This window comes from Janthinobacterium sp. TB1-E2, from assembly GCF_036885605.1.
Lineage (GTDB): Bacteria > Pseudomonadota > Gammaproteobacteria > Burkholderiales > Burkholderiaceae_D > Janthinobacterium > Janthinobacterium aestuarii.
The window spans coordinates 4,524,232-4,579,895 of sequence record NZ_CP142523.1 but is presented as its reverse complement, the minus strand read 5'-3'; the positions used below and the strand labels follow the sequence as shown (position 1 = coordinate 4,579,895).

General features: G+C 62.5%; 54 protein-coding genes, 1 pseudogene and 1 riboswitch (1 of these 56 running past the window's edge). Of the genes and pseudogenes, 34 read left to right on the top strand and 21 right to left on the bottom strand.

All coding sequences use genetic code 11. The features are described 5' to 3' along the window. Positions 1-231 precede the first annotated feature (231 nt). The 7 genes from OPV09_RS20585 (at position 232) to OPV09_RS20555 (ending at position 6,535) form a co-directional block, all read left to right on the top strand. Positions 232-909 (top strand): hypothetical protein, encoded by a 678-nt coding sequence (locus OPV09_RS20585; protein WP_338679248.1) that lies wholly within the window; start codon positions 232-234, stop codon positions 907-909. A 241-nt stretch (positions 910-1,150) separates the two neighbouring features. Further along, positions 1,151-1,744, top strand: coding sequence for an MltR family transcriptional regulator (locus tag OPV09_RS20580; RefSeq protein ID WP_338679247.1), 594 nt, complete (start codon positions 1,151-1,153; stop codon positions 1,742-1,744). A gap of 99 nt (positions 1,745-1,843) precedes the next feature. Further along, positions 1,844-2,278 carry a hypothetical protein gene (locus OPV09_RS20575; protein ID WP_338679246.1) on the top strand — a complete coding sequence of 145 codons (435 nt, stop codon included), beginning with the start codon at positions 1,844-1,846 and terminating at the stop codon, positions 2,276-2,278. 51 nt (positions 2,279-2,329) lie between these two features. After that, positions 2,330-3,492 (top strand): IS3 family transposase gene (locus OPV09_RS20570; protein WP_338682225.1). Its coding sequence is split into 2 segments (ribosomal slippage): positions 2,330-2,585 and positions 2,585-3,492, totalling 1,164 coding nucleotides; the frame shifts between segments, so codons are not numbered across the junction. 549 nt (positions 3,493-4,041) lie between these two features. Beyond that, positions 4,042-4,626, top strand: a complete 585-nt coding sequence (locus tag OPV09_RS20565) for a LysE family translocator (RefSeq protein ID WP_338679245.1) — start codon at positions 4,042-4,044, stop codon at positions 4,624-4,626. Positions 4,627-4,635: 9 nt separating this feature from the next. Continuing rightward, entirely contained in the window at positions 4,636-6,078 is a 1,443-nt protein-coding gene (locus OPV09_RS20560) for a PLP-dependent aminotransferase family protein (RefSeq protein ID WP_338679244.1), read from the top strand. Positions 6,079-6,136: 58 nt separating this feature from the next. Beyond that, the gene (locus OPV09_RS20555) at positions 6,137-6,535 is read left to right on the top strand and encodes a VOC family protein (protein ID WP_034749762.1); all 399 of its coding nucleotides are present in this window, start codon (positions 6,137-6,139) and stop codon (positions 6,533-6,535) included. A 15-nt stretch (positions 6,536-6,550) separates the two neighbouring features. Here the strand turns inward: OPV09_RS20555 and motA are convergent, their stop codons facing one another. Together motA and OPV09_RS20545 are read right to left on the bottom strand one after the other, a co-directional pair. Next, on the bottom strand, positions 6,551-7,414 hold the full coding sequence (motA, locus tag OPV09_RS20550; RefSeq protein WP_034749759.1) for a flagellar motor stator protein MotA: 864 nt from the start codon (positions 7,412-7,414) through the stop codon (positions 6,551-6,553). Between the two features lie 48 nt (positions 7,415-7,462). Continuing rightward, on the bottom strand, positions 7,463-8,377 hold the full coding sequence (locus tag OPV09_RS20545) for a LysR family transcriptional regulator (protein ID WP_070302068.1): 915 nt from the start codon (positions 8,375-8,377) through the stop codon (positions 7,463-7,465). A 99-nt stretch (positions 8,378-8,476) separates the two neighbouring features. Here OPV09_RS20545 and OPV09_RS20540 point away from each other — a divergent pair, with 99 nt between their 5' ends. Next, the gene (locus OPV09_RS20540) at positions 8,477-9,646 is read left to right on the top strand and encodes a mandelate racemase/muconate lactonizing enzyme family protein (RefSeq protein WP_338679243.1); all 1,170 of its coding nucleotides are present in this window, start codon (positions 8,477-8,479) and stop codon (positions 9,644-9,646) included. A 22-nt stretch (positions 9,647-9,668) separates the two neighbouring features. Here OPV09_RS20540 and OPV09_RS20535 read toward each other — a convergent pair whose 3' ends face one another. Further along, positions 9,669-10,352, bottom strand: coding sequence for a hypothetical protein (locus OPV09_RS20535; protein WP_338679242.1), 684 nt, complete (start codon positions 10,350-10,352; stop codon positions 9,669-9,671). Positions 10,353-10,533: 181 nt separating this feature from the next. On the opposite strand from OPV09_RS20535, the gene OPV09_RS20530 reads away from it, so the two are divergent. From OPV09_RS20530 to OPV09_RS20495, 8 genes are all read left to right on the top strand, one after another. Continuing rightward, complete coding sequence (locus OPV09_RS20530; RefSeq protein WP_338679241.1) at positions 10,534-11,592, top strand: DUF4105 domain-containing protein; 1,059 nt, start codon at positions 10,534-10,536, stop codon at positions 11,590-11,592. A gap of 80 nt (positions 11,593-11,672) precedes the next feature. Then, positions 11,673-12,926, top strand: a complete 1,254-nt coding sequence (locus tag OPV09_RS20525; RefSeq protein ID WP_219327339.1) for a DEAD/DEAH box helicase — start codon at positions 11,673-11,675, stop codon at positions 12,924-12,926. A gap of 81 nt (positions 12,927-13,007) precedes the next feature. Continuing rightward, positions 13,008-13,472: a hypothetical protein gene (locus tag OPV09_RS20520; RefSeq protein WP_338679240.1), complete on the top strand. Its 465-nt coding sequence runs from the start codon at positions 13,008-13,010 to the stop codon at positions 13,470-13,472. 147 nt (positions 13,473-13,619) lie between these two features. Then, the gene (locus OPV09_RS20515) at positions 13,620-14,486 is read left to right on the top strand and encodes a response regulator (RefSeq protein ID WP_051991018.1); all 867 of its coding nucleotides are present in this window, start codon (positions 13,620-13,622) and stop codon (positions 14,484-14,486) included. Continuing rightward, the gene (locus tag OPV09_RS20510; RefSeq protein WP_331777935.1) at positions 14,483-14,815 is read left to right on the top strand and encodes a hypothetical protein; all 333 of its coding nucleotides are present in this window, start codon (positions 14,483-14,485) and stop codon (positions 14,813-14,815) included. The genes OPV09_RS20515 and OPV09_RS20510 overlap by 4 nt, the downstream gene beginning before the upstream one ends. Beyond that, a complete protein-coding gene (locus tag OPV09_RS20505) occupies positions 14,812-15,651 on the top strand; it encodes an HDOD domain-containing protein (protein WP_034749734.1) in 840 nt (279 codons plus the stop codon). The genes OPV09_RS20510 and OPV09_RS20505 overlap by 4 nt, the downstream gene beginning before the upstream one ends. A 14-nt stretch (positions 15,652-15,665) precedes the next feature. Continuing rightward, positions 15,666-17,129 (top strand): ATP-binding protein, encoded by a 1,464-nt coding sequence (locus OPV09_RS20500; RefSeq protein WP_219327337.1) that lies wholly within the window; start codon positions 15,666-15,668, stop codon positions 17,127-17,129. Positions 17,130-17,149: 20 nt separating this feature from the next. Continuing rightward, positions 17,150-18,475: an HD domain-containing phosphohydrolase gene (locus OPV09_RS20495; RefSeq protein ID WP_338679239.1), complete on the top strand. Its 1,326-nt coding sequence runs from the start codon at positions 17,150-17,152 to the stop codon at positions 18,473-18,475. Positions 18,476-18,485: 10 nt separating this feature from the next. On the opposite strand, the gene OPV09_RS20490 is transcribed toward OPV09_RS20495, so the two are convergent. The 5 genes from OPV09_RS20490 to OPV09_RS20470 form a co-directional block, all read right to left on the bottom strand. After that, positions 18,486-19,814 carry an ATP-binding protein gene (locus tag OPV09_RS20490; RefSeq protein ID WP_338679238.1) on the bottom strand — a complete coding sequence of 443 codons (1,329 nt, stop codon included), beginning with the start codon at positions 19,812-19,814 and terminating at the stop codon, positions 18,486-18,488. 87 nt (positions 19,815-19,901) lie between these two features. Then, entirely contained in the window at positions 19,902-20,573 is a 672-nt protein-coding gene (locus OPV09_RS20485) for a hypothetical protein (protein WP_338679237.1), read from the bottom strand. Beyond that, positions 20,570-21,580, bottom strand: a complete 1,011-nt coding sequence (locus OPV09_RS20480) for an MlaD family protein (RefSeq protein ID WP_034749726.1) — start codon at positions 21,578-21,580, stop codon at positions 20,570-20,572. Before OPV09_RS20480 ends, OPV09_RS20485 begins: the two co-directional genes overlap by 4 nt. A 52-nt stretch (positions 21,581-21,632) precedes the next feature. Next, positions 21,633-22,448, bottom strand: coding sequence for an MlaE family ABC transporter permease (locus tag OPV09_RS20475; protein WP_070302288.1), 816 nt, complete (start codon positions 22,446-22,448; stop codon positions 21,633-21,635). A gap of 64 nt (positions 22,449-22,512) precedes the next feature. Next, positions 22,513-23,388 (bottom strand): LysR family transcriptional regulator, encoded by an 876-nt coding sequence (locus OPV09_RS20470; RefSeq protein ID WP_338679236.1) that lies wholly within the window; start codon positions 23,386-23,388, stop codon positions 22,513-22,515. A 115-nt stretch (positions 23,389-23,503) separates the two neighbouring features. Between OPV09_RS20470 and OPV09_RS20465 the strand changes: the two genes are divergently transcribed. Beyond that, on the top strand, positions 23,504-24,856 hold the full coding sequence (locus OPV09_RS20465; protein WP_338679235.1) for an MFS transporter: 1,353 nt from the start codon (positions 23,504-23,506) through the stop codon (positions 24,854-24,856). Positions 24,857-24,860: 4 nt separating this feature from the next. Here the strand turns inward: OPV09_RS20465 and ribB are convergent, their stop codons facing one another. Continuing rightward, positions 24,861-25,508 (bottom strand): 3,4-dihydroxy-2-butanone-4-phosphate synthase, encoded by a 648-nt coding sequence (ribB, locus tag OPV09_RS20460; protein WP_034749721.1) that lies wholly within the window; start codon positions 25,506-25,508, stop codon positions 24,861-24,863. Between the two features lie 95 nt (positions 25,509-25,603). Further along, positions 25,604-25,754: riboswitch (FMN riboswitch) on the bottom strand. A gap of 185 nt (positions 25,755-25,939) precedes the next feature. On the opposite strand from ribB, the gene OPV09_RS20455 reads away from it, so the two are divergent. The 5 genes from OPV09_RS20455 to OPV09_RS20435 all read left to right on the top strand — a co-directional run bounded on the left by OPV09_RS20455 (position 25,940) and on the right by OPV09_RS20435 (position 32,817). Next, positions 25,940-28,774, top strand: coding sequence for an insulinase family protein (locus OPV09_RS20455; RefSeq protein WP_338679234.1), 2,835 nt, complete (start codon positions 25,940-25,942; stop codon positions 28,772-28,774). A gap of 95 nt (positions 28,775-28,869) precedes the next feature. After that, positions 28,870-29,067 carry a hypothetical protein gene (locus OPV09_RS20450; protein ID WP_010399555.1) on the top strand — a complete coding sequence of 66 codons (198 nt, stop codon included), beginning with the start codon at positions 28,870-28,872 and terminating at the stop codon, positions 29,065-29,067. Between the two features lie 122 nt (positions 29,068-29,189). Further along, on the top strand, positions 29,190-30,764 hold the full coding sequence (locus tag OPV09_RS20445) for a methyl-accepting chemotaxis protein (protein WP_338679233.1): 1,575 nt from the start codon (positions 29,190-29,192) through the stop codon (positions 30,762-30,764). An 82-nt stretch (positions 30,765-30,846) separates the two neighbouring features. Then, on the top strand, positions 30,847-31,716 hold the full coding sequence (locus OPV09_RS20440) for a ThiF family adenylyltransferase (RefSeq protein ID WP_034749708.1): 870 nt from the start codon (positions 30,847-30,849) through the stop codon (positions 31,714-31,716). Then, positions 31,717-32,817 carry a nitroreductase family protein gene (locus OPV09_RS20435; RefSeq protein WP_331777927.1) on the top strand — a complete coding sequence of 367 codons (1,101 nt, stop codon included), beginning with the start codon at positions 31,717-31,719 and terminating at the stop codon, positions 32,815-32,817. Between the two features lie 40 nt (positions 32,818-32,857). On the opposite strand, the gene OPV09_RS20430 is transcribed toward OPV09_RS20435, so the two are convergent. From OPV09_RS20430 to OPV09_RS20420, 3 genes are all read right to left on the bottom strand, one after another. Beyond that, positions 32,858-33,856 (bottom strand): EDSAP-1 family PEP-CTERM protein, encoded by a 999-nt coding sequence (locus OPV09_RS20430; RefSeq protein WP_338679232.1) that lies wholly within the window; start codon positions 33,854-33,856, stop codon positions 32,858-32,860. Positions 33,857-33,966: 110 nt separating this feature from the next. Next, positions 33,967-34,950 carry an EDSAP-1 family PEP-CTERM protein gene (locus OPV09_RS20425; protein ID WP_034749700.1) on the bottom strand — a complete coding sequence of 328 codons (984 nt, stop codon included), beginning with the start codon at positions 34,948-34,950 and terminating at the stop codon, positions 33,967-33,969. A 189-nt stretch (positions 34,951-35,139) separates the two neighbouring features. Continuing rightward, the gene (locus tag OPV09_RS20420) at positions 35,140-36,372 is read right to left on the bottom strand and encodes a glycosyltransferase (protein WP_338679231.1); all 1,233 of its coding nucleotides are present in this window, start codon (positions 36,370-36,372) and stop codon (positions 35,140-35,142) included. Positions 36,373-36,510: 138 nt separating this feature from the next. Here OPV09_RS20420 and OPV09_RS20415 point away from each other — a divergent pair, with 138 nt between their 5' ends. The 4 genes from OPV09_RS20415 to OPV09_RS20400 all read left to right on the top strand — a co-directional run bounded on the left by OPV09_RS20415 (position 36,511) and on the right by OPV09_RS20400 (position 38,102). Next, positions 36,511-36,684 carry a hypothetical protein gene (locus tag OPV09_RS20415; protein ID WP_175560443.1) on the top strand — a complete coding sequence of 58 codons (174 nt, stop codon included), beginning with the start codon at positions 36,511-36,513 and terminating at the stop codon, positions 36,682-36,684. A 240-nt stretch (positions 36,685-36,924) separates the two neighbouring features. Continuing rightward, entirely contained in the window at positions 36,925-37,062 is a 138-nt protein-coding gene (locus OPV09_RS20410) for a hypothetical protein (RefSeq protein WP_162995739.1), read from the top strand. A 129-nt stretch (positions 37,063-37,191) separates the two neighbouring features. Then, positions 37,192-37,560: a hypothetical protein gene (locus tag OPV09_RS20405; protein WP_034749696.1), complete on the top strand. Its 369-nt coding sequence runs from the start codon at positions 37,192-37,194 to the stop codon at positions 37,558-37,560. An 83-nt stretch (positions 37,561-37,643) separates the two neighbouring features. Continuing rightward, the gene (locus OPV09_RS20400) at positions 37,644-38,102 is read left to right on the top strand and encodes an acyl-CoA thioesterase (RefSeq protein ID WP_034750191.1); all 459 of its coding nucleotides are present in this window, start codon (positions 37,644-37,646) and stop codon (positions 38,100-38,102) included. A gap of 87 nt (positions 38,103-38,189) precedes the next feature. Here the strand turns inward: OPV09_RS20400 and OPV09_RS20395 are convergent, their stop codons facing one another. The 5 genes and pseudogenes from OPV09_RS20395 to OPV09_RS20375 form a co-directional block, all read right to left on the bottom strand. Beyond that, complete coding sequence (locus tag OPV09_RS20395) at positions 38,190-39,596, bottom strand: DEAD/DEAH box helicase (RefSeq protein ID WP_035820280.1); 1,407 nt, start codon at positions 39,594-39,596, stop codon at positions 38,190-38,192. A 379-nt stretch (positions 39,597-39,975) separates the two neighbouring features. After that, the gene (locus OPV09_RS20390) at positions 39,976-40,497 is read right to left on the bottom strand and encodes a DNA-binding protein (protein WP_331777923.1); all 522 of its coding nucleotides are present in this window, start codon (positions 40,495-40,497) and stop codon (positions 39,976-39,978) included. 5 nt (positions 40,498-40,502) lie between these two features. Next, positions 40,503-40,779 (bottom strand): annotated as a pseudogene (locus tag OPV09_RS20385) (hypothetical protein). Positions 40,780-40,851: 72 nt separating this feature from the next. Next, positions 40,852-41,640 (bottom strand): enoyl-ACP reductase FabI, encoded by a 789-nt coding sequence (gene fabI / locus OPV09_RS20380; RefSeq protein ID WP_338679230.1) that lies wholly within the window; start codon positions 41,638-41,640, stop codon positions 40,852-40,854. A gap of 102 nt (positions 41,641-41,742) precedes the next feature. Next, a complete protein-coding gene (locus tag OPV09_RS20375) occupies positions 41,743-43,155 on the bottom strand; it encodes a transglycosylase SLT domain-containing protein (protein ID WP_034749684.1) in 1,413 nt (470 codons plus the stop codon). A gap of 327 nt (positions 43,156-43,482) precedes the next feature. Between OPV09_RS20375 and OPV09_RS20370 the strand changes: the two genes are divergently transcribed. Beyond that, a complete protein-coding gene (locus tag OPV09_RS20370) occupies positions 43,483-44,055 on the top strand; it encodes a DUF1415 domain-containing protein (RefSeq protein WP_319992807.1) in 573 nt (190 codons plus the stop codon). Continuing rightward, positions 44,055-44,249, top strand: a complete 195-nt coding sequence (locus OPV09_RS20365) for a DUF1289 domain-containing protein (protein ID WP_034749680.1) — start codon at positions 44,055-44,057, stop codon at positions 44,247-44,249. The genes OPV09_RS20370 and OPV09_RS20365 overlap by 1 nt, the downstream gene beginning before the upstream one ends. A gap of 104 nt (positions 44,250-44,353) precedes the next feature. Here OPV09_RS20365 and OPV09_RS20360 read toward each other — a convergent pair whose 3' ends face one another. Further along, positions 44,354-44,860, bottom strand: a complete 507-nt coding sequence (locus tag OPV09_RS20360; RefSeq protein ID WP_034779265.1) for a DUF1993 domain-containing protein — start codon at positions 44,858-44,860, stop codon at positions 44,354-44,356. Between the two features lie 263 nt (positions 44,861-45,123). Between OPV09_RS20360 and OPV09_RS20355 the strand changes: the two genes are divergently transcribed. Both OPV09_RS20355 and OPV09_RS20350 read left to right on the top strand, forming a co-directional pair. Then, entirely contained in the window at positions 45,124-48,249 is a 3,126-nt protein-coding gene (locus OPV09_RS20355) for an EAL domain-containing protein (protein WP_072452880.1), read from the top strand. Positions 48,250-48,259: 10 nt separating this feature from the next. Next, positions 48,260-50,533 carry a xanthine dehydrogenase family protein molybdopterin-binding subunit gene (locus OPV09_RS20350; protein WP_338679229.1) on the top strand — a complete coding sequence of 758 codons (2,274 nt, stop codon included), beginning with the start codon at positions 48,260-48,262 and terminating at the stop codon, positions 50,531-50,533. Between the two features lie 6 nt (positions 50,534-50,539). Here OPV09_RS20350 and OPV09_RS20345 read toward each other — a convergent pair whose 3' ends face one another. Then, complete coding sequence (locus tag OPV09_RS20345; protein WP_072452883.1) at positions 50,540-50,968, bottom strand: thioredoxin family protein; 429 nt, start codon at positions 50,966-50,968, stop codon at positions 50,540-50,542. Positions 50,969-51,243: 275 nt separating this feature from the next. Here OPV09_RS20345 and OPV09_RS20340 point away from each other — a divergent pair, with 275 nt between their 5' ends. Next, positions 51,244-52,161 (top strand): 23S rRNA (adenine(2030)-N(6))-methyltransferase RlmJ, encoded by a 918-nt coding sequence (locus tag OPV09_RS20340; protein ID WP_034749665.1) that lies wholly within the window; start codon positions 51,244-51,246, stop codon positions 52,159-52,161. Between the two features lie 186 nt (positions 52,162-52,347). Here OPV09_RS20340 and OPV09_RS20335 read toward each other — a convergent pair whose 3' ends face one another. After that, positions 52,348-53,097 carry an SAM-dependent methyltransferase gene (locus OPV09_RS20335; RefSeq protein WP_070302037.1) on the bottom strand — a complete coding sequence of 250 codons (750 nt, stop codon included), beginning with the start codon at positions 53,095-53,097 and terminating at the stop codon, positions 52,348-52,350. Positions 53,098-53,191: 94 nt separating this feature from the next. Then, positions 53,192-53,800 (bottom strand): Maf-like protein, encoded by a 609-nt coding sequence (locus OPV09_RS20330; RefSeq protein ID WP_072454073.1) that lies wholly within the window; start codon positions 53,798-53,800, stop codon positions 53,192-53,194. A gap of 222 nt (positions 53,801-54,022) precedes the next feature. Between OPV09_RS20330 and OPV09_RS20325 the strand changes: the two genes are divergently transcribed. The 3 genes from OPV09_RS20325 to plsX form a co-directional block, all read left to right on the top strand. Next, positions 54,023-54,520, top strand: a complete 498-nt coding sequence (locus tag OPV09_RS20325; RefSeq protein WP_034749656.1) for a YceD family protein — start codon at positions 54,023-54,025, stop codon at positions 54,518-54,520. A 202-nt stretch (positions 54,521-54,722) separates the two neighbouring features. Further along, on the top strand, positions 54,723-54,905 hold the full coding sequence (rpmF, locus tag OPV09_RS20320; protein ID WP_034749653.1) for a 50S ribosomal protein L32: 183 nt from the start codon (positions 54,723-54,725) through the stop codon (positions 54,903-54,905). Between the two features lie 210 nt (positions 54,906-55,115). Then, a protein-coding gene (gene plsX / locus OPV09_RS20315) for a phosphate acyltransferase PlsX (RefSeq protein ID WP_034749647.1) crosses the window boundary here: on the top strand, positions 55,116-55,664 show its 5' portion. 519 nt of this gene lie beyond the right edge of the window; the window shows 549 of its 1,068 coding nt (coding positions 1-549); its start codon is at positions 55,116-55,118; its stop codon lies off the right edge, out of view.

Sequence of the window (55,664 nt, the reverse complement as noted above, 5' to 3'; positions counted from 1 at the left end):
TTGATTACTCTTGCCTAGACCAAGATACGGCGAGCAATATTGAATTTATCCCACCGGCACTGCTTGAGCTTTCGCCTAGTTCGTTACCTGCAGACTTGTGCGTAGCAAATGAGTTCTGAACGGAATTACTTGCATGATTATTATTGAAGTGCCGTTTTCGGCCAGTTGCAGACAGTGGTTAGCTGACCCGAGCACCTAGCCACGGAGACCGAAACCCTGCAAGGAGCATAAGTGGATTTCGCGGAACTAGCTTTTAGAAGAATTGATGATCGGCAGCTAAAAGCTGACGCCTATGTTGATTGGGCAAATGAATTGCTTGAAGGAGGTTGTGATGTCCCCAGTATTTGGGAGTTGGTGGCCTACCGCTGGGATGCCTATATCGATCCTGATCAAGTTGAACGGTTATTTCTGTCATGCGTAGGCGACTTGGGGCTCGAATTGCAGAGTGAATGGTACGTCGCTCTTTGCGCATATTCAAGCAGCTTATGCGAGCGAATGTTGCGTGGTATTACGCAACCGTGGGACTGCTTGATTGAAATGCTGACTCTCGCAGACGATCACAATGAACCGTATATTCATTGGATTTGGATAGACCTTTCACGTGACCTTGAGCCGATAGAAAGAAGAAGATCAGATTACATTTGCTTCAATGGCGCATTGGACCTTAAGAAATCCGATGACTGCATACGCATGGTCGCGCAGCAGTTCATCGCCCTTTGCACGTTACCTCTTTCCGAGAAATTCCCATGGGTTTGGCTATGTCAGGAATGCGGTGCGGTTGGCGAGGAGAGTACCTTTACCGAGGCAAAGGCTTGTTTGTGTACAAAGTGTGGAACTACCTTTGCGATGAAAAACATGCGTTTCTTCGAGCATCGAGATGAACTTGTTAGGCGCTGCGCGGCGAAGTGAACTGGGACCACGGCTGGCGCGACCATGTTATCAATGGCCAACCCGATTTCAGCTACGCGGCGGATGCTTAGTGAACGAGTACAATCGGCCAATAGCTGCCGAACGTGGCCCGCGTGGCGTTTGTCCGAACAATGAGCTGTTCGCGGTCCAAACTGTCCCCTAATCACGAAGTATATTTCGCCGAGATTGTTCAAAATATATTGCCAATTTGCGATATTTAGCATTTTACGTCAGGAGTCACATGTCAGAAGCTACCAAAGAATTTCTCATGAGGCAGTTTGCTGAATTTGCCGCGTTCAGGCGTGCTTTGACGAACGAGTCGGATCGTGGATGTGCTCTTTTTGCGTCTGCCTATCTGGACAAAGCGCTATCCGATCTACTGTTCCTCTCTTTAGTTAACAGCAAGAAAATCGACAGTGAACTCTTCGAAGGCAATTCTCCCCTTGCGACGTTTTCGTCACGCATCAAAATGGCGTTTTACTTAGGAAAAATTTCAGCCGAATGTCGGGGGGATCTCGAAACTATCAGGAAGATTCGAAATGAATTCGCGCATGATGCGAACTTAATTTCCTTTGACACACAGTCAATTGCTGATCGTTGCCGTAACTTGGGGTTCTCTTATCAGTCCAAAGAGTCGCGGCCACGGTCCCACTTCACTGCGGCCTGTAGTGGAATCTTGGGCCGTCTGCATATGACAGCACTTAAATCGGTCGCTCCAACGGTTAAACCTGATGATCGGCCAACAGAGGAGGAGAAGGTGAAGGCACGTGAGAATGCTAAGAAAGCGTTAATGGAAGTAGAAGAAGAACAAGACAAGGAAGGTAAGGCTTCATGACAGTTACCAGTATCGGCCAGAAGCGGCCATGCAGCTGGTTTCATTCCTTTGGATTTGAACCAATCTAAACGGCAACATAATTAATCACTTGGGATCAAGATGCTAGAATTTTTCCGCGACCCAGCTTGGCAGTTCGTAGGTGTCGTGCTTGCGGTAGCCGCCTTGGCCGCTACATTCCTCGTCTTTTGGCTGCAACGTCAACGGAAGACTCTTTCCTACGAAGTAATCTCAAAGAACCAATTGTTGACAGTTAGGGAAGAGCTTGAAGGTCGATTGCAAGTTCTCTATGACGGTCATCCAGCGCGAGACATTTGCCTGCTGATCGTCAAGTTCGTTAACTCTGGCAATGTGCCAGTTTCGACCACGGACTACGAACGCCCGCTGTCGCTCAGTACGGGCATAACATCAAAGATACTTTCTGCCGTAATCACAGATGTTGATCCGGAAAACTTGGCGGCAAGCATTGACATCCTTGAGAGTCGAGTGACGCTTAAGCCGATCCTGCTAAATTCCAAAGACTTTGTAGTGGTTTAATGTACCCGGACACTAATTTAGGCGAGAATGCTCGCCATGGAGAGGTGTTTGATGAGCAAGCAAAGACGTACGTTTTCCCCTGAGTTCAAACAGCAGGCGGCATGCCTGGTACTGGATCAAGGATATAGCCATACGGAGGCAAGCCGTTCGGTCGGCATCGGCGAATCAGTGCTGCGCCGCTGGGTGCAGCAGCTTCAGTTGGAACGGCAAGGCATCACGCCACAGAGTAAGGCAATGACGCCTGATCAGCAGCGAATACAGGAACTCGAAGCGCGCATTGAGCGTCTCGAGCGGGAGAAGTCCATTTTAAAAAAGGCTACCGCGCTCTTGATGTCGGAAGGGATAGAACGTACGAGGTAATCGATCAGATTTGTGGTAACGAATCAATCGAGTTGATCTGCGCGGTGTTCGACGTAGCGCGGTCATGCCTGTACGCGCATCGGGAGCGCGCCCGGCACATTGATGTTGAGCGCATGGCATTGCGTAGCCGCGTGCACGAGCTGTTCGTCGAGAGTCGCAGTTCGGCGGGAAGCCGCAGCATCATGGGCATGATGCGCGAGGAAGGCACGGCAATTGGCCGCTTCAAAGTCAGTCGTTTGATGGAAGAGCTAGGGCTGGTCTGCAAACAGCCTGGCAGCCATGCCTATAAGCAGGCTACGGTGGAGCGGGTCGATATTCCGAACCACCTCAATCGTGAATTCACAGTCGAGGCGCCAAATCAGGCCTGGTGCGGAGACATCACCTATGTCTGGGCGCAAGGCCGATGGTATTACTTGGCAGTGGTGTTGGATTTGTTCGCTCGCCGAGCGGTGGGCTGGGCATTCTCGCTACGGCCCGACGCCGACCTTGTTGTGCAAGCGCTGGAAATGGCTTACGAGCAGCGAGGTCGACCGCAGGGCCTGCTGTTTCATTCGGATCAAGGCAGCCAGTACGCCAGTCGAAAATTCCGTCAGCGCTTGTGGCGCTATCGGATACGACAGAGTATGAGCCGTCGGGGAAATTGTTGGGATAACTCCCCGATGGAACGGCTGTTCCGCAGCTTCAAAACTGAATGGCTGCCGTCAACTGGTTACATGACGGCACAGGAAGCACAACGGGACATCAGCCATTACCTGATGCACCGGTATAACTGGATACGGCCACATCAGTTTAATCACGGATTGGCACCGGCCGTCGCCGAAGAAAAACTTAACGCAGTGTCCAGGATGGGTTGACCACTACAGCGAGTGTTGCGCTTTGGGCGCGATTAACCTGCCCATCATTCCAAGGTTTCAATATGGCGCTGATCTAAAACTTTAGACAACGTGAATGGCAGCAACGGGGCGGAATCGGACGGTGCCATTGGGGCAAAGCGCCACCGGTAGCTAAGTGCTGATCCATAGTGCTTGGCAGATGAGAACGCGATTGGGCATGGCAGGGCCTATGAGGCTTGCCAGATTCCTGGTGTGCGATCTCGTTGCTGCTTGGTCCAACGACGAGATCGGGTCTGGCCTGTTTATCTCCTGCCCAACAGAGACTCTTGCCGCGCTCAAGCAAGAGCTGGTCATCCCCCGCCGTACGGGCGGAGAGGGGTGACATGCACGAACAGCTTGCAGCGGTAACAGATGAAACGACGTTTCTGTAGTTGATCCGTGCGGAGCGGCCTGTCCGCTGTAGCAGTCGTTCGACTGATACAGCATGTGCTTGTATGCGGCGCCTTGTGCCTTGTCCCCGCCGTGCTGGGATTCTAGACTGGGGCCTTCTCCACGCTGCGACTGCCTGCCATGACCGAACTGCTGCCCCTGATGAGCTATTGCTTTGTGATGTCCGCCACGCCCGGACCGAACAACGTCATGCTGGCCACCACCGGCGCCAATTTCGGCTATCGCGGTGCGCTGCCGGTGATCCTCGGCATCCAGGCCGGCATCTTCGTGCAGACCATGCTCATGTGCGTTGGGCTGGGCAGCGTGTTCGTCGCGTATCCGATGGCGCAGCAGGTGTTGCGGATCGCGGGCGCGCTGTACTTGATGTTTTTGGCCTGGAAGCTTGCCGGCGCCTCGGTGGCGGGGGCCGGCGCACCGAAGGCCGTGTCGTTTGCGCAGGCGGCGCTGTTTCAGGCGCTGAACCCGAAGAGCTGGCTCAAGGCGATCACCATGGCGTCCGTCTTCATGCCTGCGCAGGGCAATATGCTCGCCAGCGCGCTGCTCGTGTCCGTGATCGGCACCGTGGTGGGCATGCCGTGCAACGCCATGTGGGCGCTGTTCGGCGTCTCGATCCGCAGCGTGCTGAAAGCGCCCCGCAACCAGCGCATATTCAATCTGGCGATGGGCGCCATCCTGCTGGTCCTCGCCCTGACGTTTTTACGCTAGACTGCCACCATGTTCGCCATCGACCGCTCCTCGCCCATCGCCCTGTTCAAGCAGATCGAGGCCGCATTGCGCCAGCAGATCGCGCAACGCGTCCTGCCTGGCGGGACGAGGCTGCCGTCGATCCGCCAGCTTGCCACGCAGCTCGCGGTGAGCACCAACACCGTGGTGGTGGCGTATGACAGGCTGGTGGCCGCAGGCGTCATCGATACGCACGGCACGACGGGTTTTTTCGTCTGCGCACCCGCTGACGCCGGCCGCGCCGTTCCCGACGAGGTGGCGCTGGAAGCGGGCCAGGAGCAAGAGCCAGTCTGGCTGAGCCAGCAAGTGAACGACCAGCGGCCGGGCGTGCTGCTGGCCAGCAGCGGCGCCTTGCCGCCCACCTGGCTGCAGGATGCGCTGCCGGCCGCCGCCGTGCAGCGTGGCCTGGCGCGCAGCGCGGCCGGCATGGCTTCGCGCTGTCCGCCGCAGGGGCTGGCCGAACTGCGCGAGCAGATCGCGCTGCTGTTGCGCGGCATCGGCATCGCCGCGGACGCCAGCCACATCCTCACCACTTTCGGCGGCACCCATGCCATCGATCTGATCTGCCGCACGTTTCTGCAGCCCGGCGATACGGTGCTGGTGGAAGACCCCGGATACTTCCTGATGTTCGGCAGGCTGCGCCAGGACGGCGTGCGCCTGGTGCCCATCAAGCGCCGCCCCGATGGCCTCGACCTGGACGAACTGGACGCGGCCTGCCGCGCGCACCGTCCGCGCCTGCTGTTCATGCAGACGGCTTTGCACAACCCCACCGGCTGGAGCAGCAGCGCCGCCAACCTGCACAAGGTGCTGATCATGGCGCAGCAGTACGGCTGCCTGATCGCCGAAGACGACGTGCACGGCCATTTCCAGCAGGGGCACAGCACGCGGCTGGCATCGCTGTCCGGACTGGACGGCGTGATCTACTATTCGAGCCTGTGCAAGGCGCTGAGCCCGGCCCTGCGCATGGGCTATCTGGCTGCGGCGCCGGCGCTGCTCAAGCTGCTGATGCGCACCAAGATCCACGCCATCATGACCTTGCCTGCGCTGAACGAATACGTGCTGCTGGAAGTGCTCAAGGCCGGCAATCTGCGCAAGCACCTGGAGCGGCTGCAACGCAAGATCATGGTGGCGCGCAACGCCAGCACGCGGCAGCTGAGCGCGGCCGGAGTGCTGTTCGAGCAGCCCGGCGACGCAGGCATTTTCCTGTGGGGCAGCATGCCCGAAGGGCTAGACGTGGACTTGCTGGTGCAGGACGCCTACCGCAACAAGATCCTGCTGATGCGCGGCGCCGCGTTCTCGGCCAATGACACGCCCGACCAGCATATCCGCTTCAACGTCGCCTTCAGTCAGCATCCGCGCGTGAGCGCCTACCTTGAAGAACGCCTGCGCGCGGTGGCAGGCGCGCGCTCCAGCCTTGCCCGCGCCTTCCTTTAGTTTTTATTGGTATTCTGGAGGGATGATTTTTTCGTCAACGTGTGAGCAAGGAAGCGCCATGCACAAACAGATCATTCTCAACCTGCCCGTGAAGGACCTGGATAAGTCCAAGGCCTTCTTTTCCGCCCTCGGCTTTACCTTCGATCCCCGCTTCAGCGGCGAGAACGCGGCATTCATGAATATCGTCGAAGGCAGCATCCAGGCCATGCTGACGACGGAACCGTTCTTCCAGTCGCTGATTGACAAGCCGCTGGCGAATGCCAGGGAAACCAATGAAGTCGTCATTTGCCTCAGTTGCGAAAGCCGGGAAGAGGTGGATAGCCTGATCGCCAAGGCCCAGGCCGCCGGTGGCCGCATACCGCATCCGCCCGAGGACCATGGCTTCATGTATGACCAGGGCTTCGAGGATATCGATGGCCACCTGTGGAACCTGGTCTGGACGGCGCCGGAAGCCTGATGCGAACCGCTGGAATCAGTTCTTCGTGCGCACCTGACGCACGTGGTTTTCCAGTTCGCTGAACGACGGGCGTTCCGTGGCGGAAATGACCTTGCGGCCGAATTCCACGGCCAGCGCCGGCGCATAGCCGTTCAGGCTGGCCAGCAGGGTCACTTTCACGCACTGGTACATCTTCGCCGTTTCATGGTGCTTGCGGCGCAGCAAGCTGGCCAGGGGCGCGATAAAACCGTAGGCCAGCAAGATGCCGATGAAGGTGCCGACGAGCGCCTGCGCGATCAGCACGCCCAGCTCGGCCGGCGGCAGGCCGACGGACGCCATTGTGTGCACGACGCCCATGACGGCGGCCACGATGCCGAAGGCGGGCATGGCGTCGGCCAGCTGCGAAATCGTCTGGATCGGCATTTCTGCATCTTCATGGTGCGTTTCGATCTCGTTATCCATCAGGTTTTCGATCTGGTAAGCATCCATATTGCCCGACACCATCAGGCGCAAATAATCGGTGATGAATTCCAGGATGTGCTCGTCGCCGAGCGTGTACGGGTATTTGATGAAAATGGGACTGCGGTACGGGTCGTCGATATCGTCCTCGACCGACATCAAGCCTTCCTTGCGGATCTTGCTGAGGATTTCATACATCAGCCCCATCAGTTCCATATAGCGCGCCTTCGTGTATTGCGAGCCGTGGAACAGGGTGGGCAGGGCGGCGAACGTGGCGCGGATGGCCTTGGCGTCATTGCCGACAAAGAAGGTGCCCAGCGCGGCGCCGCCGATCATCAGCAGTTCCAGCGGCTGGAACAGGGCGCCCAGGTGACCGCCCTGCATGGCGAAACCGCCGAAGACGGAAAACAGCACGACGAGAAATCCGAGTATGACTAGCAAAACCTACTCCTTCATATTATTGCCATATCGCAATATTGTAGTGTAACCCTATTTCCCCGTATTGGCCGAGTCCGGCTGCAACTGCTCGATGAGAAAATTGATAAAAGCGCGCACTTTGGCGGGCAGCTGGTGGCGGCTCGGGTAGTAGGCGTACAGGTCGGCCGGCGCCAGCGCATAGTCTTCCAGCACCACGCGCAGGCGGCCGCTGTCGAGGTAGCGGGCCAGGTCCCATTCCGAGCGCAGCAGGATGCCGTGGCCGTCCAGCGCCCAGCCGAGCACCACGTCGCCATCGTTGCTGGCCACCGTGCCGCGCACCTTGACCGTGTGGGTGGCGCGGCCACGGCTCAAGCGCCAGATGCCGTAGGCGTCGTCGTTTTGCCGGTGCACGATGCAGCGGTGCCGCGCCAGGTCGTCCGGCGTTTGCGGCGTGCCGTGCGCCTGCAGGTAGGCGGGCGAAGCGCACAGGAAGCGCCGGTTCGACATGATGCGCCGTGCCGACAAACGCGTGTCGGGCAAGTCGCCGAAGCGGATGCCCAGGTCGTAGGCCTGCTCGACCAGGTTGATGGGGCTGTCCGTCAGTTGCAGCTGCACTTCCAGCTGCGGGTGGCGCAGCGCGAATTGCGACAGCAATGGCGCGATCACCGTGCGGCCGAAACCCAGGGTGGCATTTACGCGCAACAAGCCTTTCGGTTCCGCGCTGCCGCTGGCCAGGGACTCTTCCATGGCGCGGATATCGTCGAGAATCTGCCGCGCCTGTTGCAGATAGCTTTCGCCATCGCCCGTCAGGCTGATGCGCCGCGTGCTGCGGTTTAGCAGCCGCACGCCCAGGCGCTGTTCCATCAGCGCCAATCGCTTGCTGACGGCGGGTGGCGTGATGCCCAGCTCGCGCGCCGTGGCCGACAGGCTGCCCAGCTTGGCCAGCAGTACAAAGAAGGCCATTTCCGTCGTGGCGTCGCTTTTCATTATTAACTTCAAGTGAAGAATGGTTTAAATTAATATCGATTATACGACTGACTATCGCGGTTAAGCTGGCGTCATTGTTTTCACCCACAGGAGACCCGCATGAAAATCGTTGAAATCCGCGAAAAGACCATTCCCATCTCTTCCCCCATCCGCAACGCCTACATCGATTTCAGCAAGATGACCCTGAGCCTGGTAGCCGTCGTCACGGACGTGATACGCGACGGCAAGCCCGTCGTCGGCTACGGCTTCAATTCGAACGGCCGCTACGGCCAGGGCATGCTGATGCGCGAGCGCTTCATTCCCCGCATCCTCGACGCCGATCCTGCCTCGCTCGTCACGGATGACGGCAGCAACCTTGATCCGCACAAGGTGTGGGATTGCATGTATACAAATGAAAAGCCGGGCGGCCATGGCGAGCGTTCGGTGGCCATCGGCACCATCGACATGGCCATCTGGGACGCCGTGGCGAAGATCGAGAACAAGCCCTTGTTCCAGCTGCTGGCCGAGCGCCACGGCACGGGCGTGCCCGATAAAAAAGTCTTCGTGTATGCGGCGGGCGGTTATTACTACCCGGGCCAGAGCCTGTCCGCCCTGCAGGACGAGATGCGCAGCTATATCGACCGCGGCTACACGGTGGTCAAGAAGAAGATCGGCGGCGCTTCGCTCGACGAGGACTTGCGCCGCATCGACGCCATCATGGAGGTGCTGCAGGACGGGCAAAAGCTGTGCGTAGATGCGAACGGCCGCTTCGACCTCGATACGTCGATCGCCTACGCCAAGGCGCTGCGCCAGTACGATCTGTTCTGGTATGAAGAGGCGGGCGACCCGCTCGACTTCGAGCTGCAATCGACCCTGCGCAGCTATTACGACAAGCCGATGGCGACGGGCGAAAACCTGTTTTCCATGCAGGATGCGCGTAACCTGATCCGCTATGGCGGCATGCGCGCCGACCGCGACTGGCTGCAGTTCGATTGCGCCCTCAGCTACGGCCTGGTGGAATACCTGCGCACGCTGGACATGCTGCACCAGCACGGCTGGTCGCGCAGCCGCTGCATCCCGCACGGCGGCCACCAGATGTCCCTGAATATCGCGGCCGGCCTGGGTCTGGGCGGCAATGAATCGTATCCCGATCTGTTCCAGCCCTTCGGCGGTTTTCCCGATGGCGTCAAGGTCGAAAACGGCCACATCACCATGCCGGACCTGGTCGGCATCGGCTTCGAGGGCAAGGCGAACCTGTATGCGGAAATGCGTGCGCTGAGCGGGCAGTAGGCTCAGGCCGGCGCCTGCCGTTTCATGTGTGCGGCGGAACTGGTCTTCCCCAGCGGAACAGCCACATGATGGCAAGCTTGGTCGTGGCGCTCACGCTGGCCAGCAGCAGCAAGGGCCAGCCCGTCGACAGGCCCATGACGCAGGCAAAGAAGATGGTGCTGGCATCCATCGCCAGGATGAACTGGCTCATTTTCAGGGACACGGCGCCCGTCCTGCCCGAGCGCCAGATCAGGCCGATCTGGTGCGCATAGCCCTGCGCCAGCAGCACGGTGACGGCGACGATCAGGCTTTGCGAGATCACGCGCTTTTCATCGGTGAAGGTGGGGCCGAATAGCAATCCCGCCACACCCGCGCCCAGTAGCAGCGCGCAGGCCAGCAGCGCATTGCGCGATGCCCGGCTGCGGCGGTCGCGGTCGATTTCATACAGGATGCCCAATGCGATCAGCGAGGCGATCAAACGGGGCCAGACGATGTAGTGGTTGAATGGCGTGATCGAATAGCCGTACACGAAGAAGGCGCAATACGCGAGGAAGCTGACGGTGAACTGGTTGATGGACAGGATGTCCGTCGTCTTGCCGGCGCCGATGCCGGCATCGCGCTTGCGCTGCCAGATTTTTTGCAGCTGCGACCACAAGCCAAACAGGCTGACGACGATGAAAAGGGAATTGAGGCTGCCGGCGAGGGCGTAGAGGGAAGGGGGCTGCAAGGTGTCTCCTGGGATGGCAAGGTATCGCTGCCGTGACAGGCAGCCTTGTCTATACATTTTATTTGGCAACATGCTCTCATGAAATAAATTGGCAGGCAAGCAATGCTTTTACTGCAGCCTCCTGTTGCAGCGAAACTTGCCTGAACTCACCTGTTCCTGAGCTTGCCCTTATAATCGGGGCATGACTTTCTTATCACTGCGTGCCCGCTCCGTGCTGGCCACCCTCGGCAAAATGGCCGTTTCCCTGATTATCCTGTTGACTGCATTGTGGGGCGCGCTGGCGCTGTGGTACCAGCTATCCGGCGGCACGGCGGCGCAAGGCATCGGCGCCTTGCTGTGGGTTGCGCTGGGCGTGGCCAGCATCGCGCTGTGGTGGATGCGCGGCGACATGCGCGTGCTGCTGCCGTATGCGGCCGGTTTTATCCTGCTGCTCGTGTGGTGGAGTTTCATCACGCCGAAGCAGGAAAGGGTGTGGGCCGACGACGTGGCGCGCAACGTCACGGGTACGGTCAAGGGCAATCTCGTCACCCTGGACAATGTGCGCAATTTCGACTGGCGCAGCGATGACGACTACACGGTCAAGTGGGAGCAGCGCAGCTACGACCTCGACGAACTGCGCACGGTGGATACGGCGCTGTCGTACTGGACGGGACCCTACATCGCGCATACGCTGATCTCGTTCGGCTTTGCGGACGGGCGCTTTTTGACGTTCTCCATCGAGATCCGCAAGGAGAAGGGCGAGAGCTTTTCCGCCATCGGCGGCTTCTTCAAGCATTTCGAGATGAGCCTGATCGCCGCCGACGAGCGCGACATCCTGCGCGTGCGCACGAATGCGCGCGGCGAGGACATGCATCTGTACCGCGTCATGATGCCCAAAACGGCCATGCGCTCGCTGTTCCTCGCCTACCTGGACGAGGCGCAATCGCTGAAGGCCAAGCCGCAGTTCTACAATACCCTGACGGCCAACTGCACCACCATCGTCTTCGAGATGGTGCGCCGCATCGTGCCGGGCCTGCCGCTCGACTACCGGCTGATGGCCTCGGGCTACCTGGACCGCTACTTGTTCGACGTGCAGGGCCTGGTGCCCGGCCTGAGTTTCCAGCAGCTGCGCGATGGGGGCCACGTCACGGCGCGCGCGCGGGCGGCCAACGACGATGCGGATTTTTCGCACACGATCCGCCGCGGCATGCCGGGCTACGATGAAGCGGGTTATCCGAAGCTGCAAATGCCCAAGCAATAGCTGTCTGCCTTATACTGTCGCCATATCCGACCGGCCGCCTTTCGCGGCCGGTCTCACTTTACGAATAAAGAAGGCCCGCTATGCCATTTTCCTCACTGGGTCTGATTCCCGCCCTGGTCCGCGCCGTTGACAAGGCCGGCTATGCCGCGCCGACGGCCATCCAGGCGGCCGCCATTCCCGCCATCCTGCGCGGCAGCGACGTGCTGGGCGCGGCCCAGACGGGTTCCGGCAAGACGGCCGCCTACGCGCTGCCGCTGCTGCAGGCGCTGATGGCGCCCGTTTCCGGTCCGCGCCAGGTGCGCGCGCTGATCCTCGTGCCCACGCGCGAGCTGGCGGCGCAGGTGGGGCAGACCGTGCACGCGCTGGCCAAGCCGCTGCCGATCAAACTGAAGATTTCCGTGCTGTTCGGCGGCGTGTCGATCAATCCGCAGATGATGGACTTGCGTGGCGGCGCCGATATCGTCGTCGCCACGCCGGGCCGTTTGCTCGATCTGGTGCGCCAGAATGCCGTGAAACTCGGCGGCGTGTCGCTGTGCGTGCTCGACGAGGCCGACCGCCTGCTCGACATGGGTTTCAGCGAGGAGATCAACGCCATCCTCGCGCTGCTGCCCAAGCAGCGGCAAAACCTGTTCTTCTCGGCCACCTTCCCCGACAGCGTGCAGGCGCTGGCCGACAGCCTGCTCAAGGAGCCCGTGCGCATCGAGGTGGCGTCCGAACCGCAGGACAAGCCCGACATCGTGCAGCGCGCCATCACGGTCGACGTGCCACGCCGCACGCAGCTGCTGCGCTACCTGATCCTGCAGCAGCAGTGGGAGCGCGTGCTGGTGTTCGTCGCCACCAAGTACGCGGCCGAGCACGTGGCCGACAAGCTGCAGCGCGCGGGCCTGCACGTGGGCGCTTTCCACGGTGAATTCAGCCAGGGCACGCGCAGCCAGCTGCTGGCCGACTTCAAGGCCTGCCGTTTGCAGGTGCTGGTGGCCACCGACGTGGCGGCGCGCGGCATCGACATCGCCGGCTTGCCGGCCGTCGTCAACTATGACTTGCCCCGTTCGGCCGTCGACTACACGCACCGCATCGGCCGCACGGGCCGCGCCGGCGAAAGCGGCACGGCCATCAGCTTCGTGACGGCCGACACGGAAGCGCATTTCCGCCTGATCGAAAACCGCAACGACTTGCGCATCGTGCGCGAAGTGGTGGCCGGTTTCGAGCCGACGGAATTGCCCGCGCCCGTGAATCCCGTTACGGACACGGTGAACGGCGGCGTGAAGGGCGCGCGCAAGAGCAAGAAGGACAAATTGCGCGAAGCGGCTGCCAAGGCGGCCGAGGGCAACTAAATTCCCCTTATGTGCGCTAGCCGCTTGAACGGCTGGCCGTCCCGCTTTAAGATGATGTTTCTATAAAGCAAGGGGACGGCAATGCACATGATATTCATCACGCGCGCGGGCGCTCTGGCTTGCGCGCTGGCGCTGGCCGGTTGCGCCGGCTTGGGCGGAAACAATGGCACAGCCAGCATGCAGATGCCGGGCAAGACGCCTGCCGATGCCGCCGTGGCCGCCACCTGGTACAACCCGCCCAGCGAATTTCCCGGCATTTGCCTGACCCAGTTCAAGGATGGCAGCCTGCGTTTCGATGGCGGTTTCGCCTTTTTCAACCCGGGCCGCTGGGCGTACGATGGCGCCGCGTCCGAACTGCGTTTGCAACTGGCGCCGACGCCATCGCTGGAACTGTCGCACGCGCAAATCGTCCAACATATGAACCTGTTGCGCATTGAGGCGGACAAGAGCACGCTGGTGTATGGCGTGAACGCCGATACCAAGGCCATCGGCCTGGGCGGCTTTGTGTTTTACCGCGACACGCCTTGTCCGGCGCGGCGCGGATAAGTGCCGGATTAGTGTCATACGGGAATATTTAGTCGTATAATTTCAACGCAAGCTGGCTGCCGCGCAAGACTCGCAAGACTGTCACGTGCGGCAGATTCCCCCTCCAGGCAAGCTCCGATTTCGCCATGGCGATGAGAGGATGGTCCGATGGATGTGCACGACGAGCATGGCATGCCGGGTACTGCGGCGCTGGCGGTGGATGCCGGGCAGCAGGCCGTGGCCCCGCCGCGCACCTTGCTGCTGGTCGATGACGAGCCGAATATCCTCGCTTCCCTCAAGCGGCTGCTGCGGCGCGATGGCTACCATATCCTGACGGCCAACGGCGGCCAGGAAGGGCTGGACGTATTGGCCAGCCATACGGTCGACGTGATCGTGTCGGATCAGCGCATGCCCGGCATGCTGGGCGCCGACTTCCTGCGCAAGGCCAAGCTGCTGTGTCCGCAAACCATACGCATCATGCTGTCGGGCTATACGGAATTGCAAGCCGTCACGGACGCCGTCAACGAGGGCGCCATTTTCAAATTCCTCACCAAACCCTGGGAAGACCATCAGCTGCGCGAGCATATCGCCGAAGCCTTCCGCCTGAAGGGTATCGACGACGACAATGTGCGCCTCAATGCGCAGCTGCGCGAGGCCAACCAGGCGCTGGCGGCGGCGAATGCGGCCATGCAGGCGCTGGTGCGCCAGCAGCAGCACCAGATCAGCCGCGACGAAGTCAGCCTGGGCATCGCGCGCGAATTGCTGCAATTTTTGCCGCTGCCCGTGATCGGGCTCGATGAAGACGGCATGATCGCCTTCATCAACGCGGCGGCGGCCAACCTGTTCGAACGGGGCGCGGCCCTGCTGGGCAACGAGGCGGCGATCGTCTTGCCGCAGCTGTTCGACGGGCAGGGCGCGCCCCGCCTGGCCGCCATCGATGGCCAGCCGTATGCCGTGGCCGTCCATCCGATGGGCCTGCATTCGCGCTCGCGCGGCAGCCTCGTCACCTTGAGCCGCCATGGGGAGGGCACATGAGTGAAGGCGGACGCGAGATTTCCATGGAACAGGCGCAGGAAGGCATGGTGCTGGCGCAGGCGCTGAGCGATGCCAGCGGCACCGTGCTGCTGGCACAGGGGGCCACCCTGACGGCGGCGAACCTGACGGCCTTGCGCAGGCGCAATGTGGAGAGCTGCCGCGTCGTCATGGACGAGGTGCTTGACCCCGCCGCGCAGGCGCATGCCGAGCAGGAACGCTTGCGCCGCCTGGAACGGCTGGCCGTGCTGTTCCGCGCCACGCCGCCCGATTCCGCCGGGGCCGAACTGCTGGCACTGCTGCAGCGCTACCGGCAAGGGGGCGCCACATGACACGGCTCAGTTTTGAACATATCATCCGCCAGATACAGGAACTGCCTTCGCTGCCCGTGGTGGTGCTGGAGCTGCTGTCGAGCATGGACCAGGACGACACGGACGTGCACGTGCTGGCACAAAAGATCGAGCTGGACCAGGGCCTGGCGGCAAAGACCCTGCGCATCGCCAATTCCTCGTTCTACGGCATGCAATCGAAGGTCACCAGCATCCCGCAAGCCGTTTCCGTGCTGGGCTTTCACAGCATCCGCACCGTCGTCACGGCCTGCGCCCTGACGGGCAGCTTCGCGCCCGTCAGCGGCGGCTTCGATTTCCAGGCGTTCTGGCGCCACTCGCTGGCCACGGCGATCGCCGCGCGCCTGCTGGCGCCGCACTTGCGCGTCAATCCCGAAACGGCGTTCACGGCAGGCCTGCTGCACGACCTGGGCACCCTGGTGCTGGTGACGCGCTTCCCGGCCGAGCATGCGCTTGTGCGCAGCTACCGCCAGGCGCATGACTGCCAGATGGCCGATGCGGAACTGGCCGTCATCGGCATCGATCACGCGCAGGTGGGCAGCGCCCTGGCCGCCTACTGGAAGTTTCCCGAGGCGATACAGCAGGCGGTGGCCGACCACCACAGCATCGACCGGCTGGAAGCGGGCGGCTTGCCGCTGGCCGTGCACCTGGCCAATGCCGTCGCCCTGGCGCTCGACTTGGCCGGCGTCGACGATGCGCTGGTGCCGCCCCTGTCGCCGGCGGGCTGGCGCAGCGTCGCGCTGGACGAGCAGGCCTGGCTGGCGCTGCTGGGGCAAACGGAACACACCTTCGATGAAATGTCGCGGATCATGCTGGCATGAACAAGAAAGAGGCCATGGAAACAGACGCAGGGCAGGCGCTGCCCGCCACGCCGGAACGCCGCCAGGGCGACACCATCGCGCTATCGGCCTTTTTCGACGGCCATCCCGTGGCCACTTTCGCCATCGACACGGAGCACGTGGTGACGCACTGGAACAGCGCCTGCGAACAGCTGCTGGGCTTTACGGCCGCCGAGATGGTCGGCACGCGCGACCACTGGAAGGCGTTTTATCGGCAGCCGCGCGCCTGCCTGGCCGACCTGCTGGTGGCCGACGACATCGCGCTCGGTGAAAATGACCGCTACCTTGGCAAGCTGAAGCGCTCTTCCGTGATCCCAGGCGCCTTTGAGGCCGAGGATTTCTTTCCCGATATCGGCCCTGACGGCCACTGGCTGCATTTCACGGCGGCGCCCCTGCGCGACCGCCAGGGCCGGCTGGTGGGCGCCATCGAAACCCTGCGCGACGTGAGCGAGCGGCGCCTGGCGGAACTGGCGCTGCGCAAGGCGCACGACAACCTGGAACACCTGGTGGCCGAGCGCACTGCCCAGCTGGCCGAAATGAACGAACGCCTGGCCGACGATATCCGCCAGCGCCAGATCGCCGACCTGGAATTGCGCGAGCGTAACCTGGCCCTGACGGAATTGAACAGCAAGCTGTCGCTGGCCCAGCAAAAGCTGCTGCAGTCGGAAAAACTGGCTTCGATCGGCCAGCTGGCCGCCGGCGTGGCGCACGAGATCAACAATCCCATTGGCTATGTGTTTTCCAATGTCGGCACCCTGGAAGGCTATCTGGATGACCTGTTCAGCATGCTCGACGCCTATGAGGAAGCCGAGCCGGCCGTCGCCGACGCCGTGGTGGCGGCGCGCCTGCGGGCGCTGCGCGAACAGATCGACCTGGACTTCCTGCGTACCGACATTCCCATGCTGATGGGCGAGTCGAAGGAAGGCATTTCGCGCGTGCGCCGCATCGTGCAGGACCTGAAGGATTTTTCGCGCACGGATGCGCACCAGGAGTGGGTCTGGGCCGACCTGCGCCAGGGCATCGATACCACGCTCAATATCGTGAATAACGAGGTCAAGTACAAGGCCGACGTGGTGCGCGAGTATGGCGACATTCCTGACATCGAATGCCAGCCTTCCGAGCTGAACCAGGTGATCATGAACCTGGTCGTCAACGCCGCTCACGCCATGAACGAGGAGCGCGGACGCATCACCCTGCGCACGGGCAGCGACAACGCGACGGAAGTGTGGATCGAGGTCGAGGACACGGGCGGCGGCATCGCGCCCGAACACCTGTCGCGCATCTTCGATCCGTTCTTTACCACCAAGGCCGTCGGCAAGGGCACGGGGCTGGGCCTGTCGCTGGCCTACACGACGGTACAAAAGCATCACGGCCGCATCGACGTGCGCAGCATCATCGGCAGCGGCACCACCTTCCGCATCACTTTGCCCGTGCGCCAGGCGCAGGCCGTCGCACCATGACCGAACAGGACAGCATGAGCATGAGCATCAGTACCAGCGCCAGCACCGCGGCCACGCCGCCCACCATCCTGTGCGTCGACGACGAACCGAATATCCTGTCGTCGCTGCGGCGGCTGTTCCGTCCGCACGGCTACCGCGTGCTGACGGCCGATGGCGGCGCGGCCGGCCTGGCCCTGCTCGAGAGCGAGACGGTGGACCTGGTCATCTCCGACATGCGCATGCCGCACATGGATGGCGCGCAATTCCTGGCCCAGGTGCGCCAGCGCTGGCCCGGCACCATACGCTTGCTGCTGACCGGCTATGCCGACATCCAGTCCATCCTCGACGCCATCAACCAGGGCGAGATCTACCGCTACGTGACCAAGCCCTGGGACGAGAACGATATCGTGCTGGTGGTGCGCCACGCGCTGGAACGGCGCGCGCTGGAGCAGGAAAAACTGCGCCTCGAAGCGCTGACGGCCAGCCAGAACGTGGAGCTGCAGGCGCTCAACGCCAGCCTGGAAGCGAAGGTGGCCACGCGCACGCAGCAGCTGAAACAGTCGCACGACGAGGTGCAGGCGGCCAATGAACGCCTGAAGGCGACGTTCGTGACGACCATCAAGGTGTTTTCCAACCTGATCGAAATGCGCGGCGGCAAGCTGGCCGGCCATGCGCGGCGGGTGGCCGAGCTGTCGCGCAAGCTGGCGCTGGCGCTGGGTCTGGAAGGGCAGGAGGCGCGCGACGTGTTCATCGCGGCCCTGCTCAAGGATATCGGCAAGCTCAGCTTGAGCGACGACGTGCTGGAACTGCCGGCCAGCGCCTGGACGGGCGAGCAGCTGGCCGCCTTCCGCAAGCATCCGCTGCGCGCCGAGCAATTGCTGATGGCGCTCGACGAGCTGCGCGCCGTTTCCGTGATCCTGCGCTCGCAGCTCGAGCGCTTCGACGGCGGCGGCTTCCCCGATGGCCTGGTGGGCCTGGCCATTCCGATGGGCGCGCGCATCCTGGCGCTGGCGTCGGACTACGATGGCTTGCAGATCGGCGCCATGGTGCAGCGCAGCCTGCGCGCCGAGGAAGCGCGGACCCTGATCTACGACAGCGTCGGCAAGCGCTACGACCCGGCCGTCGTGGCCGCTTTCCGCAGCATCATGGATGAAACGGAGCCGCCGGCGCGCGACCTGACCGTGCTGTCGGGCCAGCTGGAGCCGGGCATGGTGCTGTCGCGCGACCTGATCAGCCGCGATGGCCTGATGCTGCTGGCGGCCGAACACGTGCTGACGGCCCGCGTGATTTCCCAGCTGCTCGATTTCGAAGGCAAGAATGGCGGGCGTCTGAGCATCCGCGTGTACGCGCCCGTCAAGGAAGGCTAGGGCGGGAAGGCTAGGGCGCTGGCGGGGCCGCCGGCGGCGTGACGGGCAGGTGCACGGTAAAGCGCGTGCCACGGCCCACTTCCGAGGCTACCTCGATACGTCCGCCGTGCTTGTTGACGATGCCGTACGACAGCGACAGGCCCAGGCCCGTGCCGCTGCCCACGGCCTTGGTGGTGAAGAACGGTTCGAAGATGCGGTTCAGGTGCTCGGGCGCGATGCCGGCGCCCGTGTCACCGATCTCCACCCACACCCAGTCGCCGGCGTGGCCGGTGCGGATGCTGATCACGCCATCGCTGCTGATGGCCTGGCCCGCGTTGACAAGCAGGTTCATGAACACCTGGTTCAGCTGCGAGGCCAGGCACAGTATCTGCGGCAGCTCGCCGTAGTGTTTCTCGATGCGCGCCTTGTATTTCAATTCGTTGGCGACGATATTCAGGGTGCTGTCCAGGCCCGCGTGCAGGCTGGCCACTTGCCAGTCCGTCTCGCCCACATGGGAAAAATCCTTCAGCGCCTGCACGATGTCGCGCACGCGTTTGAGGCCATCCATCGATTCGCGCACCAGGTCCACCATGTCGTCCTGCAGGAAGGCGAGGTCGGCCTGGTCGCGCACCTGGGCCACGCGCGCGGCCAGGGCCGGGCCATCGGGCGTTTCGCGCATCGCCTCCTCGTACTGGCCGATCACGCCGAACAGGGTGCCGACATAGCCTTGCAGCGAACTCATGTTGGAGTTGACGAAGCCGATCGGGTTATTGATTTCATGCGCGATGCCGGCCGCCAGCTGGCCGATGGACGCCATCTTTTCCGATTGCAGCAGCTGGTCGTGCGCTTCCTGCAACTTGCTGATCAGTAGTTGCTGCTCTTCGCCGCGCGCCTGCAGCATCGCTTCCATGCGCTTGCGTTCCGTGATATCGGTCAGCGAGCCGATCACCTCGAACGGCACGCCGTGTTCGTCGCGCACGAGGCGCAGGCTGTCGTGCATCCACAGGTAGCTGCCGTCGTGCACGCGGAAGCGGTATTCATAGGCGCGCGCGCCTTCGACGAAGATCTGCGCCAGGCTGGAAAAAATGCCGGGCGCATCGTCGGGGTGGATGTGGTCGAACCAGAAGTTGGGGTCGGCCACCATCTCCTCGGGCTGGTAGCCCAGGACATTGAGGGCATTGTTGCTGACGAACGTCATCTTGAAGTCGCCGCTGGGCACGGTGCAATAGATGATGGAGGGTGTATTGTCGAGCAGGTATTGCAGGCGCACGGCCGTGGCGGCCGGCGTGTCGGCGTCAGGCGCCGCCCCGGCATGCCGCCCGGTATCGGGAGTGGAAAGGTCGAAATCCTCGAACTGCATTGTCACACCTCGCGGCCTGCACGGCATTGATGTCATCCTGGCTCGATTATGCCTGATTCTGCCTGCCTTGGGCCGTCATCGGCGCGCTCAAGGGGCCAGCGGCTGCTCGACGATCGCCATGCGCCGCGCGATCTGCTGCGCCGCTTGCGTATCGCCCGCCTGTTCGGCGCGCAGGCGCTGCACGCCCAGCCAGGCCAGCAGCGGACGGCGCCAGCCCTGGTCCGAGGCGGTGGCCACGGCCGTATCGAGCAGCTCCGGCGTGGCGCGGCCCGAGCGCAGCAGCACGCCGGCCGCCACCAGCTGCGACAGCGGGTCCTTGATGGCGGCCACGGCGCTGGCGGCGGCCGTATCCGAGCTGGCGCTGGCGGCCGCCCGCTGCGCTTCCGGCAGCAGGGCGGCGTCGGCCGCCTGCGCCTTGCCTGCGAGGTAGGCCGCATACGCGCGGTCGGCGTCTGTCGCGTCGGCCTGCAGGGCGTCAAAGCCGGCGCAGTCCTCGAAGGCCAGGCTGGCCACGCGCGCGGCGCAGCGCAGCAGTTCGATGCGCGCCACGAGTTCGAGCTTGCCCGTGCCGGCGACCTGGCTGCGGGCGCGCCGGAATTCCGTCTGCTCGACCAGGGCGTTGCCATTCAAATATGCGGCTTGAAACCGTTCGACGGAACTTTGCGCATTCATTTTCCAGTCCGGCACGGGCGGGCCGCTGGAGCAGGCGGCGAGCGTGGTCAGGGCCAGTGCGGACAAGGTGGCGTTGAGTTTTCTCATGGCAGTTTGATCTCCGGATTGCGCTTGAACGGCCATTTGCGGTTGATTTCATTGACCAGCTGCTCGACCTTGCGCAGATTGCTTTCCACGTCGGCGCGCAGCGGGCCCAGGTCGGCGGTGGCCGCCTTGGCGTTGGCGCCCACGGCTTGCGCTTCGACCAGCACGGCGTCGACTTTTTTCAGGCTGTTGCGCGTGTCGGCCAGCAGGGCGTTCAGCTGCACGATGGTCGCCTGCGCATCCGTCATCACGCCCTTGTCGCCGAAGACGCGCGTGTCGGCATTGGCCACCAGGCCATCCGTGCGGCGCGCCAGCTGGTCCGCCGTGATCAGCAGGGCATTGGCCCGTTCGATCAGCAGGCGCGACTGCTTGTCGTCGCCCGTCAGCAAGCCCATGGCGCCGCCCGGACCGCTGAGCTTGCCGGTGACGGCCTGCACGTTGCGCATGGTGCCGTCGAGCGCGGAATCGGTGCCCGTCAGGTTGCCCAGGTTGTTCAGCAAGTCCTTGGCGGCGGCCAGCAGGCGGGGGATTTCCGCCGCCATGTCGCCCACCAGCAAGTCGCGCGTGGCGTCGTCGGGCAGCGGCGGGTCCGTCAGGATGCCGCTGTAGGCGCGCAGTTTGGCGCCGCCGACGATGCCCCGTTCCAGGGTGAAGATGGAGCTGGTGCGCAGCCAGTGCGCGTCTTTGCGCGGCACGTCGATGATGACGCGCGCGCGGCCGTCCGGCGCCAGCTCGATGCGCTGCACGCGGCCGATGGGAAAGCCGGAAAAGGTCAGGTCGGCGCCCACGCCGACGCCGTCGGAATCGTCGGCCGTCAGCACCAGGGTCTGCGTGGCTTCGAAGGCGCCGCGCGCATACATCAGGTAGACGACGGAGCCGACCACCAGCACGAACATGAAGACGAGCAGGATGGCCGCCTTCAGTTCGGCGTGGCGCACGGGCGGCGGGGCGGGCAGCACAGCGTCGGGCGCCGTGACGTCGGTCTGGTCGGGATTTTGAGGTTGGCTCATGGCTTCTGGCTCTGGTATGGGTGGTTCAAGGTTAGCTGGGCGGTGGCGGGCATCAGTAGTAATTGCCCATCAGCGAAGCCACTTCGACCAGCAGGATGACGGAAAACAGGCGCAGCATTTCGGACAGCCCGTGCGCGGCCCACAGGCGGTTGCGCCGGCCGTGCGGTTCTTCCGGATAGTACGACGAGGCCAGCGGGATCAGGGCGACGGCAAAGCTGAAGAAGATGACTTTGAGCATCAGGATCAGCGCCACGGCCGGATTGAAGATCTGTCCCACGACGCGCGTGTAGCCCTGCAGCGCCCACGGCGTAAAACCGTAGATGGTGATGTAGGCGAGGATCAGCGAGGTGACGCAGCTGACGATGGCCAGCATCCACACGGCGAAGATGCCGGACATGACGCGCGGAAAGTATTCGCGGCGCAGCAGGTCGACGCCCTGTCGCTGCATCTTGTCGAGCATGCCGGACGAGCGCATTTGCGCAAACGCAATGCCGTCGGGCAGGGTCAGGCGCAGCGCGACGAACAGGGCGGCCGTCAGGGGGATCAGTTCCAGCACCAGCACGCGCACCACCATTTCCAGCGCATAGCGCGACAGGCCGTAGCTTTGCGCGCTGACGACGACGATGCGTATCAGCACCAGGCTGACGAGCGCGCAGGCGACGCTGAACCACACGAGATTGGGCGCCGTGTTCGTCACCAGGCGGTGCGCGAGGATGGGGCGGTTGTCGCGGTTATAGCTCGATGGCGACAGGGCCAGCGAAAACACGAGGATGGCGAAATGCAGCATGCGCCACCAGCTGACCAGCCAGGCCATGGTGGCCCGGTGCAGGCGGCGCAGGCTGATGATGAGGGAGACGGATAGGGTCATCATGGCATCTTAACATTGGATGCGTTCGATACAAGCGATTGTGCAGCCGTGCACGGCAGGCCCTTTATTGACCGGCCACGCTGGCGACGCTGTGGATAATCGCGTCGGCCGCCGCCCGCACGCGGGCAGAACGGTTCAGGTCCGCATGCATGACCAGCCACACGTCATACGCTTCCGTCCGCTCGGGCCAGATGCGCACGAGCTGCGGGTCGATGTCGCCCAGGTGGGTGGCCAGCTCGGCCACGCCCAGGCCCGCGCGCGTGGCTTCCTGCAGCATCGCCGCCGAGTTCACTTCCATGGCGACCCGGGCGTTGGCGACGGATTCGCCGGCGATTTTCTCGCCATGGCGCGGCGTCACGGAATGGTGGTAGATGACGATGTCGTGGCCGGCCAGTGCCGTGCCGCGCACGGGCTCGCCCCGTTCGGCCAGGTAGCTTTTCGACGCATACAGGCCCAGGCTGCGCTTGACGAGGTGGCGCGAGATCAGGTCCGGATCGGTGGGGCGCACGCCGCGTACGGCCAGGTCCGCTTCGCGCCGCGTCAGGCTGGCCAGCGCGGGCGCCACGTTGAGCACGATGCGGATGTCCGGGTGGGCCGCGTGCAGCTGCTGCATGGCGCGGATGACGAAATGGCTGGCCATGGTGTCCGTGGTGGCCACGCGCACCAGGCCGCTTAAACGGTTGTCGACGCCCTGCATCTCGCGCTGCAGCTTGTCGGCCGCCCGCTCCATCGCTTCGGCGGCCGTGAGCGCCAGCTCGCCGGCCGGCGTGGGCACGTAGCCCGACGGCGTGCGCAGGAACAGGGTGGCGCCCAGCGAGCTTTCCAGCGCGGCCAGGCGGCGCCCGCACGTGGCCTGGTCGATGCGCAGCAGGGCGGCGGCGCCGCGCAAGGTGCCGGCCCGGCCGATGGCGAGAAAGATGCGTGCGTTATCCCAGTCCATCCGTTTCCTTGTGATTGGTGATGCGTTTCTGCATCAAGGTGCCGATTTTATGCCTGTTTACTGCATCATGCAACGCTCGCATAATGGCTGCCCCGCTGTCTCTGCAAGGAATACCATGTCTGCCCCTACACCGCGCCTGCTGACCCTGGCCTTCGGCTTCGTCATGGCGATGATCGATGTCACGGCCGTCAATGTGGCGCTGTCCGATATTGCGCTGGACCTGGCCATACCGTTGACGGGCCTGGTCTGGGTGGTCGACGGCTACACCCTGACGTTTGCCGCGCTGCTGCTGGCCGGCGGTGCGCTGGCCGACCGCTACGGGCCGAAAGCCGTGTACCAGGGCGGCCTGGGCGTTTTCCTGCTCGGCTCGATTTTGTGCGGCGCCGCGCCCGACGGGCATTTCTTGACGGCGGCGCGCCTGCTGCAGGGCGCGGGCGCGGCCCTGTTCATGCCCAGTTCGCTCAGCCTGCTGACGCACAGCTTTGACGACGAGCGCGAGCGCACGCGCATGCTGGGCGCGTGGTCGGCGCTGGTGGGCGTGGCTGGCGCGTCCGGCCCATTGATCGGCGGCATCCTCGTGCACCAGTTCGGCTGGCGCAGCGTGTTCTGGGTCAACGTGCCGTTGGGCGTGCTGGCTATCGTCATGGCGCAATTGCTGCTGGCCGCGCCGGCACGCCAGCCGCGCGATCTGTCACTGTTCAGCCATGCGCTGGGCGTGGCGGCGCTGGCGGGCCTCAGTTTCGTGCTGATCGAAGGGCCCGTGCTGGGCTGGCTGTCGCCCGGTGTGCTGGCGGCGGTGGCGCTGACGGTGCTGTCGGCCGGACAGTTGCTGCGGCGCGAGCGCAGCGGCAGCCATCCTCTGTTGCCGCGCGCACTGTTTCACAGCAGCAGCTTCGGCGCGGCCAATGGCGTGGGTTTCTTGATCAATTTTTGCGTCTTCGGCCAGCTGTTCCTATTGAGCCTGTTCCTGCAGCAGTCGGGCGGCGCCGACGCCTTGCAGTCGGGCTTGCGCCTGCTGCCCATGATGGCGGCCTATACGGTAGGCAATTTCATGGCGGGAAGTATTGCGGCCCGCCATGGTACGCGTCTGCCGATGCTGGCTGGCTTGCTGGTGGGCGCCGTCATGGCGCTGTTGCTGATGGGCTTGCGTCCGGGTACGCCGTTTGCGCTGCTGGCGCTGGGCACGGCCATCATGAACGTGGCTATCGGCATCGCCATTCCCGCCATGACGGCCACCGTGATGCGGGTGGCCGGCAAGCAGCATGCGAACAGCGCGGCGGCCGCCCTGAATGCGAACCGGCAAATCGGCGCGCTCGTGGGCGTGGCCTTGATCGGCAGCATCCTGCACATGGTGCAGGACTGGTCGCTGCGCTTGCCGCTGGCCTACGCGACGATTGCCGTCGCGTATGGCCTGGCGGCGGGCCTGGTCTACCGGCACGTACATCTGCCGAAGACCGTCGCCGCCTGACAGTTTATTGCTCGCGCGTGCTGCGCCATTCCACCAGTTCTTCGATGGTGAGTATCGGCATGCCATGCAGTTCGGCGAAGCGTTCGATATCGTCGCCGCGCATCATGGTGCCGTCCGGATTCATCAGCTCGCACAGCACGGCGGCCGGGTTCAGGCCCGCCATGCGCGACAGGTCGACGGAGCCTTCCGTGTGGCCACGGCGCTCGAGCACGCCACCGGGAGCGGCGCGCAAGGGGAAGACGTGGCCGGGGCGCACCAGGTCGGCGGGCTTGGCGTTCGGCGCGATGGCGGCGCGGATGGTGGCAACCCTGTCGGCGGCCGACACGCCCGTCGTGACGCCGTCGCGCGCCTCGATGGAGACGGTAAACGGCGTACCGTAGCGGCTGCCGTTGTCGGACGACATGGGCGGCAATTCCAGCGCGCTGACGACGTCCGTCGGCAGGCACAGGCAGACGATGCCGCTGCATTCGCGGATCAAGAGTGCCATGGTTTCGTGCGTGAGTTTTTCGGCAGACAGGATCAGGTCGGCTTCGTTTTCACGGTCGAAATCGTCGAGCAGGATGACGGGGATGCCGGCGCGCATGGCGGCCAGGGCGGATTGGATGCGACCTTCGAGGTCGTTGGAAAGCAGGGTATAGCTGTTGACTAACATGGTGAAACGCTCCTCGCATAGGCGAAAAACGCTGCAGGGCAAGCGAATAGACGCAGCCGGCCGCATCGACAGGTCGAGCGGACATCGCGTTTACTGCACATCTTCTTTCATCCGGACTATACCGTCGGCTCTGGAGTCGCACCAGATCTGCTGACCCTGCCAAACGAAGTTTGACAGGCGCTCGCGGGCTTGACCGTTGCCGGTCTTACCGCCGGTGGGGAATCGCACCCCGCCCCGAAGACGTATTGTTGTGCCGGTCCACATGACCGGCGGCAATACTTTAGCACAATTGAAAAAAAGGGGCAGGGTACTGCTGAGTTTGTTATTCGGCAAAGTTGCCTGGGGAAAGCAGTTTTTCCTAAGCTGTTTTTAATGGCGGAAACAGGATTTCAGTGTAAGGTACGCTTACTGAATCTTACCGTTGAGAATACATGAAGCTGAGTAAATTACGCCTGATCTCGGGCGCCGTCTTGCTGGCGTGCGCCTGCATGGCCCAGGCGGAAATCCGTTTGAGCGATCCCCTGCCGCTGGCACCAGAAGTTACCGTTGGAAAACTGCCGAACGGCTTGACCTATTACATCAAGAAAAATGCCCGTCCCGCGCAGAAAGTGGAATTGCGCCTGGTGGTGAAAGCCGGTTCCATCCTGGAAGATGACGACCAGCAAGGCCTGGCCCACTTCACGGAACACATGGCCTTCAATGGTTCCACGCATTTCAAGCGCAATGAGCTGATTTCATATCTGCAATCGATCGGCGTGAAGTTCGGTGCCGACCTGAACGCCTACACGAGCTTTGATGAAACCGTGTACGTGCTGCCGATTCCCACGAACAAGAAGGAAAACCTGGAAAAGGGTTTTCTCGTGCTGGAAGACTGGGCGCATGGCTTGAAATTCAACCCGGCCGACATCAACAGCGAGCGCGGCATCGTGCTGGAAGAGGCGCGCCTGGGCAAGGGCGCCAGCGACCGCATGAACAAGGTGCTGTATCCGAAGCTGCTGAACGGTTCGCGCTACGCGGAACGCATGCCGATCGGCAAGGAATCCGTGCTGAAAACGTTCAAGCCGGAAGCCATCAAGCGTTTCTATAAAGACTGGTACCGTCCCGACCTGATGGCCGTGATGGTGGTCGGTGATGTGGAGCCGAAACAGGCTGAAAAGCTGATCCGCCAGCATTTCGGCAAGCTGAAAAACCCCGCAAAACCGCGTCTGCGCCTGTATGCGGAAGTGCCGCAACGCTCGCAGACGGAAGCGCTGGTGATCACGGACAAGGAAGCGCCGGACGACAGTGTTTTCATCCGCTACCCGATCCGCGCCGCGCAGGAGCCCGTCACCATCGCCGACTACCGCCGCCAGATGATCGAGAACCTGTACGGGCAAATGCTCAGCGCACGCATGCAGGAATTGACGCAGCAAGCCAATCCCCCGTTCATCCAGGGCGGCAGCAGCATGGGCAAGCTGGTGCGCGGCTATGAATCGTTCAGCGCCTATGCCTTGCTGGGCAAGGGCGGCGTGCAGCCGGCCGTCGATGCGCTGGTGCAGGAAGATGAGCGGGCGCGCCGCTTCGGTTTCAGCCAGGATGAACTGGACCGCGCGCGCAAGGACATGCTGCGCAATTACGAGCGCGCATACAGCGAACGCGATAAATCCGATTCGGCCGGTTTCGTCGCCGAGTATTCGCGCAACTTCCTGGAACAGGAAGCCATCCCCGGCATCGCCAATGAATTGCTGTACGCGCAGGAGCTCTTGCCACAGGTAACCTTGCAGGAAATCAACGAGACGGTGGCCAAGGTGATTCCCGACCAGCAAAAGAAACTGGTGGTCTTCATGGGCGCCGAGCCGAAACCGGGTGCCAGCGTGCCGACGCAGCAGCAATTGCTCGACGCCGTGGCGAAGGCCGAGCAGCAAAAGGTCGAGCCGCGCACGGAAAAAGTCCTGGCCAGCAAGCTGATGGATGGCCCGCCGGCCGGCGGCAGCATCGTCTCGGAAAAGTTGAACAGCGCCATCGGCGTGACGGAACTGACCCTAGGCAATGGCGTGCGCGTGCTGCTCAAACCGACGGACTTCAAGAATGACCAAGTGCTGATGGGCTCGACGCGCTTCGGCGGCCAGTCGCTGTTCGGCGACGCCGACATCTACAACGCCCGCTATGCCAGCGCCGTGGTCGGCAGCATGGGCTTGAAAGACATGGCGCCGCTGGACTTGCAAAAAGTGTTGGCCGGAAAAACGGTCAATGTAGGCGCGTCGCTGGGCGAGCTGAGCGAAGGTTTTGGCGGCTCGGCCAGCAGCGCCGACGTGGAAGCCATGCTGCAACTGGTGTATTTGTATTTCAATGACGTACGCAAGGATGCTGGCCTGTACCAGTCTTTCATCGGCAAGCAGCAGGACCTGGCGAAAAACAGCATGGCGCAGCCGGAAGCCGTGTTTTACGACGCCATCCAGCACGCCATGTTTGGCGACAATCCGCGCGTCGACGGCGTGCCGCGCGCGGCCGACTTCGACAAGGTGGGCCTGGACCGTTCGCTGGACATCTTCCGCCAGCGTTTTTCCAGCGCACGCGGCATGACCTTCATCTTCGCGGGCAGCTTCGAGCTCGACAAGATCAAGCCGCTGATCGCCAGTTACCTGGGCACCTTGCCCGTGGGCGACGTGCCGCATGCCTACCGCGACGTGGGCATGCGCCCGGTGACCGGGGTCGTCAAGAAGGACATCTACATGGGCAGCGAGCCCAAGAGCACGATTTCCATCACCTTCAATGGCGACGTGGCGTATTCGGACGAGCAAAAGCTGACCTTGCAAGCGCTGGGCGAAGTGCTGAACCTGAAAGTCATCGAAGTGCTGCGCGAAAAGATGAGCATGATCTATGGCGGCGGTTTTGAAACCTCGATGGGCCAGCATCCGTATGGCCATTATTCGGTGGCCTTGAACTTGCCGACGGGACCCGAAAACGTGGACAAGGTGATCGCCGCCGCCTTTGCCGAAATCAACAAGATGAAGACGGACGGGCCATCGGCGGCCGACCTGGAAAAGGTCAAGCTGAACTGGATCACGCGCCAGCAAAAGTCGCTGCGCGAAAACCGCTACTGGATGAGTCAGTTGATGGGTTCCGTGACGCAGGGACGCGACCCCGCGCACATCCTGCGCTACGAGCAGCGCGTGCGCGCCATCACGCCGCAAGCCGTCAAGCTGGCGGCGCAACGCTACCTGGACATGCACAATTATGTGCAGGTGGTGCTGTATCCGGAACGCAAAAACGTTGCAGCCAAGTAACCCTCGTGTTTGATCTGCATGGGCGGCAGCGTGGCGAAGCTGTTAAACTGCCGCTTATTGATGTGATATCGCAATTTAACAAGCAAGGAAATACGATGGCTAAGAAAGAAGAGCTCGATCCGGAAACCCTGGAGTTGATCAACTGGTGTATCGAGGTCGAAGGCTTCCTCGTGGCTGGCGGCGCCACCGTGGCGCAGGCGCAGGACCACATCGAAGAGCAGGTCGAGTGGTTTACCGACCAGTTCTACGACGGTTTGACGCCGGAAGAGGCGGCCAAGGAAGCCTTGGCCTGACCTTCAACAGTAACTTACAGCGGGCGGTGCCTGCCGGGCACAGCCCGGTAGCGCCGCCCGTTTTGCTTTTCTGAAAAGATTTCCATTGGGCAATTAATTCTCCTATTTATTTCCAGGCACCCATGACACTCCGTTCGCGCATTCTCCTCCTGTGTTTCAGCACCTTGCTGGGCATCGTCCTCATCGCTTCATTCTCCCTGTATTCCCTGCGCCAGACCATGATGGCGGAAAGGGTCGAGCAATTGACGGTGCTGGTGGAGCTGGCCAACGCGTCCGTGGAAAAGGCCTATGCGCTGGAACAGTCGGGCAAGCTCACGCGTGAGCAGGCCCAGCAGCAGGCCAAGCTGGCCATCGGCAGCTTCGCCAAGGACGAGATGTATTATTTCGTACGCGATTTCAGCACCGACTTGCTGTACGTGCATCCGAATGCGTCGCGCATCGGCGTGCCGCAAAAGAACATGAAGCAGTCGGGCGACCGTTACCGCGTGGCCCTGGCCACCAGCCGCATCGGCCTCGTGCAGGCGGACGGCACGCGTCCCGGCGTGCCCGACCCTGTGGCGAAGATGTATGCCGTGGTGAAATTTGCGCCGTGGGACTGGCTGATCGGCACGGGTACGTATATCGATGACATCAACCACAAATTCTGGGCCCAGGCGGGCGTGCTGCTGGCCATCGGCGGGGCGCTGATGCTGGTGGTGGGCGCCCTGGCGGCCCTGATGCTGCGCCGCATCCTGGCCCAGCTCGGCGGCGAACCCGACTATGCAGCGGCCATCGTGGCGCAAATCGCCCAGGGCGACCTGACCACGCACATCGATACGCGCCCCGGCGATACATCGAGTTTGCTGATGGCGATCAAGGCCATGCGCGACAACCTGGCCCATCTGGTGAGCCAGGTGCGCACCGATGCGGAATCCATTTCTACGGCGTCGGGCGAGATCGCCTCGGGCAACCACGACTTGTCGGCGCGCACGGAGCAGCAGGCGGGATCGCTGGAAGAAACGGCGTCGACCATGGAAGAAATGACCTCGACCGTGCGCCAGAATGCGGACAATGCGCGCCAGGCGAACCAGCTGGCCATTTCCGCCTCGCAAGTGGCGAGCCAGGCGGGCGGCGTGGTGAGCCAGGTGGTCGACACCATGGGCGCCATCAATGCCTCGTCGAAAAAGATCGGCGACATCATCGCCGTCATTGACGGCATCGCCTTCCAGACGAACATCCTGGCCCTGAACGCAGCCGTGGAAGCGGCGCGCGCGGGCGAGCAGGGCCGTGGCTTCGCCGTCGTGGCCAGCGAGGTGCGCAACCTGGCGCAGCGTTCGGCCGCAGCCGCCAAGGAGATCAAGCAATTGATCGACAGTTCTGCCGAGCAAGTGGGTGCCGGTGAAAAACTGGTGGCGCTGGCCGGCGAGACGATGGAAAAAGTCGTTTCCAGTGTGCAGCACGTGACCGATATCGTGGCCGAGATTTCCTCGGCCAGCGCCGAGCAAAGTGCCGGCATCGAGCAGATCAACCAGGCCATCGTCGAGATGGATAACATGACGCAGCAAAACTCGGCCCTCGTCGAGCAGGCGTCGGCGGCGGCGCAGGCGATGAACGAGCAGGCGGCCGGGCTGGCGCAGATCGTCAGCGTGTTCAAGGTGGGCGCAGTGGCAGGGGCACCGCGCCCGGCGCCGGCGGCCCAGCGCCGGCTGGCCCGCTAAGTTTTCGTCAGAACGGGAACTTATCGCCTGACCATCTGTCAAATTCTTCTTGGTCCTTAGCGGACGCATAGTAGAGGTGAGCATGACAGATGGTTTTTCCTATCACGCGGCATTTGCCCGCAACCTGGGCTGGGTCACGCAGGCGGAGCAAAACAGCTTGCGCGGCAAGCGCGTGGCCATTGCCGGCATGGGTGGTGTCGGCGGCGTGCACTTGCTGACCCTGGCGCGGCTGGGCATCGGCGCTTTCCACATCGCCGATTTCGATACCTTCGATATCGCCAACTTCAACCGCCAGGCCGGCGCCATGGTCTCCACCCTGGGCCAGCCCAAGGTGGCCGTGCTGGCGCAGATGGCGCGCGACATCAATCCCGAACTCGACATCAAGCAGTTTCCCGACGGCATACACGACAGCAACCTGGCCGAGTTCTTTGCCGGTGTCGACCTGTATGTGGACGGCCTGGATTTCTTCGCTTTTCCCGCACGCCAGGCCACTTTCGCCACGTGCGCCCGCCTGGGCATTCCCGCCATCACGGCCGCGCCGCTGGGCATGGGTACGGCCGTGCTCAGCTTCATGCCGGGCGGCATGACGTTCGAAGAGTATTTTGGCTGGGGCGACTTGCCCGAAGAAGAAAAAGCGCTGCGCTTTCTCGTCGGGCTGGCGCCGGCCGGCTTGCACGGCCCCTACCTGGTCGACCCGTCCGCCATCAACCTGAAGGAGCGGCGCGGGCCGTCGACCATCATGGGCTGCCAGCTGTGCGCGGGCGCGGCCGCCACGGAAGCCTTGAAAATTCTGTTGAAACGAGGCAAGGTGATGGCGGCGCCGCACGGTGTGCATTTCGACGCCTACCGCAACAAGCTCGTGCATACCTGGCGTCCCGGCGGCAACCGTCATCCGCTGCAGCGCCTGACGATGGCCATCATCAAGCGGCGTCGCGCCGCGCAGGGGGCATAAATGGCGCAAGCACTGTTGAACGATCCCGTGCTGGAAAGCATCCTCGACCAGGCGCGCTGGGCGCCCAGCGGCGACAACACGCAGCCGTGGCGCTTTGAAGTCGTGGACCCGCGCCACGTGGTCGTGCATGGCTTCGATACGCGCAGCCACTGCGTGTACGACCTCGACGGCCATCCCAGCCAGCTATCGCTGGGCGCCTTGCTTGAAAGTATGGCGCTGGCGGCCAGCTGTCACGGCTTGCGCATGGAAGCGCGCCGGCGCCTGTCCATGCCCGATACCCTGCCCACCTTCGATGTGCACCTGATCGACAGCCCCGGCATGCTGCCCGATCCGCTGGCGGCCTTCCTGCCGCAGCGCAGCGTGCAGCGGCGGCGGCTCAGCACGCGCAGCCTGCGCGCCAGCGAAAAGGCGGCGCTGGCGGCCAGCTTGCCGTCCGGCTATGGCGTGCAATGGTTCGAAGGCGGGCGCGCGCGGCTGGCCTGCGCGCGGCTGATGTTCGACAATGCAAAGCTGCGCCTGACCATGCCCGAAGCGCACAAGGTGCACCGCGACGTGATCGAATGGGGCGCGCGCTTCAGCAGCGACCGCATCCCGGAGCAGGCGCTCGGCGTCGATGCGATGACGGCGCGCCTGATGCGCTGGGTCATGCACAGCTGGCGCCGCGTGGATTTTTTCAATACCTGGCTGGGCGGCACCATTGCCCCGCGGCTGCAGATGGACTTGCTGCCGGGCCTGTATTGCGCCGCGCATTTCGCGCTGCTGGCCGATGCGCCGCCGCGCCATATCGACGATTACGTGGCGGCCGGCCGTGCCATGCAGCGCTTCTGGCTGACGGCCACGCAGCTGGGACTGCAATTGCAGCCGGAACTGACGCCGCTGATCTTTGCCCGCTATGTGCGCGAGCGGCGCACCTTTTCGCGCACCGATGGCATGCAGGAAATGGCGCAGGAACTGGCCGTACAATGCCAGGGCGTGCTGGGGGCGGCGGCGGTCGAACGGGCCGTGTTCCTCGGACGCATCGGTGCGGGGCCGGCGGCCAGTGCACGCTCCTTGCGCCGTCCGCTGCAAGACTTGCTGGTGGCCCCCACAACGGGGCAGTAGCGCGCGTGACGCCGTGCGCGCCACGGCGTCAGCATCAGCATCAGCGCCGGTGCCGGCGCTGTGGCGCCAGGCACGCCAGCGCTGCCAGACCCGCCGCCAGCAGCGGCAAGGTGCCGGGCAGCGCCACCGGGGTGACGCCTGGCACGTAGGCCAGTTCGGAACTGTTCAGCATGTTCAGCACGAGGGTGTAGTTGCCCGCCACCAGGTTGTCCGTGACGGCGCCATATTGCCCGCCGCACGTTTTGCCGGTGCCCGTGCCCGTGGGCGCGCCGCAGCCGCTGGGGTCGTACGTGAATACGCTGCCGCTGGTGAGCGGCGTTTGCGCGTAGCCCGTATTGAGGTTGGCGGCGTCGGCCAGTTCGGTGCCGCCCAGGATGCCGGAGCCCAGGCTGCCGTCGGGCGCCCAGTTGAAGACGATCTTGCCATTGTCATCGATGATGCTGAACGTCATCGCCATATTCGTCGTGGCCGCCGAGCCCGTGCCGGCCAGCGCGTCCAGGTACAGCTGCATGAAGGGCAGGGCCTGGAAGTCGAAGGCCAGGGTTGCGCCCGGCTGGCCGACGATGAAATTGATGGCCAGGGCCGTGCTGGAACCGTTGCGTCCCGAGGCGTCGGCGCTGCCGCCGCCCGTCAGGAAGGTTTCCGCCGCATTCACCGTATGCGTACTGGTCGAGCCCGGCGGGAACGGGGGAATTTGCGAAGTGATGATTTGCGCCTCGCCGCGCGCATACGCGGCGTTGCCCATGCCTTGCTGGGTAAAATCGTTTTGCCCTTTGGTGACGGCGCCGCGTGTCGCTTGCGGCGCGTCGATCTCATTGCTGCCACCGTTGATGACGCTGCTGCCGTTGAGCGTGGCGGTGGTGCGCGACAGGTCGATATTGCTGATCAAGGTGGTGGAACCGGTGGGATTGCTGATGACCAGGCCAAAGACGCTGGTGTAGGAATAGCCGTAGGCGGCGGCGCTGGCAGTGCCGCTGCCGGCCAGCAACAGCAAGGCCAGCAGGGCCGTTGAAAGTCGGGTGCATAAAAATGTAGTCATGAAAATCCTCATCTCCTGGTCGGCTGCGTTGTAAGGAAAACCGACAGGCTTGCCGCATAAAAAAAAGGCGAGGAGACTCCCTCGCCTGTGAATCCCCCCTGTTGCCTGGTTCAGGCGGCAACTTTGCGGCGGCGGGCGTAGCCCAGGCCGGCCAGGCCCAGGCCCAGCAAGGCCAAGGTGCCCGGTTCGGGTGTCGCCGCCTGTTTCACCAAGTCCACGCTTTCTACCGCATTCAAGGTCAAGGTGTAGTTGCCGGCCGTCAAAGCATTGCTGACGGAGCTGAAGTTGCTGCCGCACGCTGTACCCACACCGGTGCCCGTGGGCGTGCCGCAGCCGGAAGGGTCGTAGGTGAACAAATTGCCGCGCGTGAGGAAATTGGTCGCCAGGCTGGTGTTCAGGTTGGCGCCATCGGCGTTTTCCGTGCCGCCGAAGATGCCCGAGCCGATCACGCCGTCCGGCGTCCAGTTGAATACCGTCGCGCCGGCCGCGTCCGTGATGGTGAAGGTGACGACCAGGTTGGCCGTGGCTGTGGACAGCTGCCCGACCGTGCTTTGCAGGAAGACCTGCATGAAGGGCGACGCCAGGAAGTCGAAGCTCAGGGTTGCCGTGGGCGAGCCGACGACGAAATCGACCGAGAAACCCGTGGTCGAGCCGTTGCGCCCGGACGCATCGGCCGTGCCGGCAGGCCCGTCAAGGTGGGCTTCGGCCACGTTGACGGCCTGGGTGGAGGTGGAGCCTGGCGGGAACGAAGGGAACTGCGTGCTGACGATTTGCGCATCGCCGCGTGAATAGTTGCCTGCCGGGCCTTGTTGCGTGAAGTCGTTTTCGCCCTTGATGACGGGGCCGACGTTGGCGCGTGGGGCATCGAGCGAACCGGCGCCGCCATTGATGACGCTCACGCCATTCAGGGTGGCCGTGCTGCGCGAGATCGTGGTGCTGTTGGCCACCGTGATCTGGCCCGTCGGCACGGCGATCACCAGGCCGAAGATGTTGTTGTACGAATAGCCGTAGGCGCCCGCCTGTGCGCTACCGGCGGCGCACAGCATGGCCAATGCCGCTGCGGCCGGGAGCAGTTTCAGTTTCGAGAGTTTCATTGTATTCACCTCATGGTTGAGTGAGTCTGGAAGTCTTGCCTGAGACCTGTCGGCAGGTGCTCATGGCCAGTACCTAGCGACTTCCATGCCAACGCATGAGGTTCTTTTGAAATCAATGACTTGGCGTGCTTTTGTTGACGCGTTGCAAGCTTTGCCCGATGCGCTGTAAGAAAAACCGACGCCAGCCTTTCAAGGTTGTCCGCCTTGTGGCAACGAGCCCAGCAGGGCGTGCATATGGGGCAGCAAGCGATGCGCGGGCACATAGTCGCGCATGGCCGTGGCCAGCTGGCGCGCCGCCAGCTTGGCCCGGCCATCGTCGAGCATGCGCGTGGCGGCATGGCGCAGAGCGGTTTCCTGGAAGCGGTCGGCGCGCAGCAGCAGGCCGGCGCCGGCGCCCACGATGCCGTGCATGTTGAGAAATTGGTCGAGGTTGTTGGCGATGCCGATGACAGGCACGCCTGCCGTCAGCGCTTGCTGGCTGGTGGGGCTGCCGCCGTTGCAGATCACCAGGCTGGCGCGCCGGGCGGCCGCGTCACCTGGTAAAAAAGGCGCGACATAGGCATTTGGCGGCACGGCATCGACGCGGATGGTGCCGGCCGTGGCCGCCAATACGGTGACGGGCAGGGGCGCCAGCGCGCGCAGCACGCGCGGCAGCAATTGCCCCTGGCCTGAACTGCCCAGGGTGACATAGATGATGGGCCGTCCGCTGCTCAGTTCCGGGCGCTGCCACCAGTCCGGCAAGTCGAGCGGCGGCGCCCAGATGATGGGACCCAGGTAGTCGTGCGTGGACGGCATGCCGTGCGGCGGGAACAGTTGCGGAATATCCGCGTACAAGGTGCGGTCGGCATCCGTATAGATGCGCCGCAGGTCGCTGCCCAGCGATGGCAAGCCATGGCGGCGGCGCACGCGGTTCAGGGGCACGGCGTGCGAGGCGAAGGCCAGCGGGCGGATCAGGCGGAACAGGGGATCGGCCAGCCAGATGGGCAGCACGCCCGTCAGGGGCAGGTTGGGCACCGTGTAGTGCTGGCGCACCCAGGGACTCCAGTAGGCGTTGCTGACGGTAATGTAGGGAATGCGCTGCAGGCGCGCGCTGACCGACAGCGACAGGCGGAAGTCGCCGATCACGAGGTCGGGCTGGACGGCATTGAGCAGGCGCAAGTCGTCTTCCACATACGCGTGCAAGGTGCTTTCCGTATACACGGGCTTGCCGTGCGCCAGCGCCTGCAGAAATTGCAGCGATGAAATACTGTCGATGCGCCAGCGGCGGAAGGGGGCTTGCTTGAAACAAAAGTCATACCCATCGGCGCAGGCAAAATGCACCGCGTATTTTGCCTCGTCCAGCTCCTGGGCCAGGCTCAGGGGACGGCCAACATGGGCCAGGGTCACTGCCTCGGCCATAAAGAGGATTTTCTTGCGCGCCATAGGGGTCGCTTGCACTCGTGCTGGAAGGGATGCCTGCGAAGTTGGAGTGGCGCCACGCCGTTTAGTTCCCCTGCAGCGGGCCAATGGCGGGCGCCAGGATTTGGCCGTATCGGCTACAGTGGAGCAAAGGAGGCCACCATGCAGCCACAATTCCGCTTTGCCCCGCTGCGTGCGCACAGCACGCCCGAACCCGATATGCCGCCACCGCCCGAAGGCGATCCCCTCAAGCCGCCGCCGGAACCGCCGCCGCACATCGACCCCGTGCCGGTCGAGGAACCAACGCCGCCACCACCGCCCGTGAAAATGCATTGAACGGTTCTCGGACCGTGGCGCCGCGCCATGGGTGGCGGCGGGCAGGCGCGCGCGATGTTTATTTCCAATCGGAAATGGAAGGTGCGGGCCTCGCCAGAGGCACGCCAATTAAACAACAAAAATGCGCATAAATGTTGCCGAGCGGATACAAATCAAGCTCCAACTGCTGAGTGTCATGCGGCCGTCACGATTCTGTTCTTATAATGAGACATCATAAAAATTCTTGTACAGGAGACCATCGTGGGCAATTCCTTGCATAACAAAATCTACCTGGGCCGGCGGCCTGTGATCACCAGCAAACACCTCGTGGCGCTGGCCCTGGCGGGCGCCGTGGCTGGTTGCGGCCTGGCCTGGCTGCTGCTGCGCAGCTACAAATAACGGTCGTCACGCCCGTGTTTCCGCCGCCTGGCCGCATGGCGGGCGGCGGTAGATTCACGTTGCCTGTTGCCGATGCGCAGCGGGGCGCGTACCATGGGGGCCGAACACCTGGCCTTTTATGGAAAAGTAATGAAGAACGAGAAATTAACAACCGATGAATATGACGCGCTGGAGCAAGTTGCACGCGGCATCAAGACCGAGCGCCCCAGTGCTTGCGTTGCCCGCAATGCCAAGCGCCTGTCGGGTCTGAAGCTGCTCAGCTATGCACGCGACGGCCGTCTGTCCATCACCGAGAAAGCACAACAACTGCTGTTCCTGCGCCGCTGCATCATGGGTTTGCGCGCCGTCGCCACCGATCCGCTGACCAAGCTCGATACGGACGTGGCGTATTTCCTGGGCAAGAAAGCCCACATCGTGGCGCGCGCCGAAGGCGAAGGCCACGACATTTCCGACAAGGGCCGCGAATCGCTGGCCGACATCGACACCCTGGGCCTGTAAGGCTCACAACCGGCCCCTGGGGCCGGTTTTCACATCTTCCCTCACTTTTAATTTCCCCCTTGGAGAACACTTTGGACAGCGCGATGAACTGGTCGGCCCACGAACTGACGATGACGGTCTTGATGACGCCCGATATGGCCAACTTTTCCGGCAACGTGCACGGCGGCACCATCCTCAAATACCTCGACAGCGTCGCCTACGCCTGCGCCAGCCGCTATTCGGGCAGCTATGTGGTGACCCTGTCGGTGGACCAGGTGATGTTCCTGCAGCCTATCCACGTGGGCGAACTGGTGACGTTCCTCGCGTCGATCAATTACACGGGTACGACATCGATGGAAGTGGGCATCCGCGTGGTGACGGAAAACATCCAGCAGCGTCTGGTGCGCCATGCCAACAGCTGCTATTTCACGATGGTGGCGGTGGATGCCAACCGCAAGCCGGTGGCCGTGCCGCCGCTGGTGCTCGAGACGCCGGAACAGCACGCGCGCTTCGAGCAGGCCAAGCTGCGCAAGCTGTCGCGCCAGAAAGTGTCGAAAAAATAAATGCGGCGGACATGAAAAAACGGCCACCAGAGTGATCTGGTGGCCGTTTTTTATTGCCTGCCGCCTGTGGGCGGCATGGCGCCGTGATTAACGGTCGCCGTAGCTGCGGCGTGCGCCGTCGGTGCTGCGCGGGTTGGAACCCTTGTAGCCGCCGCCGGTGCTCGGTGCGCCGTCTTTGCGTGGTGCGCCTGGCTTGCTGAACGTGCGTTGGCCTGGCTTCGCGCCGCCACGGTTGTCGCCTGGTTTCCAGCCGCCTGGACGGGCGCTCGAACGTGGTGCCGACGCCGTTTTCTTCGGCTCGAAACCTTCGATGACATTGACCGGGATCAATTGCTTGGTGAAGCGTTCGATGCGCTTGACGTTCATGCCTTCAGCGTGGTTCACCAGCGAGATGGCCAGGCCATTGCGGCCAGCGCGGCCGGTACGGCCGATGCGGTGGACGTAGTCTTCCGGGAACTTCGGCAGGTCGTAGTTGAACACGTGGGTGATCGTTGGCACGTCGATACCGCGGGCGGCAACGTCGGTGGCAACCAGCACTTTGACCTGGCCGCGGCGCATGCCGTCCAGGGTGCGGTTACGCGCGCCCTGATGCATGTCGCCGTGCAAGGCGGCAGCCGAGAAGCCGGCGATGTTCAGACGGTCGGCGATGGTGTCGGCGTCACGCTTGGTGGCGGTGAATACAACAGCCTGGTCCAGCGATTCGTCGCGCAGCAGGTGGTCCAGCAGGCGATTCTTGTGCGACAGGTCGTCGACGAAGTGGACGCGCTGGGTGATGTTTTCATGCTTGTTGCTCGAGCTTGCCACTTGGATGACCAGTGGGTTCTTCGTGATGCGGCGGGCCATGTTACCCACGACGCCGTCCAAGGTTGCCGAGAACAGCATGGTTTGACGGCCTTCTGGTGTCGCTTCCACGATTTTTTCGATGTCGTCGATGAAACCCATGTCCAGCATGCGGTCGGCTTCGTCCAGCACCAGGATTTCCAGTTGCGAGAAGTCGATCTTGCCCGAGTCCATGTGGTCGATCAGACGGCCAGGGGTGGCGACCAGAATCTCAGGATTCTTGGCCAGCAATTGCATCTGTTTAGGGTAAGGCATGCCGCCCAGAATCGACACAGCCTTGATGCGGCGGATGCCGGTGCTGTACTTGTCGGTGTTGGTGGTCACTTGCAGGGCCAGTTCGCGCGTTGGCGTCAGCACCAGCATTTTTGGCTGGGCAGCCTTGAAACGTGGACGCTCGCCGCGGGCGCGCGATGCTTGCATTTCCTGATTCGGCGTCTTGCCGGCGGCGCTTTGTTCGGCGCTGGCCAGTTTGTGCAGCGACGGCAGCATGAAAGCTGCGGTCTTGCCCGAACCGGTCTGCGACGAGACCAGCAGGTCACGGCCTTCGATCGCGGCTGGAATCGCTTGCGACTGTACCGCGGTTGGCGCGGTGTAGCCCGATTCGGTCAGAGCGGCGATGATGGACGGATGCAGGCCTAAGGATTCAAATGTCATTCTTTTCTTTCGTAAAAATCAGCGTTCTTGCAAAAAGCAGAACGCAAAATAGCAACGCCAACCAAAACGAAATGACTCAACTAGAAAGAAATTTCGGCACAAAAGCTTTGCGCCGGGACGGTGTCAGGTGCGACACACAAGGCGGGAGGGCTTTATAAGCGGCATCCTGTGGATGCGCTAAGGCTTGCGAAGCTGCTAAGTTTGTAGTGCATGACTGCGGTGTTGCCATCGCTTCAAGGGAACATATTGCAGCGCACAACGACACTATACCGTATTTGACGCCGTTTTGCACGGGCTAAATGGGAAGAAACGAAAGTCCTACCACGTTTTGCGCATGTTTCCTATGTGAAATCAGTAGGAATACGTAGTTTTCGCCCGTTCAGTTGAGCATGGCCACGATGTCGGCGGGCAGCGGCGGCGCCTGTCGCGTTTCCCTGGCCAGATTGATTTGCCGGGTGACCTGCGCCAGTTCGACCAGGCTGCGTTCCAGCTGATACGTTCCCTTTGCGTGCAGCCACGCCAGTACGTCGTCCAGGTGCCAGATGGTGGCGCTGCCTTCATGCACGGGCACGGGGAAGCTGTGGCGGTATTTGCTCATCAGCTTGTGCAGGTTTTGCCGGGACAGGCCCAGCACCTGCGCCACGTCGGTCAGGCCCACGAAGTCGGGCGAAGCCTCGACCAGCACGGCATCGGGCACGATGGCCTTGACGTCGGCCAGGGCGCTGAGCAAGGCTGCGTTGGCATTGCTGGCCTCGCGCATGAATTCCAGCGCCAGGCGTCCCGCTTGCCCGATGCCGACCAGGGCGTCGTCGCAACCGCCGCTGCCCAGGCGCTCGGCCAGCGCGTCGAGGTCGTGTTCGTGGTCGGGCAGGCGGTACTTGAGAGTAAAGATGTAATCCATGATGGCTATCTTCTGGATTTGCGTTGCATGCAGTCGTGCATCAGTTTGTTGAAAGTGCAATTATCGACCACCCGGCGGATCGCCCGCGCGTGGTTGCCCGGGTTTTTCGGCGTGCTCCAGATGCAGGCGATACAGAATTCGCCACAGCGGCAGCCGTCGTCATTGTAGGGGCGAGATCTTGCCCCAGGCATGGCTGCCGCCCACTTCCACTCGCCAGCCCTGGCTTTCCGCGTGGCGCAGCGCCGCTTCGATTTCTTTCTTGGGATGCGAGGAGCGCGCCATGCGATGGCTCCAATGTAGGTCGATATTTCGAGGTTGTCAAGTGACAACCGAAAAATATCGACCATCACCGCATCACTCTATTTCGGGATTGACGGCCATTACTTGCGAAAAGCCGCCATCGACGTAGGTAATCTCGCCCGTGATGCCCGAGGCCAGGTCGGACAGCAGAAAGGCGGCCGTGTTGCCGACCTCTTCGATGGTGACATTGCGGCGCAGCGGGGCGTGTTCGGCCACAAATCCCAGCAATTTACTGAAATCCTTGATGCCGGAAGCGGCCAGGGTCTTGATGGGGCCGGCGGAAATGCCGTTGGCGCGGATGCCGCGCGGACCCAGCGATTCGGCCAGGTAGCGCACGGATGCTTCCAGCGACGCCTTGGCCAGGCCCATGGTGTTGTAGTAGGGCACGGCGCGCACGGCGCCCAGGTAGGTCAGGGTCAGGACCGACGCGCCCGGATGCAGCAGGGGCAGGGCGGCCTTGGCCATGGCGGGGAAGCTGTAGGCGGAAATGTCGTGCGCGATGCGGAAGCTGTCGCGCGACAGGCCGTCGAGGAAGTCGCCGGCGATCGCCTCGCGCGGCGCGAAGCCGATGGCGTGCACCAGGCCGTCCAACTGATCCCAGTGGCGCGCCAGGTCGCTGAAGACGGTGCTGATCTGTTCATCGCTGGACACGTCGCAGTCGAACACCAGTTCGCTGCCGAATTCCGCCGCAAATTCCGTGATGCGCTCCTTGAAGCGTTCGCCCACATACGTGAAGGCGAGGGCGGCGCCTTCGCGGTGGCAAGCCTTGGCAATGCCATAGGCGATGGAGCGGTTCGACAGCAAGCCCGTGATGAGGATTTTTTTGCCTTGCAAGAAAGCCATGACGACTCCTGTCTGGGTAGGTGGGCGGGTAAGCGGATGTGCAACCGGCCGCGACAGCAAAGCTGTGGCGGCCGGTGAGGTGGATCTATACGGATCAGGCGATCAGTGACGGGCCTTGGCTCGGCTGTTACCGCCGCCGCGCTGGATGCGTGGTTTCACCAGGGAAATTGGCGCCGCTTGCACCTTGCCGCCCTTGGTGACGCGGCGCACGGCCTTGGCGACCCGTTCAGGACGGTCCGCTTCCAGCAGCATGGTGGCGCTGTCGGCGATTTCCTGGGTGATGTCGCTGTTCATCGTGGCCGAGGTTTTCGGCACGAGGATGGTGGAGCCGGCGCGCAAACGCGTGCGCTGGGGAATATTGTTGGCCTGGCGCAGCACGTCGGCCGTGGTGCCGAATTTCGACGCCAGCGTTTCGATGCGTTCGCGCGCATTGGTGATCTTGTGCGTGGTCCAGCTCGACAAGGCATGGCCCCATTGCGCCAGGTTGGTGGTGAACTTGGCGGCGTTTTCCTGCGGCAGCAGAATTTTCGTCTTTTCGCCACCGATGATGACGGGGCGGTTAAATTGCGGATTCAAGGCCTTGAATTCATCCATCGACAGTTCGGCGAGCTGGGCGGCGACGGTGATGTCGATGTCGCTGGTCTTGTCGATGGCCGTGAAGTAGGGCTGGTTGTCAACCACGGGCAGGGTCAGGCCGAACTGGGCCGGATTGGCGATGATGTTTTTCACCGCTTGCAATTTCGGCACGTAGTTGCGCGTTTCGGCCGGCATCAGGTCGGCCAGGCTTTCGAAGTCGGTTGGCTTGCCCAGCGCCTGGTTTTTCTTGATGGCGCGCTGCACCGAGCCTTCGCCCCAGTTGTAGGCGGCCAGGGCCAGTTGCCAATCGCCAAACATGTCATACAGGCGCTGCAGGTACGTGAGGGCCGCATCGGTCGAGGCCAGCACGCCGCGGCGCTCGTCCTTGAACATGTTTTGCTTGAGGTTGAAATCGCGTCCCGTGGCGGGCACGAATTGCCACATGCCGGCGGCATTGGCGCTCGAGAACGCTTGCGGGTTGAAGGCGGACTCGATGAACGGCAGTAATGCCAGTTCCGTCGGCATGCCGCGTTTTTCCAGTTCCTGCACCACGTGGAAAATGTAGCGCGAGGCGCGTGCCGTCGTGCGGGCGATGTAGTCGGGGCGGGTGGCGTACCAGTTGACGTGATTCGCTACCAGCTGGTTGTTGATGTCGGGAATCGCATAGCCGCTGCGGATGCGGCCCCAGACGTCGGCTTCGCGCAGCGGATCGGAATTGTCACTGAGGTTTTTCAGCAGACGATCGGTCTTTTGCAGGCGGTTGTCGAGGGTGGGGAGTTTCGCCGTGACCTGGGCGGTCATCGGGATCAGGGCGGGCGTGGTGGCGGCGACTGGCGCGTTATCGCTCTCAACACCGGCTTCGTACGCCTGGCTGAGGGCGGGCGCAAGCGCCAGGGCCAACGCCGCCAGGACGGTAGATTTAAAGGAGTTTTCGTGCATAGTGTTCCATTGTTGTCGTCGGAGAAACATCGGACAGACCCATGATTAAGCTGCGAGTGTACGTATATCCACATGCCGGAGTCAAGAATTATGTCAGCATGATGACAGCACATAGGCGTCAATAGCGATGTTTCCAGTCGCTAATAATGTAATTATTACAAATTTAATTTGCCAGATGTGCGATTCGGCCGCTGTTATAGCATATATGGCCACGGTCATGGCGCAAGCCTGGCGGCCGTCCGGTATGAGGCTGCGCAAAAGTGCGTACAATTTGGCTTTGGCCGACCATTCAGCCGCCGGCCGCTTTATTGATAGAGAGTCAAGTATATGAACACCCCGCCGCGCCACGACGACGACAACGCCGTCATCATCGCCAATACTGTTGCCTGGTTGGAAAAGGCCGTGATCGGCCTGAACCTGTGCCCGTTTGCCAAGGCCGTGCACGTCAAGAAGCAGATCCGCTATGTGGTGTGCGAATCGAGCAATCCCGAAGATTTGCTGGCGATGCTGATGGACGAGCTGCAAACCCTGGCCGACACGGATCCCGAGCAGATCGACACGACCCTGCTGATCCACCCGTACACTCTGAACGATTTCCTCGACTACAACGAGTTTCTCGACGTGGCCGATGCGGCCGTGGAAGACATGCACCTGGCCGGCGAGCTGCAAGTGGCCAGCTTCCACCCGAGCTACCAGTTTGCCGAAACGTTCGAGGACGATATCAGCAACTACACGAACCGCTCGCCGTACCCGACCCTGCACCTGCTGCGCGAAGACAGCATCGAGCGCGCCGTCGAGGCGTTCCCGGAAGCGTCGGACATCTTCGACAAGAATATCGCCACCCTGGAAGCGCTGGGCACCGAAGGCTGGGAAAAGCTCGGCCTGCCGAAGGTATCCTGATGGCTGACAAGGAATTGCCGCCGCGTCCAGACACGCCCTGCGTGGCCGTGTGCTCGACGACTTTCGATGAAATCTGCCGCGGCTGCGGCCGCACCGTGGTGGAAGTGGCCCACTGGGTGTCGATGACGGATGAAGAGAAGGAAGTGGTGTGGGTGAGGATACTGGCGCAAGGGTATCCGCGCCGGAATACCTGATTTAACCCAACGGCAACTGCTGGGGTCAGACCCGGCGGGGGAATGCTTCCCAATGGGAAGCATTCCGATTCCGAAGGAACTGACCCCATTTTCACAGCTAAGGATCAATAGCTGCCGATGAAGTCTTTCTTGCCGACTTCAATACCGTTATGGCGCAGGATGTCGTATGCCGTCGTCGCGTGGAAGAAGAAGTGCGGCAGCGCGTAGTGGAACAGATAGGTCTGGCCCGTGAAGTGCTTGGTCTTTTCGCCGCTGCCGGTGGTGATGGCGCGCGTTTCGCTGCCGTCGATGTCCGCTTGCGGCAGGCTTTCCAGGAAGGCGATGGTTTTGACGATGCGCGCTTTCAGTTCGGCAAAGCTCTGTTCGCTGTCTTCATACGGTGGCACGGCCACGCCGGCCAGGCGCGCGCCGCAACCCTTGGCGAAGTCGGTGGCGATCTGGATCTGGCGCACGAACGGCAGCATGTCCGGGAACAAGCGGAATTGCAGCAGGGCGTTCGGGTCGATTTTCTTGTCTTGCGCGTGCGTTTCCGCCTTGTCCAGGATAGCGGCCAGGCTGCCCAGGATCTGTTTGAAGACGGGGATCGAAGCGGAGTAGATGGAGAAGGTCATGGTGGTTCCTCTAGGGTAAAGTGGCGCGATGATAGCAAGCTAAGCGTTTTTCTGCTGGCGCCGGCCGGGCGCGCCGGTCAGCGTGTGGTTTTTCAACCCTGTTTATATGACATGAGGTTGCCGCTGGCGCGTGTTTATTGGTGACTTACCCCGCTTTTTCCATGCATAATTGCTCCTGAAAAAAGTTTCTTCCCGCCTGACCACCCGAATTCCCCTGTAAAGTTCAATGATCGCCCGCCTGATCCCTGTTGCCCTGTTGCCGCATGTTTAATTCACCTTACCAGCGCCTGCGCGCCAGCCTGCGTGTGCTGTACGGTTCGTCGATCTATGGCGCCCTGCTGCTGGTGGTATTTGGCGGCCTTGTCGTGCCCGCCATCTTCGGCAGCTATGTGCTCGTCGGCGTGCATGAGCGCCAGTCGGCGCGCACCAGCCTGAACGAAGCCTTGCAGCGCAATGTCGATATCCTGGCGCTGGGCATGCAGGAGTCGCTGTGGAACATGAATGCGGAATCGGCCCACTCGCTGGTCGAGTCGGTGATGCGCGACCGTTCCGTGCTGCTGGTGAAGGTGCTGGGGCAGGGCGACACGGAATTCATCAGCCTGCAGGCGCCGCAGCGGCCCGTGGGCAATCTGTACCGCGCCGAGCGCGACATCCTCGTGCGCGGCGAACGCATCGGCCACGTCGTCGTCGAGATGGACGACGCGCGCAGCCAGCAGGAGCTGCGCGAAAAGCAGATGTCGTATATTTTCGTGCTGGGCGCGCAGCTGGCCGTGTCGATGGCACTGATCGTGCTGTTCCTGAACCGCCGCCTGTTGAAGCCCCTGCGCCGCCTGACGCGTTTTTCCGACCGTCTGTCGCACGGCGATTTCGACACGCCGCTGGCTTCGCACAGCAATGACGAACTGGGTCGCCTGACGGCCCAGCTCGAGCAAATGCGCGCGGCCATCGGCCAGCTGTTCGAGGATGTGGGCCAGCGCGAAGAGCGTTTCCGCACCATCGTCACGCAGGTGCCGGGCGCCGTCTTCCGCTACCGGCCCGATGGGCCCATCGATTTCGTCAGCGATGCCATCGAAGACATTTCCGGCTATTCGGCGCGCCAGTTCATGCGCGGCACCACGCATGCCTGGGCCGACCTGATCTGCCCGGAAGACCGCCGCGAGCACCGCCGCGCCGTCGGCCAGGCCGTGCTCGACGAACGGCCGTATGCGCTGGAATACCGCATCGTCGACGCTTTCGGCATCGAGCGCTGGGTGGCCGAGAATGGCCAGCCGCAGGTGGGCGAGCAGGGCGTCATCTGGATCGACGGCATCATCGCCGACATCAGCCAGCGCAAGCACCACGAGATGCGCATCGAAGCGCTGCTGACGGAGCAGAGCGCCATCCTCGACAACGTCATGTTCGGCGTGATGTTCGTGCGCCACCGCCGCATCATTTCCGTCAACCGCCGCTGTGAGGAACTGTTCGGCTACGGCCATGCCGAAATGACGGGCAGTTCCACCGCCATCGTGTTTACGAGTTCGTATGACTTCGAAGAGGCGGGCGAGCGCCAGTATCCGGCCCTGGCCGCGGGTGGCGATTTCAGCGAGGAGCGCCAGTACAAACGCCGCGACGGCAGCCTGTTCTGGGCGCTGGTGAGCGGCTGCGCGCTCGATCCGCTGCGCCCCAACGAAGGCAGTATCTGGGTGTATGCCGATATCACGGCGCGCAAGGAAGCCGAGGAGAAATTGCGTTTGTCGGCCACCGTGCTCGAACACATCGCCGATGGCGTGATGGTGGTCGACGCCGATGGCATCATCGTCACCGTCAATCCCGCCTTCACGCAGATCACCGGTTACGCCGAAGCCGAGGCGCTGGGGCAGCATGCGTCGCTGACGCGTTCCGAGCGGCACGACGCCGCGTTTTACCAGTCCTTGTGGGATGAACTGGCCGTCTCGGGCTTCTGGCGCGGCGAGATCTGGAACCGGCGCAAGAACGGCGAGGTGTACCTGGAATGGCTGACCATCAGCGCCGTGCGCGACACGCGTGCCGTCACCACCCATTACGTGGGCGTGTTCAGCGACATCACCCTGATCAAGGAATCGCAGGAAAAGCTCGATCACATGGCCCACCACGATCCGCTGACGGCGCTGCCGAACCGGCTGCTGTTCCATGACCGCCTGCAGCACGCGCTGCTGCGCGCCGCGCGCGACCAGGAGCAGCTGGCCGTGCTGTTCATCGACCTGGACCGCTTCAAGAACGTCAACGACACCCTGGGCCACCATGTGGGCGACGAATTGCTGCAAAAGGTGGCCGGCCAGCTGGCGGCCCGCCTGCGCGAAGGCGATACCTTGGCGCGCCTGGGTGGCGACGAATTCATCGTCCTGCTCGAACGCATCGACGGCGAGTATGGCGCCACGCAGGTGGCGGAAAAACTGATGACCATGTTCGACCAGCCGTTCACGGTGGCCGGCCACGAACTGTTCGTCACCTGCAGCGTGGGCATCAGCCTGTATCCGGACGATGCGCTGGATTTGAACATGTTGATCCGCAATGCCGACGTGGCCATGTACCAGGCCAAGGCGCGCGGGCGCAATGGCTACCGCTTCTATGCGCCGTCGATGACGGGCGAGGGTGTCGAGCGGCTGCGCCTGGAAACCTTTTTGCGCCGCTCGATCGAAAAGAACGAGATGTTCCTCAATTACCAGCCGCAGGTGGAAATCGACACGGGCCGCCTGGTCGGCGTCGAGGCGCTGGTGCGCTGGAACCATCCGGAACTGGGCCTGGTGCCGCCGGCGCGCTTCATCCCGCTGGCCGAGGACAGCGGTTTCATCAACCAGCTGGGCAAATGGGTGCTCGACGAAGCGTGCCGCCAGATGATGCGCTGGCAGGCGCAGGGCTTGCACGTGCCGAAGATGGCCGTCAACCTGTCCGTAAAACAGTTCGAGCGGGGCAGCATCGCCGGCATGGTGGCGGCGATATTGAAGGAAACGGGCCTCGAGCCGCAGCGCCTGCAGCTGGAAGTGACGGAATCCGTCATCATGAACACGGGCGACGCCCTCGGTTTCATCAACGACTTGCACGCCATCGGCGTGGGCCTGGCCATCGACGATTTCGGCACCGGCTATTCCTCGCTCGCGTATCTGAAACAGCTGCCCGTGCAGACCTTGAAGATCGACCGCTCCTTCATCAAGGATATCTCGACGGACGTCAACGACGAGGCGATTGCGATTGCCATCATCCAGCTGGGCAAGAGCATGCATTTGTCCGTGATTGCCGAAGGCGTGGAGACGGAAGAGCAGGCCGCTTTCCTGCTGCGCCATGGCTGCAAGCTGGCGCAAGGTTATTTTTATAGCCGTCCGGTGCTGGCACAGGATATGCTGGAGCGCTGGATCGATCACTCACTACTATAAAGGACAGCCCATGGCCGCACACTCCTCCCCGTCGCGCCGTCGTTTCCTGCTCGGCGGCCTTGGCCTCGGCGTGGCCGGCGTGGGCGCCCTGGTGCTGGGCTGGGGCGTGCTGCCGCCGCGCCAGCGCCTGCATGGCAGCGCGCCGCTGCCGCTTCAGGATGGCGCCGTGGCCCTCAACGGCTGGTTGGCCATCGGCACGGATGGCACGGTGACCCTGGCCATGCCGCGCAGCGAGATGGGGCAGGGCGTGCACACGGCCTTGCCGATGCTGGTGGCCGAGGAACTCGACGTGCCGCTGGCCAGCGTCAAACTGATACAGGCGCCGAACGATAAAATCTTCGGCAATGTCGCCATGCTCAAGGACAGCCTGCCTTTCCATCCGGACGACCAGGGACGCTTGAAGGCGCTGGCGCAGTGGACGGTGGCCAAGGCGGCGCGCGAACTGGGCGTGATCGTCACGGGCGGCTCGTCGAGCGTGAAAGATGGCTGGGGTCCCATGCGCGAGGCGGGGGCGTCGGCGCGCGCCATGCTGGTAGGCGCCGCCGCCGCGTTGTGGCAGGTGCCGGCCGCGCAGTGCCGCACGCAGGACGGTGAAGTGCTGCATCCGGACGGCCGGCGCGCCAGCTACGCCAGCCTGGCGCAGCGCGCCGCCGTTATCGATCCGGGTACGCCCGTGCTGAAACTGCCCAAGGATTTCAAACTGATCGGCCAGCCGGCGCCGCGCCGCGATACGCCATCGAAAGTCAATGGCAGCGCGCGTTTCGGCATCGATGCGCGTCCGCCCGGCATGCTGTACGCGGCCCTGCATCTGCCGCCGCGCCTGGGTGATAGCTTGTCCGCGTTCGACGCGGCGCCCATACTCGCCATGCCCGGCGTGAAAAAAGTGCTGGACCTGACGCCGCAGCTGGCGCAGCGCAGCATTTCGTGCGCGGCCGTGGTGGCCGACACCTGGTGGCGCGCGAAGCAGGCGGCGGCCGCCTTGCCGACGCAGTGGAAGGCTGGCCCGCAAGCGAACTTGTCCAGCGCCGACGTCTACGCGGAGTTTGCCCGCCTGTTGGACACCGAAGCCGGTTATGCCTATCACGCCAGCGGCGAGGTGGAAAGTAAAGCCGTGCAGGGCATGCGGCAGGTCAGCGCCGAGTACCGCGCACCGTTCCTCGCGCATGCCGCCATGGAGCCCGTCAACTGCACCGCGCAGGTGAAAAATGGCAAGGTGATGCTGTGGGCCTCGACGCAGGCACCCGGCATCGCTGTCGGCGTGGCGGCGAAAGTGGCCGGCGTCGATGCGAAGGATGTCAGCATCGAGGTGCTGCTGCTCGGTGGCGGTTTCGGCCGCCGCCTGGAAGTGGATATGGTCGCGCAAGCCGTGGCCATCGCGCTGCAGTGCGATGGCGCGCCCGTGCAGCTGGTGTGGACGCGCGAACAGGACACAAAGCACGATATGTACCGTCCCGCCGCGCTGGCCCGCTTTGCGGCCCGCCTCGACGAGCATGGCCGCATCGCTTCCTGGGACAATAAATCCGTCAGCGGCTCCATCACGCATCAATACCTGCAGCGCAATTTCGGCTTGCCCGGCGCGGGGCCGGACAAGACGACGGCCGAAGGCGAATTCGACATGCCGTATGAAATCGCCAACCAGCGCATCGCCCACGTGATCGCCGACAGTGCCGTGCCGGTCGGCTACTGGCGCTCGGTCGGGCATTCGCACAACGCGTTCTTCAAGGAAAGCTTTATCGACGAACTGGCGCATGCGGCGGGGCAGGATGGTATCGCCTTCCGCCGCGCCATGCTGGTGCGGCATCCGCGCCATTTGGCCGTACTCGATGCGGCCGTCGCCAGGGCGGGCAGTCCTCCGCCCGGCCATGCGCATGGCGTGGCCTTGCACCAGTCGTTTGGCAGCATCGTCGCGCAAGTGGCGCAGGTATCGGTGGAAAACGGCGAAATCCGCGTGCAGCGCGTTGTGTGCGCCATCGATTGTGGCATTGCCGTCAATCCGAACATCATCGCCCAGCAGATGGAGTCGGCCGTGCTGTTCGGCCTGTCGGCGGCGCTGGGCGGCGAGATCACGTTCAAGGAGGGGAGGGTCGAGCAGGGCAACTTCCACGACTATCCCGTGCTGCGCATGGGGCAGACGCCCGAGGTGGAAACCATCATCATCGCCAGCGCCGAGCATCCGGAAGGCGTGGGCGAACCGGGCACGCCGCCGATTGCGCCGGCCGTGGCCAACGCCGTGTTCAGTCTGACGGGGAAAAGGCTGCGCAGCCTGCCGCTGCGCCTGGCTTGATGTGGATCAGGCCAGGGTGGCGGCCAGCATCTGGCGCAGATTGCAGTCGCGCTGCCAGTCGCGCCGTTCCTGCGTGCTGCCGGCCAGCGCGGCCAGTTCCTCGGCGCTGAGCGCCTGCTGCGCCTGCACCATGCGGTGCGCCAGGCCGCCGTCGGGCAGCACGGTGCCGAAGAAGGCCACGTTGTCTTCGCGCTGGATCAGCAGGGTGGGGAAGTTGTCGATGTCGAGGTCGCCCACCACGTCGGCCTGGTCCTCGATATCGATCCAGACGAAGACGGTGTCCGGGTGGCGCGCGGCCAGTTCCTCGAACGTGGCGCGGTAGCTGCCGCAAGTGCCGCACCACAGCGCGCACAGGCAGGCCACCGTCCAGCGCGGGCCGGCCAGGGTTGCCGCGACGTCGGCGCGGTTATCGGTCGTGAGGGTCAGGCTGTGCATGGTCGTTTCTATTAGTAGGCGGATGGGCGCGGGCGCCCGATGCGCGTATTCTACCGCGCCCGGCGATGCCAGTCCCGGGAATGCATGGGCTTGTTTAGCCGTGTTTTTTGATGCAATCCACCTTTCTGGTGGATAATGCTGGTAATTGCGCGCTGATTACGCTGGTCCATGCTGTTTCCTGGCCCCGCAGCCTGACCCCTCCAGTCTGTTTTCATGCCCTGCCCGGTGTCAGCGCTCCCGCCTTTATTTATTTTTATTATGGAATTAGCCAGCTTATGTTGAGTTACCGCCACGCCTTTCACGCGGGTAATCACGCCGATGTGTTGAAGCATTATGTGCAGATTCAGTTGTTGCAATATCTGAATCAAAAAGATACCGCCTATAGTTATATCGATACCCACTCCGGCGCAGGCGTGTATGCGCTCGACGGCGGTTATGCCTCGAAAAATGCCGAGTACGAAACGGGCATCGCGCCCCTGTGGGACCGCACGGACCTGCCGGCCTCGCTGGCCGAGTACATGAAGCTGATCAAGGAAATGAATCCGAGCGGCAAGATGCGCTACTACCCGGGTTCGCCGTACTGCGCTGACAAGGTCAGCCGCGAGCAAGACCGTCTGCGCCTGTTCGAGCTGCATCCAGCCGATGCAAAGATTCTGGCCGACAACTTCCGCAAGGTCGAGGCGCATGCGCTGGCCCAGGGCGAGCGTCCGACCGTGCGCGGCAAGCGCGTGCTCATCACCAAGGCCGACGGCTTCCAGAGCCTGAAAGCCCTGCTGCCGCCGCCATCGCGCCGCGCGCTCGTGCTGATCGACCCGCCGTATGAAGACAAGATGGATTACCGCAAGGTCAAGGATACCCTGGCCGACGCCCTCGTGCGCTTCCCGTCCGGCATGTATGCCGTCTGGTACCCGGTGCTGCAGCGCATGGAATCGCGCCAGTTCGCCGACAAGCTCAAGCAACTGCCCAGCTCGGACTGGCTGCACGTGACCCTGACGGTCAACACCCCGTCGCCGGACGGCTTCGGCTTGCACAGCAGCGGCATGTTCATCTTGAACCCGCCGTACACCCTGGAGCCGATGTTGCGCGAAGTCATGCCGTACCTGGTCAAGGTGCTGGGCCGCGACGATGGCGCGAAGTTTGTATTGGAAACGGGCAAGGGCGGACAGAAGAACACGGGCACCCGTCGCGTCTGAAGACACCTGACCAAACCTACTGCGCGTCGGTATAGGCGGCCTGCGATGCTCACCGTACTAGAGTACGGTTGCGCTTCTTAGCCACCTCTCCCTTCCGCTCGCTACGGTTTTGTCAGTTGTCGTGACTATCGTAGTGAGGCAAAGCAAAGCAAACGCCACGGTAAATATTTCCGTGGCGTTTGTCGTTTACTGTCCCAGCAACAGGAACACGGTCGGTTTCTTGTGGAAGTCAGGCGCCTTGCCGGCGGCTAATTGTTTTTTCCACTGGCCGCCATTCCATGTCTGCACGCTTTCCGTGTCCAGGCTCAGGTCGGTGGCGACGCAGATCAGCGTCGATGGCGCGCATTGCGCCACGAGCGCTTCCAGCATGGCGGCGTTGCGGTACGGCGTTTCGATGAACAGCTGGGTCTGCTTTTCATTGCGCGAGCGGCTTTCCAGTTCCTTGATGCGCTTGGCGCGCAGGGCGGCGTCCGTGGGCAGATAGCCGTTGAAGGCGAAGCTCTGGCCGTTCAAGCCGCTGGCCATCACGGCCAGCAGGATCGACGACGGGCCCACCAGCGGGCGCACTTTAATGCCGTGCTGATGCGCCAGGCGCACGAGGTCGGCACCCGGGTCGGCCACGGCGGGCACGCCTGCTTCCGACACGAGGCCCGCGTCGCGTCCCGCCAGCAGCGGCGCCAGCAAGCCGGCCAGCGCTTGCGCCGGGGTATTGACGTTCAGTTCGGAAATCGTGATTTCCTGCAGCGGCTTGGCCAGCGGATGCTGGTTGCCGATCAATTTCAAAAAGGCGCGCGCCGTCTTGGCGTTTTCCGCAACGAAATAATCGAGCTGCGACGTGATCTGCCGCACTTGCTCTGGAATGATGTGGCCCAGCGGGTCGCTTGCGCCGTCGGACAGGCCGAGGTGGTTGGGAATCAGGTACAGGGTGCCGGTCATATTGTTAGCTTTGTATTGGCCGGGGTCAGTCCCTTCGGGATCGGAGTGCGCTCCACTGGAACGCACTCCCCCGTCGGGTCTGACCCCAGGGTGATTAAAATGTGAAAAACGCCACACCCGCCTTGCGCAGCATGCCCGTGAGGGCGATCAGCGGCAAGCCGGTCAGGGCGGTCGGGTCGGTGGTGGCTATGCGTTCGAGCAGGGCGATGCCCAGGCCTTCGTTCTTGGCGCTGCCGGCGCAGTCATATGGCTGCTCGATGCGCAGGTAGGCGTCCAGCTCGGCATCGGGCAAGTCGCGTACGGTGACAAGGGTCTGGACGTCTTCCACTTGCGCTACAGGCGGACTCTGGCGGCCGTCGAGCAGGCACAGTGCCGTGTGGAACACGGTCTGGCGCCCGCGCATGGTTTGCAGTTGCAGCAGGGCATTCGCATGGTTGCCGGGCTTGCCGATCTGGGCGCCATCGAGTGTGGCGACCTGGTCGGAGCCGATGACGAGGCTGCCAGGATAGTGGTCGAGCACGGCTTGCGCCTTGGCCTGGGCCAGGCGCAGGGCCGTGGCGCTGGGGCTTTCGCCTGGCAGGGGACTTTCGTCGAGATCGGGCACGGCCACCTCGAAAGGCAGGCGCAGGCGTTGCAGCAATTCCTTGCGGTAGGTCGAACTCGATGCAAGAATCAAGCGCGATGGGGCGGAAGTTGGTATCATTCGGTAGTGGATGGCGGCCGGCATGGCCGCGCTGGTCGATGTCAGTGGAATTTCACGCAAATTCCAGGGCGCAGAGCCCACAACTGAGGCTCCATGCGGCATGACGGTGTTGATGAAATGTCATGTTGATGGCAATAATTGCGTCAAAAAAGATGCTTAGCCTTTGACTCCGTGCTAAAAACCCTGTTATTATCGCAGGTTTTCCGGGGAAATTTTCTACCAATGAATGCTTTTGTGATCGACACCTTTGATTTTTGTCGTATCAGCGGGAGCCGCGAGGGTGTAACTCCTGTCGCTGAAATGACCCGGTTGACCAAGGATTGTGCAGATAGTTCCGGCGAGATCGCCTGGAAAATCGTCGGCGGCACCAGCAAGCTGGGCTACCCACAACTGACCTTGTCGGTCAACGGCACCGTTCAGCTGGTTTGCCAGCGCTGCCTGACTCCGTATGCTTACGTAATTGATTCGACGACCACTCTGATGCTGGGCAAGGATGACGAGCACGCGGACGAGATCGAAGAAATCATCAACGATGAATCGATCGACGTGATCGTCGGCAGCCGCAACATGGATGCCGCGGCCCTGATCGAAGATGAAGCCTTGCTGGCCCTGCCGCAGGTGCCCAAACACGACGTCTGCCCCGATACGGCGCAGCTCGATGCTCTCAAGACTGAAAAGAAGTCGCCGTTTGCGGCACTGAAAGACTTGAAGCCAGAATAAAGTAGTAAAGGGGTTTTCCCCATCAAAGAACGTGTCAAACGCGTGTTGTAATCGAGTATGGCAAGTGTAGTGAAATGTAATTGTAATAAACGATGTCGGTCCGGGCTATTTTCGGGTAGTCTTTGCCGCTGGGATACTCGATTCGCATGTATTTGCCAATCGATTGTGCTAAAATTTTAGAACTTATGTATTAGGAGTCATCATGGCAGTTCAACAGAACAAGAAAACCCCTTCCAAGCGCGGCATGCACCGTTCGCACGACTTCCTGGTCGCGCCGCAATTGAGCGTCGAGCCAGTTACCGGCGAAACACACATGCGTCACCATATCAGCCCTAACGGCTTCTATCGTGGCCGTAAAGTGTTGAAGACCAAAAACGACGAGTAATCGACGTTTTTGTTGGGTAAGATGAAAGCGGTGTTGCGTGGTTATTCGGCGTGGCGCCGCTTCTTCTTTTTTATCGGCTGCAATTCATCTTGCACACCCGTCATTTTGAATCACGCTGTCCAGGCCTGTGCATGACATGCTGCACCCTGCATATGCTCCAGTCCGATTCACATCTTGCCGCACGCCCGCAGCGGTATTGAATCAACACAAATGACAATCAAAATTTCTATCGACTGCATGGGCGGAGATCACGGTCCCTCAGTCACTATCCCCGCAGCAATTTCCTTCGTAAAACATGAGCCTGAAGCCGAACTGATCCTTGTTGGATTGGAAGACGTGATCCGTGCCGAACTGAAGAAACATAAAGCCGACACGCATCCGCGCCTGTCGGTATTGCATGCCTCCGAACAAGTTACCATGGACGATCCCCTGGAAGTGGCCCTGCGCCGCAAGAAGGATTCCTCCATGCGCGTGGCCATCGAACAGGTCAAGAATGGCGTGGCGCAAGCCTCCGTTTCCGCCGGTAATACGGCAGCCCTGATGGCCGTGTCGCGCTATGTATTGAAAACCATGTCCGGCGTCGATCGCCCGGCCATCTGCAGCATCTTGCCGAATCAAAAGAACGGCCCGACCTACATGCTGGACCTGGGCGCGAACGTCGATTGCGAACCGCATCATTTGCACCAGTTCGCCATCATGGGTTCCGTGCTCGTTTCCGCCATGGAAGGTATCGAGCGCCCGACGATTGGCTTGCTGAAC

Excerpts from the sequence above, each read along its gene's own strand:
- OPV09_RS20540 (WP_338679243.1), top strand. The coding sequence starts at position 8,477 with ATGAAAATCGTTGAAATCCGCGAAAAGACCATTCCCATCTCTTCCCCC.
- OPV09_RS20340 (WP_034749665.1), top strand. The coding sequence starts at position 51,244 with ATGTTGAGTTACCGCCACGCCTTTCACGCGGGTAATCACGCCGATGTG.
- OPV09_RS20375 (WP_034749684.1), bottom strand. The coding sequence starts at position 43,155 with ATGCACGAAAACTCCTTTAAATCTACCGTCCTGGCGGCGTTGGCCCTG.
- OPV09_RS20430 (WP_338679232.1), bottom strand. The coding sequence starts at position 33,856 with ATGACTACATTTTTATGCACCCGACTTTCAACGGCCCTGCTGGCCTTG.
- OPV09_RS20345 (WP_072452883.1), bottom strand. The coding sequence starts at position 50,968 with ATGCACAGCCTGACCCTCACGACCGATAACCGCGCCGACGTCGCGGCA.
- OPV09_RS20415 (WP_175560443.1), top strand. The coding sequence starts at position 36,511 with ATGCAGCCACAATTCCGCTTTGCCCCGCTGCGTGCGCACAGCACGCCC.
- OPV09_RS20330 (WP_072454073.1), bottom strand. The coding sequence starts at position 53,800 with ATGATACCAACTTCCGCCCCATCGCGCTTGATTCTTGCATCGAGTTCG.
- OPV09_RS20360 (WP_034779265.1), bottom strand. The coding sequence starts at position 44,860 with ATGACCTTCTCCATCTACTCCGCTTCGATCCCCGTCTTCAAACAGATC.
- OPV09_RS20395 (WP_035820280.1), bottom strand. The coding sequence starts at position 39,596 with ATGACATTTGAATCCTTAGGCCTGCATCCGTCCATCATCGCCGCTCTG.
- OPV09_RS20425 (WP_034749700.1), bottom strand. The coding sequence starts at position 34,950 with ATGAAACTCTCGAAACTGAAACTGCTCCCGGCCGCAGCGGCATTGGCC.
- OPV09_RS20405 (WP_034749696.1), top strand. The coding sequence starts at position 37,192 with ATGAAGAACGAGAAATTAACAACCGATGAATATGACGCGCTGGAGCAA.
- OPV09_RS20495 (WP_338679239.1), top strand. The coding sequence starts at position 17,150 with ATGAGCATCAGTACCAGCGCCAGCACCGCGGCCACGCCGCCCACCATC.
- OPV09_RS20450 (WP_010399555.1), top strand. The coding sequence starts at position 28,870 with ATGGCTAAGAAAGAAGAGCTCGATCCGGAAACCCTGGAGTTGATCAAC.
- OPV09_RS20480 (WP_034749726.1), bottom strand. The coding sequence starts at position 21,580 with ATGAGCCAACCTCAAAATCCCGACCAGACCGACGTCACGGCGCCCGAC.
- OPV09_RS20420 (WP_338679231.1), bottom strand. The coding sequence starts at position 36,372 with ATGGCGCGCAAGAAAATCCTCTTTATGGCCGAGGCAGTGACCCTGGCC.
- OPV09_RS20475 (WP_070302288.1), bottom strand. The coding sequence starts at position 22,448 with ATGACCCTATCCGTCTCCCTCATCATCAGCCTGCGCCGCCTGCACCGG.
- OPV09_RS20530 (WP_338679241.1), top strand. The coding sequence starts at position 10,534 with ATGACTTTCTTATCACTGCGTGCCCGCTCCGTGCTGGCCACCCTCGGC.
- OPV09_RS20580 (WP_338679247.1), top strand. The coding sequence starts at position 1,151 with ATGTCAGAAGCTACCAAAGAATTTCTCATGAGGCAGTTTGCTGAATTT.
- OPV09_RS20560 (WP_338679244.1), top strand. The coding sequence starts at position 4,636 with ATGTTCGCCATCGACCGCTCCTCGCCCATCGCCCTGTTCAAGCAGATC.
- OPV09_RS20435 (WP_331777927.1), top strand. The coding sequence starts at position 31,717 with ATGGCGCAAGCACTGTTGAACGATCCCGTGCTGGAAAGCATCCTCGAC.
- ribB (WP_034749721.1), bottom strand. The coding sequence starts at position 25,508 with ATGTTAGTCAACAGCTATACCCTGCTTTCCAACGACCTCGAAGGTCGC.
- OPV09_RS20390 (WP_331777923.1), bottom strand. The coding sequence starts at position 40,497 with ATGGATTACATCTTTACTCTCAAGTACCGCCTGCCCGACCACGAACAC.
- OPV09_RS20470 (WP_338679236.1), bottom strand. The coding sequence starts at position 23,388 with ATGGACTGGGATAACGCACGCATCTTTCTCGCCATCGGCCGGGCCGGC.
- OPV09_RS20505 (WP_034749734.1), top strand. The coding sequence starts at position 14,812 with ATGACACGGCTCAGTTTTGAACATATCATCCGCCAGATACAGGAACTG.
- OPV09_RS20465 (WP_338679235.1), top strand. The coding sequence starts at position 23,504 with ATGTCTGCCCCTACACCGCGCCTGCTGACCCTGGCCTTCGGCTTCGTC.
- OPV09_RS20355 (WP_072452880.1), top strand. The coding sequence starts at position 45,124 with ATGTTTAATTCACCTTACCAGCGCCTGCGCGCCAGCCTGCGTGTGCTG.
- OPV09_RS20455 (WP_338679234.1), top strand. The coding sequence starts at position 25,940 with ATGAAGCTGAGTAAATTACGCCTGATCTCGGGCGCCGTCTTGCTGGCG.
- OPV09_RS20490 (WP_338679238.1), bottom strand. The coding sequence starts at position 19,814 with ATGCAGTTCGAGGATTTCGACCTTTCCACTCCCGATACCGGGCGGCAT.
- fabI (WP_338679230.1), bottom strand. The coding sequence starts at position 41,640 with ATGGCTTTCTTGCAAGGCAAAAAAATCCTCATCACGGGCTTGCTGTCG.
- OPV09_RS20365 (WP_034749680.1), top strand. The coding sequence starts at position 44,055 with ATGGCTGACAAGGAATTGCCGCCGCGTCCAGACACGCCCTGCGTGGCC.
- OPV09_RS20555 (WP_034749762.1), top strand. The coding sequence starts at position 6,137 with ATGCACAAACAGATCATTCTCAACCTGCCCGTGAAGGACCTGGATAAG.
- rpmF (WP_034749653.1), top strand. The coding sequence starts at position 54,723 with ATGGCAGTTCAACAGAACAAGAAAACCCCTTCCAAGCGCGGCATGCAC.
- OPV09_RS20400 (WP_034750191.1), top strand. The coding sequence starts at position 37,644 with ATGAACTGGTCGGCCCACGAACTGACGATGACGGTCTTGATGACGCCC.
- OPV09_RS20575 (WP_338679246.1), top strand. The coding sequence starts at position 1,844 with ATGCTAGAATTTTTCCGCGACCCAGCTTGGCAGTTCGTAGGTGTCGTG.
- OPV09_RS20545 (WP_070302068.1), bottom strand. The coding sequence starts at position 8,377 with ATGAAAAGCGACGCCACGACGGAAATGGCCTTCTTTGTACTGCTGGCC.
- OPV09_RS20565 (WP_338679245.1), top strand. The coding sequence starts at position 4,042 with ATGACCGAACTGCTGCCCCTGATGAGCTATTGCTTTGTGATGTCCGCC.
- OPV09_RS20510 (WP_331777935.1), top strand. The coding sequence starts at position 14,483 with ATGAGTGAAGGCGGACGCGAGATTTCCATGGAACAGGCGCAGGAAGGC.
- OPV09_RS20500 (WP_219327337.1), top strand. The coding sequence starts at position 15,666 with ATGGAAACAGACGCAGGGCAGGCGCTGCCCGCCACGCCGGAACGCCGC.
- OPV09_RS20445 (WP_338679233.1), top strand. The coding sequence starts at position 29,190 with ATGACACTCCGTTCGCGCATTCTCCTCCTGTGTTTCAGCACCTTGCTG.
- OPV09_RS20335 (WP_070302037.1), bottom strand. The coding sequence starts at position 53,097 with ATGACCGGCACCCTGTACCTGATTCCCAACCACCTCGGCCTGTCCGAC.
- OPV09_RS20350 (WP_338679229.1), top strand. The coding sequence starts at position 48,260 with ATGGCCGCACACTCCTCCCCGTCGCGCCGTCGTTTCCTGCTCGGCGGC.
- OPV09_RS20370 (WP_319992807.1), top strand. The coding sequence starts at position 43,483 with ATGAACACCCCGCCGCGCCACGACGACGACAACGCCGTCATCATCGCC.
- OPV09_RS20520 (WP_338679240.1), top strand. The coding sequence starts at position 13,008 with ATGCACATGATATTCATCACGCGCGCGGGCGCTCTGGCTTGCGCGCTG.
- OPV09_RS20515 (WP_051991018.1), top strand. The coding sequence starts at position 13,620 with ATGGATGTGCACGACGAGCATGGCATGCCGGGTACTGCGGCGCTGGCG.
- OPV09_RS20325 (WP_034749656.1), top strand. The coding sequence starts at position 54,023 with ATGAATGCTTTTGTGATCGACACCTTTGATTTTTGTCGTATCAGCGGG.
- OPV09_RS20440 (WP_034749708.1), top strand. The coding sequence starts at position 30,847 with ATGACAGATGGTTTTTCCTATCACGCGGCATTTGCCCGCAACCTGGGC.
- OPV09_RS20485 (WP_338679237.1), bottom strand. The coding sequence starts at position 20,573 with ATGAGAAAACTCAACGCCACCTTGTCCGCACTGGCCCTGACCACGCTC.
- OPV09_RS20525 (WP_219327339.1), top strand. The coding sequence starts at position 11,673 with ATGCCATTTTCCTCACTGGGTCTGATTCCCGCCCTGGTCCGCGCCGTT.